The 56233-nt window shown below is 69.0% G+C and carries 54 protein-coding genes, 3 pseudogenes and 2 riboswitches (2 of these 59 only partly in view); of the genes and pseudogenes, 33 read left to right on the plus strand and 24 right to left on the minus strand.

What is annotated here, in order from left to right; all coding sequences use genetic code 11:
- A protein-coding gene (locus ACRXBZ_RS13905; RefSeq protein WP_433879489.1) for a hypothetical protein crosses the window boundary here: on the plus strand, positions 1–349 show its 3' portion. 53 nt of this gene lie to the left of the window's left edge; the window shows 349 of its 402 coding nt (coding positions 54–402); the start codon falls outside the window, past its left edge; the stop codon is at positions 347–349.
- Positions 346–1092, plus strand: a complete 747-nt coding sequence (locus ACRXBZ_RS13910) for a hypothetical protein (protein WP_433879490.1) — start codon at positions 346–348, stop codon at positions 1090–1092. Before ACRXBZ_RS13905 ends, ACRXBZ_RS13910 begins: the two co-directional genes overlap by 4 nt.
- A gap of 63 nt (positions 1093–1155) precedes the next feature.
- Here the strand turns inward: ACRXBZ_RS13910 and ACRXBZ_RS13915 are convergent, their stop codons facing one another.
- Both ACRXBZ_RS13915 and ACRXBZ_RS13920 read right to left on the minus strand, forming a co-directional pair.
- A complete protein-coding gene (locus tag ACRXBZ_RS13915; protein ID WP_433879491.1) occupies positions 1156–1350 on the minus strand; it encodes a DUF397 domain-containing protein in 195 nt (64 codons plus the stop codon).
- Positions 1347–2201, minus strand: a complete 855-nt coding sequence (locus ACRXBZ_RS13920) for a helix-turn-helix domain-containing protein (protein WP_433879492.1) — start codon at positions 2199–2201, stop codon at positions 1347–1349. The genes ACRXBZ_RS13915 and ACRXBZ_RS13920 overlap by 4 nt, the downstream gene beginning before the upstream one ends.
- A gap of 273 nt (positions 2202–2474) precedes the next feature.
- Between ACRXBZ_RS13920 and ACRXBZ_RS13925 the strand changes: the two genes are divergently transcribed.
- From ACRXBZ_RS13925 to ACRXBZ_RS13950, 6 genes are all read left to right on the plus strand, one after another.
- Complete coding sequence (locus ACRXBZ_RS13925) at positions 2475–2702, plus strand: HC3 family zinc finger protein (RefSeq protein WP_433879493.1); 228 nt, start codon at positions 2475–2477, stop codon at positions 2700–2702.
- A 2-nt stretch (positions 2703–2704) separates the two neighbouring features.
- Positions 2705–2914, plus strand: coding sequence for a hypothetical protein (locus tag ACRXBZ_RS13930; RefSeq protein WP_433879494.1), 210 nt, complete (start codon positions 2705–2707; stop codon positions 2912–2914).
- Entirely contained in the window at positions 2911–3249 is a 339-nt protein-coding gene (locus ACRXBZ_RS13935) for a hypothetical protein (RefSeq protein ID WP_433879495.1), read from the plus strand. Before ACRXBZ_RS13930 ends, ACRXBZ_RS13935 begins: the two co-directional genes overlap by 4 nt.
- Positions 3250–3527: 278 nt before the next feature.
- Positions 3528–4388 (plus strand): radical SAM/SPASM domain-containing protein, encoded by an 861-nt coding sequence (locus ACRXBZ_RS13940; protein WP_433883872.1) that lies wholly within the window; start codon positions 3528–3530, stop codon positions 4386–4388.
- A 10-nt stretch (positions 4389–4398) separates the two neighbouring features.
- Positions 4399–5139 (plus strand): AAA family ATPase, encoded by a 741-nt coding sequence (locus ACRXBZ_RS13945; RefSeq protein WP_433879496.1) that lies wholly within the window; start codon positions 4399–4401, stop codon positions 5137–5139.
- Positions 5139–5984, plus strand: a complete 846-nt coding sequence (locus ACRXBZ_RS13950; protein ID WP_433879497.1) for an aminoglycoside phosphotransferase — start codon at positions 5139–5141, stop codon at positions 5982–5984. Before ACRXBZ_RS13945 ends, ACRXBZ_RS13950 begins: the two co-directional genes overlap by 1 nt.
- A gap of 103 nt (positions 5985–6087) precedes the next feature.
- Here ACRXBZ_RS13950 and ACRXBZ_RS13955 read toward each other — a convergent pair whose 3' ends face one another.
- The 6 genes from ACRXBZ_RS13955 to ACRXBZ_RS13980 are packed head-to-tail and all read right to left on the minus strand — an operon-like array spanning position 6088 to position 10986.
- Positions 6088–6360, minus strand: a complete 273-nt coding sequence (locus tag ACRXBZ_RS13955) for a hypothetical protein (protein ID WP_433879498.1) — start codon at positions 6358–6360, stop codon at positions 6088–6090.
- Positions 6353–7120: a hypothetical protein gene (locus ACRXBZ_RS13960; protein ID WP_433879499.1), complete on the minus strand. Its 768-nt coding sequence runs from the start codon at positions 7118–7120 to the stop codon at positions 6353–6355. Before ACRXBZ_RS13960 ends, ACRXBZ_RS13955 begins: the two co-directional genes overlap by 8 nt.
- Before the next feature lie 4 nt (positions 7121–7124).
- Positions 7125–7712: a hypothetical protein gene (locus ACRXBZ_RS13965; protein ID WP_433879500.1), complete on the minus strand. Its 588-nt coding sequence runs from the start codon at positions 7710–7712 to the stop codon at positions 7125–7127.
- Between the two features lie 11 nt (positions 7713–7723).
- Positions 7724–8851 (minus strand): hypothetical protein, encoded by a 1128-nt coding sequence (locus ACRXBZ_RS13970; protein ID WP_433879501.1) that lies wholly within the window; start codon positions 8849–8851, stop codon positions 7724–7726.
- 4 nt (positions 8852–8855) lie between these two features.
- Positions 8856–10109 carry a hypothetical protein gene (locus ACRXBZ_RS13975; RefSeq protein WP_433879502.1) on the minus strand — a complete coding sequence of 418 codons (1254 nt, stop codon included), beginning with the start codon at positions 10107–10109 and terminating at the stop codon, positions 8856–8858.
- A 10-nt stretch (positions 10110–10119) separates the two neighbouring features.
- Positions 10120–10986, minus strand: coding sequence for a phage distal tail protein (locus ACRXBZ_RS13980; RefSeq protein ID WP_433879503.1), 867 nt, complete (start codon positions 10984–10986; stop codon positions 10120–10122).
- Between the two features lie 533 nt (positions 10987–11519).
- Between ACRXBZ_RS13980 and ACRXBZ_RS13985 the strand changes: the two genes are divergently transcribed.
- From ACRXBZ_RS13985 to ACRXBZ_RS14000, 4 genes and pseudogenes are all read left to right on the plus strand, one after another.
- The gene (locus ACRXBZ_RS13985) at positions 11520–12269 is read left to right on the plus strand and encodes a site-specific integrase (protein WP_433879504.1); all 750 of its coding nucleotides are present in this window, start codon (positions 11520–11522) and stop codon (positions 12267–12269) included.
- 122 nt (positions 12270–12391) lie between these two features.
- Complete coding sequence (locus tag ACRXBZ_RS13990) at positions 12392–13108, plus strand: MerR family transcriptional regulator (protein WP_433879505.1); 717 nt, start codon at positions 12392–12394, stop codon at positions 13106–13108.
- 379 nt (positions 13109–13487) lie between these two features.
- A pseudogene (locus ACRXBZ_RS13995) lies at positions 13488–14063 on the plus strand (AMP-binding protein); the annotation flags it as partial.
- Positions 13972–14499 carry an AMP-binding protein gene (locus ACRXBZ_RS14000; RefSeq protein WP_433879506.1) on the plus strand — a complete coding sequence of 176 codons (528 nt, stop codon included), beginning with the start codon at positions 13972–13974 and terminating at the stop codon, positions 14497–14499. The pseudogene ACRXBZ_RS13995 and the gene ACRXBZ_RS14000, both read left to right, overlap by 92 nt.
- A 339-nt stretch (positions 14500–14838) precedes the next feature.
- Here ACRXBZ_RS14000 and ACRXBZ_RS14005 read toward each other — a convergent pair whose 3' ends face one another.
- Positions 14839–16155, minus strand: a complete 1317-nt coding sequence (locus tag ACRXBZ_RS14005) for an MFS transporter (protein ID WP_433879507.1) — start codon at positions 16153–16155, stop codon at positions 14839–14841.
- 286 nt (positions 16156–16441) lie between these two features.
- Between ACRXBZ_RS14005 and ACRXBZ_RS14010 the strand changes: the two genes are divergently transcribed.
- The 3 genes from ACRXBZ_RS14010 to ACRXBZ_RS14020 all read left to right on the plus strand — a co-directional run bounded on the left by ACRXBZ_RS14010 (position 16442) and on the right by ACRXBZ_RS14020 (position 17671).
- The gene (locus ACRXBZ_RS14010; RefSeq protein ID WP_433879508.1) at positions 16442–16849 is read left to right on the plus strand and encodes an SSI family serine proteinase inhibitor; all 408 of its coding nucleotides are present in this window, start codon (positions 16442–16444) and stop codon (positions 16847–16849) included.
- Positions 16850–16947: 98 nt separating this feature from the next.
- The gene (locus tag ACRXBZ_RS14015) at positions 16948–17340 is read left to right on the plus strand and encodes a YidH family protein (RefSeq protein WP_433879509.1); all 393 of its coding nucleotides are present in this window, start codon (positions 16948–16950) and stop codon (positions 17338–17340) included.
- 1 nt (position 17341) lies between these two features.
- Entirely contained in the window at positions 17342–17671 is a 330-nt protein-coding gene (locus tag ACRXBZ_RS14020) for a DUF202 domain-containing protein (protein ID WP_433879510.1), read from the plus strand.
- 218 nt (positions 17672–17889) lie between these two features.
- Here the strand turns inward: ACRXBZ_RS14020 and ACRXBZ_RS14025 are convergent.
- The 4 genes and pseudogenes from ACRXBZ_RS14025 to ACRXBZ_RS14040 form a co-directional block, all read right to left on the minus strand.
- Positions 17890–17970 (minus strand): annotated as a pseudogene (locus ACRXBZ_RS14025) (hypothetical protein); the annotation flags it as partial.
- Positions 17971–17997: 27 nt separating this feature from the next.
- A pseudogene (locus ACRXBZ_RS14030) lies at positions 17998–18301 on the minus strand (MarR family winged helix-turn-helix transcriptional regulator); the annotation flags it as partial.
- A 35-nt stretch (positions 18302–18336) separates the two neighbouring features.
- Positions 18337–18858, minus strand: a complete 522-nt coding sequence (locus ACRXBZ_RS14035; RefSeq protein WP_433879511.1) for a hypothetical protein — start codon at positions 18856–18858, stop codon at positions 18337–18339.
- 54 nt (positions 18859–18912) lie between these two features.
- Positions 18913–19551 (minus strand): TetR/AcrR family transcriptional regulator, encoded by a 639-nt coding sequence (locus ACRXBZ_RS14040; protein ID WP_433879512.1) that lies wholly within the window; start codon positions 19549–19551, stop codon positions 18913–18915.
- A 130-nt stretch (positions 19552–19681) separates the two neighbouring features.
- Here ACRXBZ_RS14040 and ACRXBZ_RS14045 point away from each other — a divergent pair, with 130 nt between their 5' ends.
- From ACRXBZ_RS14045 to ACRXBZ_RS14055, 3 genes are all read left to right on the plus strand, one after another.
- Positions 19682–20422 (plus strand): SDR family NAD(P)-dependent oxidoreductase, encoded by a 741-nt coding sequence (locus tag ACRXBZ_RS14045; protein WP_433879513.1) that lies wholly within the window; start codon positions 19682–19684, stop codon positions 20420–20422.
- 40 nt (positions 20423–20462) lie between these two features.
- The gene (locus ACRXBZ_RS14050; RefSeq protein ID WP_433879514.1) at positions 20463–20780 is read left to right on the plus strand and encodes a DMT family transporter; all 318 of its coding nucleotides are present in this window, start codon (positions 20463–20465) and stop codon (positions 20778–20780) included.
- Positions 20781–21379: 599 nt separating this feature from the next.
- Entirely contained in the window at positions 21380–21577 is a 198-nt protein-coding gene (locus ACRXBZ_RS14055) for a hypothetical protein (RefSeq protein WP_433879515.1), read from the plus strand.
- Positions 21578–21929: 352 nt separating this feature from the next.
- Here ACRXBZ_RS14055 and ACRXBZ_RS14060 read toward each other — a convergent pair whose 3' ends face one another.
- Together ACRXBZ_RS14060 and gcvH are read right to left on the minus strand one after the other, a co-directional pair.
- Positions 21930–23285 (minus strand): L-serine ammonia-lyase, encoded by a 1356-nt coding sequence (locus ACRXBZ_RS14060; protein ID WP_433879516.1) that lies wholly within the window; start codon positions 23283–23285, stop codon positions 21930–21932.
- Positions 23286–23312: 27 nt separating this feature from the next.
- Positions 23313–23684 carry a glycine cleavage system protein GcvH gene (gene gcvH / locus ACRXBZ_RS14065; protein WP_168585204.1) on the minus strand — a complete coding sequence of 124 codons (372 nt, stop codon included), beginning with the start codon at positions 23682–23684 and terminating at the stop codon, positions 23313–23315.
- A 50-nt stretch (positions 23685–23734) separates the two neighbouring features.
- Positions 23735–23832, minus strand: a riboswitch (glycine riboswitch).
- A riboswitch (glycine riboswitch) is annotated at positions 23833–23937 on the minus strand.
- 113 nt (positions 23938–24050) lie between these two features.
- On the opposite strand from gcvH, the gene ACRXBZ_RS14070 reads away from it, so the two are divergent.
- The 13 genes from ACRXBZ_RS14070 to ACRXBZ_RS14130 all read left to right on the plus strand — a co-directional run bounded on the left by ACRXBZ_RS14070 (position 24051) and on the right by ACRXBZ_RS14130 (position 43251).
- Complete coding sequence (locus ACRXBZ_RS14070) at positions 24051–25607, plus strand: PucR family transcriptional regulator (protein ID WP_433879517.1); 1557 nt, start codon at positions 24051–24053, stop codon at positions 25605–25607.
- Between the two features lie 369 nt (positions 25608–25976).
- Complete coding sequence (gene ald, locus ACRXBZ_RS14075) at positions 25977–27092, plus strand: alanine dehydrogenase (RefSeq protein WP_433879518.1); 1116 nt, start codon at positions 25977–25979, stop codon at positions 27090–27092.
- 460 nt (positions 27093–27552) lie between these two features.
- Entirely contained in the window at positions 27553–27768 is a 216-nt protein-coding gene (locus ACRXBZ_RS14080) for a hypothetical protein (protein WP_433879519.1), read from the plus strand.
- Between the two features lie 462 nt (positions 27769–28230).
- Positions 28231–29199, plus strand: a complete 969-nt coding sequence (locus tag ACRXBZ_RS14085; protein ID WP_433879520.1) for an ABC transporter ATP-binding protein — start codon at positions 28231–28233, stop codon at positions 29197–29199.
- Positions 29199–30053: an ABC transporter permease gene (locus ACRXBZ_RS14090; RefSeq protein ID WP_433879521.1), complete on the plus strand. Its 855-nt coding sequence runs from the start codon at positions 29199–29201 to the stop codon at positions 30051–30053. The genes ACRXBZ_RS14085 and ACRXBZ_RS14090 overlap by 1 nt, the downstream gene beginning before the upstream one ends.
- A gap of 413 nt (positions 30054–30466) precedes the next feature.
- Entirely contained in the window at positions 30467–34141 is a 3675-nt protein-coding gene (locus ACRXBZ_RS14095; protein ID WP_433879522.1) for an ABC transporter ATP-binding protein, read from the plus strand.
- A 745-nt stretch (positions 34142–34886) separates the two neighbouring features.
- Positions 34887–38510, plus strand: a complete 3624-nt coding sequence (locus ACRXBZ_RS14100; protein WP_246869133.1) for a multifunctional oxoglutarate decarboxylase/oxoglutarate dehydrogenase thiamine pyrophosphate-binding subunit/dihydrolipoyllysine-residue succinyltransferase subunit — start codon at positions 34887–34889, stop codon at positions 38508–38510.
- 335 nt (positions 38511–38845) lie between these two features.
- Entirely contained in the window at positions 38846–39022 is a 177-nt protein-coding gene (locus ACRXBZ_RS14105; protein WP_010304877.1) for a DUF6104 family protein, read from the plus strand.
- Between the two features lie 260 nt (positions 39023–39282).
- Complete coding sequence (locus ACRXBZ_RS14110; RefSeq protein WP_433879523.1) at positions 39283–39432, plus strand: hypothetical protein; 150 nt, start codon at positions 39283–39285, stop codon at positions 39430–39432.
- Positions 39433–39652: 220 nt separating this feature from the next.
- Positions 39653–39958: a hypothetical protein gene (locus ACRXBZ_RS14115; protein ID WP_433879524.1), complete on the plus strand. Its 306-nt coding sequence runs from the start codon at positions 39653–39655 to the stop codon at positions 39956–39958.
- A gap of 154 nt (positions 39959–40112) precedes the next feature.
- Entirely contained in the window at positions 40113–41153 is a 1041-nt protein-coding gene (tdh, locus tag ACRXBZ_RS14120) for an L-threonine 3-dehydrogenase (protein ID WP_433879525.1), read from the plus strand.
- Positions 41153–42340, plus strand: a complete 1188-nt coding sequence (locus tag ACRXBZ_RS14125; RefSeq protein ID WP_433879526.1) for a glycine C-acetyltransferase — start codon at positions 41153–41155, stop codon at positions 42338–42340. The genes tdh and ACRXBZ_RS14125 overlap by 1 nt, the downstream gene beginning before the upstream one ends.
- Positions 42337–43251 carry a LysR family transcriptional regulator gene (locus tag ACRXBZ_RS14130; protein ID WP_433879527.1) on the plus strand — a complete coding sequence of 305 codons (915 nt, stop codon included), beginning with the start codon at positions 42337–42339 and terminating at the stop codon, positions 43249–43251. The genes ACRXBZ_RS14125 and ACRXBZ_RS14130 overlap by 4 nt, the downstream gene beginning before the upstream one ends.
- 406 nt (positions 43252–43657) lie before the next feature.
- Here the strand turns inward: ACRXBZ_RS14130 and hutI are convergent, their stop codons facing one another.
- From hutI to hutH, 5 genes are all read right to left on the minus strand, one after another.
- Complete coding sequence (gene hutI, locus ACRXBZ_RS14135; RefSeq protein ID WP_433879528.1) at positions 43658–44815, minus strand: imidazolonepropionase; 1158 nt, start codon at positions 44813–44815, stop codon at positions 43658–43660.
- A 36-nt stretch (positions 44816–44851) separates the two neighbouring features.
- Entirely contained in the window at positions 44852–46168 is a 1317-nt protein-coding gene (locus ACRXBZ_RS14140; RefSeq protein ID WP_433879529.1) for a formimidoylglutamate deiminase, read from the minus strand.
- 5 nt (positions 46169–46173) lie between these two features.
- The gene (locus ACRXBZ_RS14145) at positions 46174–47355 is read right to left on the minus strand and encodes an allantoate amidohydrolase (RefSeq protein WP_433883873.1); all 1182 of its coding nucleotides are present in this window, start codon (positions 47353–47355) and stop codon (positions 46174–46176) included.
- Positions 47356–47486: 131 nt separating this feature from the next.
- Positions 47487–49139 (minus strand): urocanate hydratase, encoded by a 1653-nt coding sequence (gene hutU / locus ACRXBZ_RS14150; protein WP_433879530.1) that lies wholly within the window; start codon positions 49137–49139, stop codon positions 47487–47489.
- Positions 49140–49275: 136 nt separating this feature from the next.
- Positions 49276–50835, minus strand: coding sequence for a histidine ammonia-lyase (gene hutH / locus ACRXBZ_RS14155; protein ID WP_433879531.1), 1560 nt, complete (start codon positions 50833–50835; stop codon positions 49276–49278).
- 109 nt (positions 50836–50944) lie between these two features.
- Here hutH and ACRXBZ_RS14160 point away from each other — a divergent pair, with 109 nt between their 5' ends.
- A complete protein-coding gene (locus ACRXBZ_RS14160) occupies positions 50945–51736 on the plus strand; it encodes an IclR family transcriptional regulator (RefSeq protein WP_433883874.1) in 792 nt (263 codons plus the stop codon).
- Positions 51737–51806: 70 nt separating this feature from the next.
- Here ACRXBZ_RS14160 and ACRXBZ_RS14165 read toward each other — a convergent pair whose 3' ends face one another.
- From ACRXBZ_RS14165 to ACRXBZ_RS14180, 4 genes are read right to left on the minus strand one after another with little or no spacing between them, the layout of a single operon-like run.
- Positions 51807–52685 carry an ABC transporter substrate-binding protein gene (locus tag ACRXBZ_RS14165; RefSeq protein ID WP_433879532.1) on the minus strand — a complete coding sequence of 293 codons (879 nt, stop codon included), beginning with the start codon at positions 52683–52685 and terminating at the stop codon, positions 51807–51809.
- Positions 52685–53365, minus strand: coding sequence for an ABC transporter permease (locus ACRXBZ_RS14170; RefSeq protein ID WP_433883875.1), 681 nt, complete (start codon positions 53363–53365; stop codon positions 52685–52687). Before ACRXBZ_RS14170 ends, ACRXBZ_RS14165 begins: the two co-directional genes overlap by 1 nt.
- A complete protein-coding gene (locus ACRXBZ_RS14175) occupies positions 53362–54018 on the minus strand; it encodes an ABC transporter permease (RefSeq protein WP_168585221.1) in 657 nt (218 codons plus the stop codon). Before ACRXBZ_RS14175 ends, ACRXBZ_RS14170 begins: the two co-directional genes overlap by 4 nt.
- On the minus strand, positions 54015–55112 hold the full coding sequence (locus ACRXBZ_RS14180; RefSeq protein WP_433879533.1) for an ABC transporter ATP-binding protein: 1098 nt from the start codon (positions 55110–55112) through the stop codon (positions 54015–54017). The genes ACRXBZ_RS14175 and ACRXBZ_RS14180 overlap by 4 nt, the downstream gene beginning before the upstream one ends.
- A 185-nt stretch (positions 55113–55297) precedes the next feature.
- Here ACRXBZ_RS14180 and ACRXBZ_RS14185 point away from each other — a divergent pair, with 185 nt between their 5' ends.
- Positions 55298–56233, plus strand: partial view of a bis-aminopropyl spermidine synthase family protein gene (locus ACRXBZ_RS14185; protein WP_433879534.1) — the 5' portion only. Its footprint extends 609 nt past the window's final position; 936 of the gene's 1545 nt are visible here — the first part of the coding sequence; the start codon lies at positions 55298–55300; its stop codon lies beyond the right edge, outside the window.

Below are 56233 nucleotides of genomic sequence, written 5' to 3' on the forward strand. Positions count from 1 at the left end.
GACGGCCGCCCGCATCCGCGGCCGTGACTTCCAGCACGGCTACCTCCTGATGTACCGCGGCCAGTACGCCGGGTGGCTCATGCACCAGTCGGACGGGTGGCGTTGGCTGCTCACCTGGCAACCGAGCACCGTGGACCGGCCGCCGCGGTTCGGCATCGAGCGCGTCAGCCGCCGGGCATACCCGACGTGGCAAGCCGCAGCAGGCCACCTCGCGCGCACCGATGTCGGGCGTCTGATCGCCGGTATCGGAAACGGCCCGCGAGTCACGGCATGGGAGCCGATCGCCGGTGAGCCATGGGTGCCGCGCCCGGCGGTGCTCCTCGACCAGTCGCCGGGGCGTGCCTCATGAGGGCGGCGCGGACACTCGGGCGGATGCTCCTGGTGGTGGGCGCCCTGCTGGCCGGGACGCCGACGGCCAGCGCAGCCACGGCCGAGACGTATGCGGACTACTCGATGGCCGGCACGCGATCGGCCGGACAGTTCTGGTCGGAAGACGCGAACATGCACGATGCTGCCGGGTGGCGGAATCAGTGGACGTGGGAACCGCAGAGCAGCGGTGTTGACTCGCGCATCGCGTGGGGTGACCCGGCCACGTGGCCGCCCGACGTTTCCGAGCGGTTCATCAGCTCCGGCGAGTGGGTGCTGTTGGACGGGTGGTCGGACAACGGAACGTACTACCGGCAGCGCGTCGACTCGGAGATGATCGGCAATGGGCTCGACTGCACGAACCGGCGCCCGCTGCCATCGGACAGCGACCGGCAGCACTACGTGCCGTGGCAGGTGCCGACGTCGATCGTGTGCCTGATCGCCGAGGGCACGATCACGGAAGAGTCCACCGGCACCGTGATCCATTTCCGGCACGAACAGCTCTGGTTCCCGCCCGCCCCGTGCTCGAACCCGTACCACTCCAATCAGCCGTGCCTAAAGCAGTACGAACGGTGGCTCGACGACAACGGGCACTACGACGGCGTGTTGCGGGAGAAGCTGCGCCGCGACCAGTTCATCGCCAAAGGCAAGGGCATGGCCTTCCACATCTCCCAGTACGCCCCAACCAAATGGACAGCGCACGGCCGCTACTACTGGCGGTGGTGACCGCAAAAACGGAAGCGCCCGCCCGGTACCAGGACTACCGGGCGGGCGCTTCTTTGTTGTGGGTCAGGCGTCGAACCTGCCGCCCTTGATCGCGGCGACGAACGCCGACCACTTCTCGCGGTTGGCGGTGAAGTATCCAGCGGCACGGTTCTTGGTGTCGCGCACCGCGGCACCATCGGCAACACGCCCGACCTCGACACATGCTGTGTTGTTGCTGGACCGGCTAGACTTGCGCCATCCAGTGGGCTGGTATGTCACTGTATGTTCTCCTCGGTTTTCGTTTCACACGCGGCGATGAACTCGACTGACTCCTCGGGATTCATCGCCGCGTGCCGGAGGGTACCCAGCGCGGCCTGGTAGGTGTCCACTACGTTGGCCGCTGTCAGGAACGCTGCTGATCCCAGGTGCTCCAGATGCACGATGGGCGCGGCCTTCGGGAACTCGAAGATCATGAACTGTCCGCTGTGGACTGGCGTCCACTGCCTCAGCATCGACGGGATAACTCGAAGGGTCACGTTGGGCAGCTCGGCGACTTTCTGCAGGTGTCGCAGTTGGTCGACCATCACCTCTGGATCGTCGATCGGGTCGGCCAGCGCCCGCTCCATGAGGATGGCCTCGAACGCAGGCGGGTTCCGTTTGACCAGAATGTCGCGTCGGCTCGCTCGCATCGCGATGCGGGTTTCCATGTCCGGACCTGGCGTGCCCGACATGACAGCACGTGCGTACTCCGAGGTTTGCAACAGACCCGGCACCAGTAGCGGCGCAGCCTCAACGATTTTGGACGCGGTGCGCTCGTACTCGATGAGCGTGACGAGTTCTTGATGAACGCCGGGTATGCCCGCTCGAAGCCAGTTCGGGCCGTCGTCTTCCCGCGCCAACTCGACCAGCCGTTCACGTTCAGAGGTGGACAGGCCGAGCGCGACCGCGATACCGGTCACGTCTTCGGGCGTGATAGCGCGAACGCCACTCTCGGTGCGGTTCACCCATGCATGGGCTCTCTGTAGCCGCCGCGCCAGTTCACGCACGCCCACATGCGCGGCTTCTCTAGCTCTGCGCAGTTCAGCGCCCAGGGTGCGAGCCTTCGGGCTTCCGCTCGTGGATCGGGTCACGCACCAATCGTAGGCACTCGCCAAAGATCGCTAATCGCCCATCTGGGCTATTGCAGATGTGGATCAGATCCACAATTGTGGCTTGTGTTCCATTTGATCCAGTCGCACCGCAGCCTATCGGGGAGGCACCCATGGGGATCACTCGCCCGATCGTGATCTTTGCCCTGTAGCGACGCGTCCCCGAGCGCGGCGCACGGCACCCCGAAGGCGGGACCGGTGGGCAGCACCCCCCGGATCCACCGGTCCCGCCACGACCTCACGAGAGGTGTTGTGATGTACCGACCACATCCGTTCAGTTGGGTTCCGGCCGACGGCGCACGGCACGCAAGCACCGACACCAAGCCCACCAGCGGCTACCCCACCGGAATATGCGTGGCGACGCTGTGCGGCCACCAGCTGATCGCCGATAACACCGAACTCGCATGGCTGTGGGACACGTGCCCCGACTGCAACGTCAAGGCACACAAGCTCGCCGGTGTCCCGATGGCGGGTGCGCGATGAACGTGAGCACCGATCACGCCCGTAAGGCGCGCATGATCCGCGCCACGATCCTGATGCTCGGCTACGCCGCCGACGACGTTGAGCGCGGTCGATGGAGCGACGCCGAAATCCGGAAACTCGGCGACCAGCTCGCGACGGTAGCCGCCGCACTGCGCGGCGAAGGGGCCGCGCAGAAACCGCTTGTCATCGACCTATCGGAGGCAAAGCGATGATCGCCGCGTTGATCGCAAGCGGCCTGCTCGGCGTCGGCGGGCTCGCGCTGTGGGCGACGTTCTACTACGCCCCGGCACGGCACGCCGGTAGCGGCGAGGGTGCATTAACGGTTGCCTATCTGGTCGCGCGGGTGGAGGCCGAGACGCGCGGACATGGCCGGCATCGGCTCCGCGAGCCGGTCGTCATGCGCGGCGATCTGGCCGATGCGCTCGCCCTCGAGGAAACCCGGCACCTGCCACTGGTCGAGTCAGGTTTGCCGGTCGATGACCGGGAAGCGATGGCACGACACCCCGGAATGCTGCGGCGGCTGCTCGCCGCCCTGCAAAGCCTGTAGACCCGGCTCGGTGCCGTGATCCCCGACCGGCACCGAACCGCCCCGGACGGGTGGTGTGCCGCCCCTCGGTGCACCACCCGTCCGGTTCCAAGCCCCGGCGCGCGGTAGCTCCCCAAATTCCTGCTGTGGCTGATGTGAATCGACGCGCGGCAGTGCGCCGCAACCGGTTCTCCGCGCGCCGGGGTACCCGATCAGCGGTGTCCAGACAAGGCATCGCATGGAACGAACGACAGTGCAAGCGGCGAAATCAGAGGGAAGCTGTGGACCAAGTTTCGTTCGTGTGGTTGGAGATCACAGGCAAATGTCAGTTGGAGTGTGTGCAGTGCTATGCCGAATCGGGCCCCGCTGGTGATCATGGGGAGATGAGTGAGGCGGACTGGTGCCACGTGATCGACCAGGCGGTGGGCATCGGTGCGCGCATGGTGCAGTTCATCGGCGGTGAGCCGACGCTACACCCGTCTCTGCCAGTGTTGATCGAGCACGCTCGGCACCGCGACGTCGAGGTCGAGGTGTTCTCGAACCTGGTGCACATCAGACCCGCCCTGTGGGAGGTGCTCGCGCAGCCGGGTGTGCGGCTGGCGACGTCGTACTACTCCACCGACCCCGGCGAACACGCCGAGATCACCCGACGTCCGACCTACGAGCGCACCAAGGCCAACATCCATGAGGCGATCCGCCGTTCGATCCCGCTGCGGGTCGGGGTGGTGAACCTGTGGGACGGGCAGCGTAGCGACCAGGCCGTCGCCGAGCTGCGCGAGCTCGGGGTGACCGAGATCGGCATCGACCATCTGCGGCAGGTCGGCCGTGGAGTGCGTACCGGACAGGCGGGCCTCGATCAACTGTGCGGGCACTGCGGCGACGGTAAGATCGCGGTCTCGCCGACGGGCGAGGTGTGGCCGTGCGTGTTCTCCCGGTGGATGCCGATGGGCAACGTGCGTGATCGTGCGCTCACCGAAATCCTGGACGGTCCGCAGATGGCCGAGACGGGTGCGGCACTGCGCGTCCACTTTGACGCGCGGCGCGCACCGTGCGTGCCAGACATGTGCGACCCTCAATGCGGGCCGTCGTGCAGCCCGGCGTGCGTTCCGGCGAACAACTGCCTACCGGTCGGAGCCTGCGCACCTGACTACCGTCGATAGGAAAGGCTGAATGCTCGTCCGCCGCGCCTTCATCCCCGAAGCCTTGCGACCCGACTCGTTCGACGCCTGGCCGTACACGGTGCCCTGCGTGGCCGAGCTCGCCGAGCACGGCCTGACGTTCGAGGCGCCGGTGACCATGCTCGTCGGCGAGAACGGGTCCGGGAAGTCCACGCTAGTCGAGGCCATCGCCGAGGCCTTCAAGCTGGATGCGCACGGCGGACGAGCAGGCCGCAAGTACGTCAACGACCGGCCCAAAACGCCGTTGGGTGATGTGCTGAAGTTGGAAACCACCCCCGCCGGAGGCCGGATGTTGTCCGGTCCCCGGTCGCGGCGCAAGGGGTTCTTTCTTCGCGCCGAGACCGCGTTCGGACTGATGAACACCGTCAGCGGCATGTACGGGTACTGGGACGAGGACACCTCAACGATGTCGCACGGCGAGGGCTTCCTGACGGTGTTCGGGTCGATGTTCCAAGATCGCGGGTTCTACGTGATGGACGAACCCGAGGCGGCGCTGTCCTTCGAGTCCTGTCTACGGCTGGTGGCGCTGATGCACCAGCTCTGCGAAAGCGGCGCCCAGGTGGTGTGCGCGACGCACTCGCCAATCCTGGCAGCCACACCCGGCGCGGACATCATCGAAGTCGGCGAGCACGGCACCCGGCGGGTCAAGTGGGATGAGCTCGACCTCGTCGACCATTGGCGCCGATACATGGCCAACCCGGACAGCTACCTGCGGCACATCGTCGACCAGTGATGCCGACCGACGCCGAAGTCGCCGATGCCGACAGGCGGTTCGCCGAGTGGATGCGCGCCAACCTCGACCGCGCCGCCGCGCACTTCGGGGTGACCCTGACCGGCGACCCGGTATTCGGGTGGCGGCTGCGCTCGATCGGCGCGCCCGCCCGCGACGGCGACGGCGCGGCCCGGTGGCTGCGCGTGGTCTCCGAGTTCCCGGAATGGGCACACGGCGAGTTCTGGACCGGTAACACCGACGCGAACGCGCTTCCACCCAGCATCCCGAGACCGCGCGTACTCGACACGGTCGAATGGGCCGAGGGACGCCAGCAGCGCGCCGAGCTCGCAACCCGACTGCAGGGCCGACCGTGCTCGGCAACCGATGCCCCCACCAATCACCTGCGCCTCGACCCTGCGTGGTGGGCGGCGCTGCGGCGCACACTGGCCACCCTGGCAGCCACGCCCACCCACCGCATCCACGCGAATCAGGAATGGGTGTCGCACCGAATCCGCAGCGCCTTCGGCGACCAGCTCGACGCCCACGTCGGCCAGTGGGAAACCGTCCACAGCGACCTGCACTGGAACAACCTTCTCCAACCCGAGTTCGGGCTACTGGACTGGGAAGGCTGGGGACGCGGCCCAGCCGGGACCGACGCGGCGACCCTACTGTGTTGCAGCGTGCTCGCCCCCACCACCTACCGCGACGTGCGGGCGATCTTCCGCGACGTCCTCGACTCGCCGACCGGGCGCGTCGCGCAGCTCTACGCCACCGCCCGACTCCTACACCGCGTGGACATGGACGAGCGCCACGAGTTCGCCGACGCCCTGCGCGCACACGCGCGCACCCTGCTCGAGAGCAGGTAGAACCGTGAAAGACGAAATCGCCCCCGCATCCGACCGGGCGAACCGGACGGATGCGGGGGAGTCTGCTTGGTCCCGGCCGTGCAGCGGCCGGGCTGCGACGAGGCTACTCGGCGGCCCGGCGCGAGTCCAGCGTGTAAACGGGCGGCTTCGCGGAGCCCAGGAGTAGCCGAGTCAGCCACGCGAGCAGGTGCGGTTCGACGACACGCAGCAGCGCGTAGACGGCGCCGAGCACGACGGGCACGACCAGGACGTCACCGGCCGCGCCAAGCGGGCCGGTCAGCCACTCGGGCGCGCCGAGGGTGACCAGATAGGCCACGAGGGTGGACCAGGCGCCGGGCACCACGGTCCGCAGCCACGAACGGAACTGGTCAGACATTGGTGTCCCTCCGCGCCACGTTCACGTCCACCTGCACAGTGGCGTCTGCAATGGTGGTGCGTACGGTTTCGCCGATGCGCGCGATCAGCTCGTCGGCGTCGAATTCGCTGCCGGTGACTGCGGCGGCCAGCGTGCGGATCGCCTCGGACTGGGCGGCGAGCAGGGCGCGATTCTGGAAGCCGTAGGCGTCGCCGTTGAAGGCTGCGTCCGCGATGCTGAGCTTGACTTCGGATCCGGCTACGCGCGACGGGTGCAGTTCGCGCCACAGCACGTCGACGATCGCTCGCTTCGCGTCTTCGTAAGACACGTCATCCTCCTGGCTGTCCGGTGCGGTGTTGGTGTTGAAACTGGGCAGGGTCCATGGGCGGTCGTCGTCGCACAGCTCGGGAACCACGCTGATGTGGAAGTGCTTGCGGTGCGGGTTCGCGCCGGTGTAGGGCGTCCACTTCCACGGGTTGTTTCCCGGACGTGAGTCGAGGATCAACCCATTGGCGATGAGGTATTTGATCCGCGGGTCGCGGCTCGCGGCGAGTTCGTCGGTGATCCGGTCAATGTCCATGCCGTGGGCCGGGTCGTGGGTGAAGTCGCGGGCGGTGACCACGCCAATGCCATCGACCACGCACCACGGGTTGTGGTCACTGCTGCGGGAGGCGTGCGCGGCGTCGCCGATGCTGCCGTCGGATGCCTTGCTGCGGCCGGGGAATGCGGTGTTGAGCTGCTCGCGCAGGGTTTCCAGCGAGCGCGCTACGCGCCAGGACATGCGATCACATCCCGAAGTTCTTGGTGTATGCGGCCAGGAGGGCGGTGATGATCGCTCCGAGAACCCCGGACGCGCCGGCGGCGGCCCACACCTTGCGTTCGAGGGTGCGCAGCCGGGTTTCGTGGTCGGACACGGTCGCGAGCCCGGCGCGCAGCTCGGTCCGCATTTCCCGGACTTCGCCGTGCATGGCTTGCATTTCTCCGTACATCTGGGAAAGCGTGATCGTTACGCCGTTGTCGGCCGGGGTCATTGGGGGCTCTCCGGTGGTGAGGTTCAAGCGGTTTGGTGCAGATAGCAGCCGAGCGGCTGACAGGCAATGACGCCGGTGCCCGATGTGGTCGTGGTCAGCTCTACGGCCATCCAGTCGGCGGCGGATGGTGAGCACCTGTTTGCCGGTGTTGTCCGGTCCGATGTAGAGGACTTCGGTTTGGTTGTCGTCGACCATCCGCAGGAACGCGTCCTGTAGCAGCGTCAAGCCGCCGCGGCTGATCGTCGCCGACGCCAACCCCACGGACTTCCACAGCCGCTGGATCTGCTGCTCCGCGCGTTTGATGCGGTCCAGCAGGTTGGACGGTTGGTTGACCTGTCCCACGTGTCCCCCCTCTACGCCACGCCGTCGAGCAGCGGCGCCAGCGTCAACGTGACGCGCTCGGCGTCGATGGACGGCCGGAACTCCATGTCGATCACGCGGACCGCGCCTTCGAAACCGTTGCGGTGGAACCGATCCGGCGGCACGACAAGCCAGCCGTCGTCGCCGCGGTTGATGTCGGCTGCGGTCGGTGGGATATCGCCGCGCACTTCGATCGTGGGCAGCACGACCGGCATGCGGGCGGCTTGCTGGTCGGCTTGCGCGTGGCCGGCCAACGTCGACTCGGACTCGGCGCCGGAGTAGTCGCGTTCCAGCTCGAGCACCGGGAAACCCTGGGCGTAGCGCTCGGCCTGCTCGGCTACCGCGATGGGCGTGCCCAGGTCGACGCCTTCACCGACGGCGTAGGCGCGGGTGGCCATGCGGGTCCCGTCGGTGGGCCAGGTGTAGCGGATGGCGTTGCCGCCGAGCTCCCACACGTGCGACGAGCCCTGTTGGCCGAGCCACGGTGTGCCGATGCGCAGGATGCGCCGCGGCGCGCCGGTGGCGCTGGGCAGCACGTCGAAGACCATGTCGGGGCCGTCGATGACGTTCGACAGGTTGCGCAGTGCCTCACCTACATCGGTCAGGTCGTAGCCGTTGTAGGTGCGGTCGCGCAGCGTGTTCGACGTCGAGTCGTCGAACTCGATCTTGAGGTCACCGCCGGTGTGAGCCTGCGCCTGGGCAACCAGTCGGCGGGCGATCTCATTCTGATCGAGCCCGGTGTAGGTGGTCGCCAGCCCGGCCACCGTGGTCAGTCCTGGTGAACCCGGGAGTACCGGCAGGACCTTGCGGTGATCGAAGTACGACCAGAACTCGCCGGCGCCGATCTCCACCGTGTCGGACTCGGAATCGTAGGCGCGGGACCAGAGCACTCCGCCCCACATCGGCCGGGAGTCCCGAAACGCGTAGACGACGCGGCGGGCGGGCATCGTGAGGTCGTGCGGGTCGAGATGCCCGGACCGCTCGTCCAGCTTCCACCTGGCGCTGAACCGGCCGCTGCCGTTCAAGGGCTTGTTGAACCGCGCCGACGTCAGCGGCAGTTCTTCCAACAGGGTGTTAGTGCGCAGGTCGGCGATGGCGTACGTGTAGACCGGGAGCGCCACCCGTTCACCCCCGCAGCCATGTCAACGAGCAGTTGATGCCGTTGCCCAGCGGGTCGAGGTTCAATGTGGCGCCGGTGTTCTGGAACGCCCACACCGACACCTTTTCGCCGGCGGTGAACCGGCGCGTAGTCGAACAGCTCAAGGTCGCCGGCTCGCCGGTTTGGTCGCTGCCGGCCTGCCCGTAGCGGCTTGTTGTGGGGCTGGTGCCGATCGCGACCGCCCGTTCCGCCGCCGACGCCGACGGCACAAACCGGATGTTGGCCGCCAGGTGCCACAGTCCCGAGCGGTTCAAGGTGAATTCGGTCCCGGCGGACACCGCGGCGACCGACACGTCATCGCTGATGTAGTCGGCGTCGGGCAAGTGCACGCGCTGGTCGGCGTTGTTGGGGATGCCCTGCGCCGGCTGTGTCGTTGCGCGGTAGTAGCGCGCCTCATGGCGGGTGGCGTTGGGGGTGCCGCCGATCGGGAACGCGTCCACCCACGCTGAGCCGGTCCAGCGTTGCACGATGTTCGTTGACGACAACATGATCAGCTGACCCGTGATCGGGTTGCTGATCTCGGACGTGGCGGCCACAACAGGGATGCTCGGCACCCGCCAGTCGGTGCCGTCGTGCACCTCGACGCGCTTGGTGTCCAAGCGGTACACGGCCTGCCCGGCGTAGGGGTTGGTCACGCCGCTGCGGGCGGTGGCGTCGGTGACGGGCAGGATGCCGCCGGCGGCGACAGTCCGCGCCGTGTCGAAGTTCGTGATGTTGCTGGTGGTGATCGTGGTGGCGTTCGCGGGCACCACGATGCGCGCTCGCGCGATGTAATCGGCGCTGCCGGTGACGGGCGGATCGACGGGGGTCGCGGCCGGGGTGCCGACGATGTGCCGCACGACCATGTCCGAATTCGCGTCGCCGAAGTAGGCGTCGGACTGCTGAAACACGATCAGGTCGTTACGTGGGTTGGACGCGTCGGCGGGCGCCGTGCCAAGCACGTTGATGTCCTTCACCGCGTCCAAGCACATGATGTAGGCCCCGCCGCCGCGGCTGGACTGCACCACGGCTCGGAACGGGGCGACGTGCACGAAACCGTTCGCGGTCGGGCTGGTCGCGGTCACCGCGCCGGGCGCGGACGCCGCGGGAAACAGCCCGGTGCGGGAGGTGATCTGTCCGCTGGGCGTGGCCAGCGCCGCGACGGTGATCCGGCCGTCTTCGACGGTCTGCTGTCCGGCGCCGGCGACTTGCTGCACGGCCCATGAATGGCGTTCGGCCACGGCAACCCCCTCAGAAACTCGTGTGGTAGTAGAGGCATTCGAGCTGTCCGGTGCCGTCCGAGGTTTCGAAGCGCACGCGGGTGTCGCCGGGCGGCAGCGTGAACCACTGCCGGCGTTCCAAGCGGTTGCTGCGGCTGACGCCGGTGGACAGCAGCACGGACTTGTCCTGTGTGGTCAACACCAGGGTTTGACCTTCGGGCAGCGTGTAGGTCTCATCAAATACGAGCTCGGCGCCGGTGTCGGCGTTGCGGATCACCGGCCGCGTGCAGGGTCCGGTGATGCGCCAAATCGGTTGTGCGTGGGCGTTGCCGTCGTTGGTGACGACGAGCCCGCCGCCGGATTGCGCCGTGCCCCACACCAGCGGCCACACCAGCGGCCACACCAGGCCACCACCGCCGGCGGTCGGCGGGCTGGTGGTGAACGACTGCTGCGGCAGGTGCAGCAACCGCGGGTTGGTCGCGCGCCACTGGATCGCGCCGCGCGTAAGCCCGTAGTAGTACTCCACCGAGGTAGGAATCAGCCGGCGCACGCACCGCGCCATCACCATCGCCTTGATGCCCTGCCACTGCACCACAAGCGGTTCCTCGGCGGGGTTTTCATCGGGTGCGGTGATGCGCCGTAGTTCGAGCTCGGCGGCCCGGAAATCGGCGACGGAGGTTTCGCCGAGCTCGAACGACAGCGTGATGATCCGCCGATCCGACAGCAGTTGACCGGGCTGGTAGCCGTGGGAGTTGGCCAGCTCGGCGTCACCGTCGCGCATGTCCGGCAGGTCTTGCCAGCCTTCCAGCTGCACCAGACCGAACGCGGTGTCGACGCCGAGCAGGGTGCCGCGCCACTCGATTTGCCCGTCGGTGGTGATCAGGTCACCCGCGGTCATTTATCCACCCCCACCGCGCGAACCAGTCCAGATCGGCGGCGATGTCGTAGGGCGACTGGTGGTGGGCGCCGCTACGAACGTTCCGATGTTGACCGTTGACCGTTGCGCGGGATCGCGCTCGGGCGCGGATTTCCCCAGCAGTTGCCGGGTTTGATGTGTCGGCAATATCCGGCCCGGACCCGACGGCACCAGTAGCTCGGGGCCGTGCTCGCCGACGAGTACCGGGCGTTGCGAGGCAACCGGTCCACCGGTGGCACGGGTAGACGTGCCACCCGGCCCGCGGCGGTATCCCTCGCGGGTGAAGGTGCCGCCGATCTCCGGCCGAAATGGGGAAAGGTTCCGCTGAACCAGATCATCACCAGGGGAAGCGCCGAGCACGGTGTCCAGGAGTGGGTGAACGATCTTGAGCACGGCAGGGTAGACGGCTGGAAGCTCAGTCGGCCACCAGCGCCGAGCTACGTCCACCGGATCTACGCGGTGTTCCAGGCGTCGATGACCGTCGCGAAGGATGCGGGCGTCCTTACGACTTCCCCTTGTGTCGGGGTCAAACTGCCCAGAAATCGAAACGGGCGAAGCCGTATCTTGACGCTGAAAACGCTGAGAAGATGGGCGAGCACCTACGGTCTGATTACCGCGATGCCGTCGACTTCGGCGGAGAGACCGGCCTTCGGCCCGGCGAACTGTGCGGCCTACACGCGAACTACGTTGATCGGGAACGCGGCTGGATGTGGGTGCGCGAGGTCCTGGTGGCACGGCGTCGTGTAATCCGCTCATTCCCGAAGGACGAGGACGTTCGTGCGGTCCCGTTGACACCCAAGGCAATCGAGATCCTCGACCGCCAGCTCAAGGGCCGAAACCTTACGCACGGATGCGGGCTAGAGCACACAGACGGCACTGAGTGCGCGAGCGCGCTTGTGTTCCTGTCTAAGCGAGGGCGGCCCATGCGCCCGGACGGCGTTGGAGCATGCGTGCGGCTCGCATCGAAGAAGGCCGAGGTTCCGGCCGTTTCGCTGTATGCAACCCGGCGCGGGTTCGCAACGCGTGCGGCAGAGGGCGGACTGGACGTGTTCGCGCTCGCTGACGTGATGGGGCACGGAGACATCAGGCAAAGCAGGGAGTACGTACAGCAGACTCCAACGGTCAGGGCGCGTGTGATCGCGGCTCTTGGCCAAGCGCCACCGCTTACCGTTATTCATGGGGCGGCTGGGGCAAGTCTTGGGGCAGACCGCGACCAACAGCCACCTTCAGAAACCGGAATCGAAGCCAACGAAAATGCGTGCTGACCTGCTACGTTGCTGTCAGTCGCCGTGATCAACCTTCAACCACCGGAATCCGAACAATCGCAGGTCACAGCATTGATGCGACACCGTTGGTGTTACAGCGATCGAGGAGTAACGTTGCGGCCATGCTCCGAACTGCGGACGAAGAGCTCACCATCGACGAACTGGCCGCCCGCGCCGGAGTCACCGTGCGCACCGTCCGGTTCTACTCCTCGCGCGGCCTGCTGCCGCCGCCCCGGCTGCGGGGCCGGCTCGGCCTCTACGGCGGCGACCACCTGGCCCGGCTCGACCTGATCCGCGAACTGCAGGCGCTCGGCTTCACGCTGTCGGCGATCGAGCGCCACCTGGAGCGCATCCCGGCCGACGCCTCGCCGGACGAGCTCGCGCTGCAACGCGCGCTGATCGCGCCGTGGACGGACGAGCACGCCGAAGACCTGGAGCGGCACGAGCTGGACCGCCGCGCCGGCCGGCACCTAGACGACGCGCTGGTGGAGCAGCTCATCGAACTCGGCATCCTGCAGCGGATTCCGGACTCGGCGAGGCTCCGGCTGCCCAGTCCGGCGATGCTGGGCGTCGGGTTGCAGATCCTGGCCCTCGACCTGCCGCTGGAAATGCTGTTGCAGGCCAAGGGGATCGTCGAGCAGCACACCGCGCAGATCGCGGCCGACCTGCGCGAGCTGTTCGCCGTGAACGTGCTGCGCCCCTACGTCGAGCGCGGCCGGCCGGAGGACGAACGCGAGCGGGTCCGCGCCGTGACCGACCAGCTGCGACCGCTGACCATCCAGGTCCTGGTGAACGGATTCCAGCGGGCCGTCAACGACGTGATCCGCGATCACGTCTGATTTGACCGGGTCACGCCACCGGATTCCGGCTTTCGGACGCTCGTCAGCGACGCCACCGGTGAGGTTTCATCGCGTCGTGACGCACGCCACTTCGAAGGTGCCGAGGGGGGCCAAATGAGCGTTTCGGAAGCCTGGCCACCGCCGCGCTGGAAGCGACCATCCCGCAACTGTTCTCGCGCAACGCCGCGGCGTTCCCGCAGCGTCCGGCGCTTACCGACGACGGACGCACCTGGACCTGGGCCGAGGCGCACCACGAGGTCCACGCGTTGGCCGCCGGGCTCGCGGCGATGGGCCTGCAAAGCGGCCAAACGATGCTGCTCATGATGGCGAATCGCGCCGGCATTGGCTGATCGACGTCGCGGCCACCCATTTCGGCGCGGTGCCCAGCACCCTCTACCCCACGCTCGGCCAGGACCAGGCGCACCACATCACCCAGCACCGCAGGGCGCGGGTGGTCGTGCTCGAGGGCGCCGACCAGTTGCGGCGCTGGTCGAAGTCGCTGCGCAACACGTCCACCATCGAGCAACTCGTGGTGCTCGACGAGGCGGCGATGGTGTCCGCCGATCACCGGTTCCGAACCTGGGAAAGCCTGTGGCGGCTCGGCGAGCAGCACTTGCGCGACGATCCCGAACTGGTGCAGCGGGTGTGGCCGGCGATCCAACCGAACCACTCGGCCGCGATCCTCTACAACTCCGGAACCAAAGGCGCGCAGAAAGGCGTGGTGCTCACCCACCTGAACATCTGCTTCGCGGCGGCCGCGCTGCACCAGGCCACGAAGCCCGAGCGGCACGCGCCGCGGCTGTGCTACCTGCCGCTGGCGCACATCGTGGAGCGGATGATCGGCCTCTACGCGGCGATCCACGATGTCGCGCACGTGCGCTTCTGCGCCGATCAAGGCCGAATGCTCGCGGCGCTGGTCCGCGCCCGGCCGACCTTCTTCTTCGCCGTGCCCAGGGTTTGGGAGAAAGCTCGCCGCCGCGACCCGGAAAGTTCCGGCCGAGCGGCACTCCGATCCGCAGGCGCTGCGCCGGCTGCGGGCCCGCATCGGGCTGGACCACGCCGTGTGGCCGGCCAGCGGGGCCCGCCCCGATCGTGGCCCCCTGCTGGAGTTCTTCGGCGCGATCGGCCTGGACATCTTCGAGCTCTGGGGCATGACGGAAACCACCGGCTGCGTCACAACCAACCACGCGGGCACCCACCGCCCGGGCACCGTCGGCCGCGCCGTGCCCGGCATCGAGGTCCGCACCGCCACCGACGGGGAAGTACTGGTGCGCGGTCCGCTGGTATGCGCGGGCTACCTGCAGCCCGACGGGGCGATCAGGCCCGCCGCCGACGCCGGCGGATGGCTGCGCACCGGTGACGTCGGGGTGCTGGACGCCGAGGCTACCTGACCTTGACGTCTTCCCCGTCGCCCCAGCACCCCTGGGTAACTAAGGCCGTGGGATTCAGGGCAACGGAAGCGTTGGCGTTAATGCCTCGCGGGTTCCCCTCGACCAGTTGTGGGGTGTCGAAGGCGGCGAGCTGTCCCCGACGTTGAATCTCAAACGCCGCGTGATCCACGAGAAGTACGCCGACATCATCGACCAGCTCTACGGCGAGTGACCCGGCAACGCGAGCAAGGGAACCTTCCTGTCACGGCAGCGTCCCGGGCCGGGAGCATGGGAACCTTCCTGTCATCATCGCGCACGGTTGGTCCAGCAGAAAGGGAGAACCTCCCTGCCAGCAAGCGATTAGGTCGTCGCGGGTTCGGGTTCGTCCGTGCGGGCCCAGCGGGTCGGTTCACCCGTGATGGCGAGGCAGGTGACCGTGATCAGCGCCCCGATCACCAGGTAGGCCGCGATCGGCCAGGACACCCCGCCGGAGGTCGTGAGCAGCGCGGTCGCCGCCACCGGCGACAACCCGCCGCCCAACACCGAACCGCTCTGGTATCCCAGGGAAACACCGGTGTAGCGGACCTTCGTTGCGAACAGTTCGGCGCAGAACGCCGCCATCGGCCCGAAAACCGCCGCCGAACCGGCATATCCCAGCGTCATCGCCAGCACGATCAGCGCCGGGTTCGCAGTGTCCAGCAGCCAGAACATCGGAAACGCGTACAGCGCCAGGAAAATCCCGCCGCCGAGCATCACCTGGGTGCGGCCGATGCGGTCGGACAGGTGCGAGAACAGCAGGATCCCGGCGATCTGCGCCGCCGACCCGCACAGGCTTCCGAGCAGCATCACGTCGCGGGTCACGCCGAGCTTCTGGGTGCCGTAGGTCAGCAGGAACGTCGTCAGGATGAAGATGAACGTGTTGAACCCCAGGTTCACCCCGGCCGACAGCAGGATCTGACGCCACGAGTGGGAGAACGCTTCGGCAACGGGCAGCCGGGCGCGCTCGCCGCGTTGCCGGATCTTCGCGAACTCGGGGCTTTCGGCCAGCCGCAGCCGCACGTACAGGCCCACTCCCACCAGCACCAGGCTCACCAGGAACGGAACCCGCCAGCCCCAGGTGAGGATGGCGTCCCCGGAGATCGCGGTGGCGCCGGCGAACGCGCCGGTGGCCAGGAACATGCCGCTCGGCGATCCTAGGAAGGTCCATCCCCCGTACCAGCCGTGCCGGTGCGGCGGCGCGTGTTCGACGGCCATCAGCACAGCGCCGCCCTGTTCGCCGCCGAGGAAGAAGCCCTGCACCAGCCGCAGCACCACGAGCATCACCGGCGCCCAGATCCCGACCTGCTGGTAGGTCGGCAGCAGTCCGATCGCCGCGGTGCACACGCCGGTCACGCTCAGCGTGATGACCAGCATCAGCTTGCGCCCGACCACGTCGCCGAAGTGGCCGATCACGCCCGCTCCCAGCGGTCGCGCCAGGAAGCCTGCGCCGAACGTGGCGAACGCGAGCAGGGACCCGACCCACGGGTCACCGACGGGGAAGAACAGCTTGTTGAACACCACGGCCGCAGCGGTGCCGTAGATCAGAAAGTCGTACAGCTCGATGGTGTTGCCCACCGCGCTGGCGAACGCCGCCTTGCGCACCGTGGCGCTGTCCGGCCCCGCGGGTACCGTCGCCATCAGGCCTCCTGTCTGTTGCGGACGCCGGGAAGGGGCACCGGGCGTCACGTGGTCCCACTCAGCAATGAGCAGTGATCGCCGAAAGGTCCACCACCTTATCGAGCAGCTCACCGCTTGTGGGCGACTACCTCTCCCGCCTGACCACGCCTTTTCGTGACGGGTCGTGACGAAAACCTGTTCGGGCGAACCACGTTTCAGTGATCTGCCGTCGCATCTGCCGCGGTTTCCTCGGCTTCGGCGATAAAGAGAAGCGAATCGTCACTCAAAACCCAGGAGGAATGACGAGATGGCTGCAAAACGGCTCATCGCCCGGACCTGCCTCGCCGCCGCGGCTCTGGTCGGCACCGCGTTGGCACCGGCGCTCGCGAACGCGGAACCCGCGTCGTCGGCGCACGGCAGCATGATGAACCTGTCGATCCGCGGCGAGGCGCGCGAGGACATCAGGACCGCGTTCCTGACCTGCGAGCCCACCGGCGGATCGCATCCGTACGCGAATGACGCGTGTCAGGCGCTGAAGGACGCCAACGGCGACTTCACGAAGCTCACCACCGAGCACTCCGCTTGCCCGCTCAACTACAAACCGGTGACGCTTTCGGCGAAGGGCAGGTGGCAGGGCAAGCCGGTCACCTTCGAGAAGACCTTCCCGAACGACTGCGTGGCCGGCGCTGCTACTGGGAAGGTGTTCTCCTTCTGATGCCGCGGTCGGGCCCCGCTGCGTGCGGGGCCCGGCACCGGCTGCGACCGACGGACAAGGGCTCTCGTCCCACGGTCCGGGAGGGTTACCGTGAGCCCATGGCGACCGACCCTGAAGACCGCGATTCGCGCTGGCCACGGCGGCTGTACCGGGACGGCTCCGACCCAGACCCGAGGTTCACCCTCGCCAACGAACGCACCTTCCTGGCCTGGATCCGCACCGCGCTGGCCCTGATGGCCGGGGGTGTGGGCATCGAGGCCCTGAACGCGGCCACCGGCCAGGCGAGTCCACTGCGGACGGCGCTGGCGGTCCTGCTGCTGCTGGGCGGGGTGCTTTGCAGCGCAACGGCTTTCGCCCGGTGGATAGCTACCGAGCGGGCTTTGCGGCGCGGTCGGCCGCTGCCCGCGCCGCGGTTGGCGCCGGTCATCGGTTACGGGCTCGGCGCGATCGGCATCGCCGCCTGCGTCCTGCTGTTCGTGTCCGGGTTCTGACGTGGAGAACCCCAGCGGGCCCTGGGATCCGGGGCTGCAGATCGAACGGACCACGCTCGCGTGGTTGCGCACCGCGCTCACCTTCGTCGTCGGCCTGCTGGTGCTGCTGCGGCTCATCGCGCACGAGAGCACCCTCGCGGCGGCGGTTTGCGGCGCGCTCACCCTGCCGCTCGGGGCCGCCATCAGCTGGCTCGCCTGGCGACGGCACCTCCGGATCGAACGCGGGCTGCGCGCCGAGACCCCGCTGCCCGGCGGGGCGCTACCCGCGGCGGCGGCCGCCTTGTCGGTGCTCGCCGGCTGCTCCGGCCTGATCTACGTGCTGTTCACCTGAGTCAGGCGACCCGCAGCTCGATCTCGACGTTGCCGCAGATCGCGTTCGAGTACGGGCAGTCCTCGTCCGCCGGGTTGACGAGGTCCTGCGCCTGCTTGCGCGGCACGCCTGGCAGGTCGACGACCAGGCCGACGCTGAGGCCGAAGCCGCCGTCGCCGTTGCGACCGATGCCGAACCTGGGCGGTGACCGACGAATCGGTGATGCCGACCTTGGCGCGGCGCGCCACCAGCTGGAGCGGGCTGTGGAAGCACGCCGCGTACCCGGCGGCGAAGAGCTGCTCGGGGTACGCCAACACCATCTGGTCCGGGATGCACCGAGCCTACCCCCGCAGCTGCGAGCCGTCGGCCGTCAACGCGACGGCCACGGACCGCTCGTCCATGAGGCTGCGTTGGCGCACGATCAGACCGCGCGCCTCCAGTCGCTTCAGCAACGGCGACAACGTGCCGGAGTCGAGCCGTAGGGCGGCGCCGAGCTCCTTCACCGTCACCGACTCGCGTTCCCGGAGCAACCAGCATCACGAGGTACTGCGGATAGGTCAGCCCGAGTTCCTCCAGAAGCGGCCGGTACAAGCCGGTGAACGCTCGCGAAGCGCTGTACAGCGCGACGCACACCGGCCGGTCCAAGGCCAACGGCGACTCGTCCGCCCGAACAAGGCAGCGCCAAATTAAGTTGTGCACAACCGATCCGTTGCGGCCCGGCACAGGTAGCGCGGCGGCTGCGACCACACCGTCTCCAGTTCGGCGACGTCCTGCTCGTCCTTGGCCAGCTCCTCTTCGGCCTCCGTGAGGCGGTCGGCTGCTGTCAGCGCGGCGGCGAGGTGCAGCCTGGGGTGCCGGGTCCGCCCGACGTCGTCGGCGCGGTCACCGAGCCGCACGGCTTCGGTCGCGTACCGGATGGCGGCGGGAATATTGCCCTGCGCAAGGGAAACTCTGCTCCGCCCGCCCGTCCCGCGCACCAGCGCGCCGTGTGTTCTCGCGCGGTTCGCGACGTGAACCGCGTTGGTCGCTGCCGCCGACGCCGCCTCCAGATCGCCGATCGAGGTGAGTCCGTGCGCGTGCATCGCGAGCAGCTCGGTACGCACCAGCGAGCCCGCTTTCGCGCGGGGCAGGGCGAACACCGTGTGCTCCAGGACGCGCGAGTGCTCGCCAACGGTGTGCAGCGCTTCCGTGAGCCCGAGGAGCAGCATCGCGGGCTGGAGTGCGCGCCGGGCACCGGCCCCCGTCGGTGTCCGGCCACCGGTTCAGACCGATAATGAGCCATCGCGGCTCTCCACCGGCGCGGCCACCATCCCGTCCCAGGCCAGCATCGCGCAGTCGATGACCGCGTGCATGGTCTCGCGGGAACTCCCATCCCGGGCCTGGATGGACAGTCCTTGCAGGACTGTCAGGTAGAAGGAGGCGATCGTCTCCAGATCCGCACCGGGTGGCACATCCCCGTCGGTGATGCCGCGATCCAACCTGGCCTGCACGGCGCGGAAATCGTCCCTCCGGCATTCGGCGAGGTAATCCCGGATCCGCCTGTTCTCCGGAGTGCAGTTGGTGGCCGCCAGCACCACCATGCATCCGCGTGGAGTGTTCGGATCCACGTATGCGTCGGCGTTGTCGCGCAGCATGGCTTCGATCGCTCGCCTCGCGGTCGGCTGCCGCTGCAACGGCCTTTCGCCGACCGCCTCGTCGGCGCTGTTGTAGAGCGCGACCGCTTCCCGGAACAGGTCCTCCTTGGACCCGAACGCGGCGTACAGGCTCGGCGAACTGATCCCCATCGCGCCGGTGAGGTCGCTCAGTGACGTGGCCTCGTAGCCGCGTTCCCAGAACAGCTCCATGGCGGTTCGCAGGGCGGCCTCCCGGTCGAAGCTGCGCGGGCGCCCACGTGGCGACATCGGCTTCCCCTCCTCCCAAGGCGGCGCGGGTCCCGCACCGCTTCACACCTTTCCCAGCGGGCTTGTTGACACCCGAGGGTAGCGATGATAGCCATTTATATATCGTTCGACACAGAAAATCGAGGGCTTCATGACGGGCTTGGACGGCAAGGTCGCGCTGGTCACCGGTGGTGCCCGCGGCATAGGTGCGGCAGTCGCCGAGCGACTGGCCGCGGACGGTGCCGACGTCGCGATCACGTACAACACCTCGGCCGACCGGGCCAACGACGTGGTCGGCAAGATCAAGGGAGCCGGCCGACGCGGCGCGGCGTTCGCGGCCCCGGCCACCGACGCAGCGGCCGTGACCAGCGCCGTCGAGCAGACGGTCGCGGAGTTCGGCCGGCTGGACATCCTGGTCAACAACGCCGGGATCTTCCCGTGGGCGACCATCGACGAACTGACGCTGGAGCAGTTCGACGAGACGGTCGGCATCCACGTGCGGGCGGTGTTCGTGGCGGTGCAGGCCACCGTCAAACACCTGCCCGAGGGCGGCCGGATCATCAGCATCGGCAGCAACCTCGCCGACCGGACTCCCGGCCCCGGCCTGAGCCTGTACTCGCTGAGCAAGTCGGCGCTGACCGGCTTCACCAGGGGCCTCGCCCGCGACCTCGGTCCGCGCGGCATCACGGTCAACCTGGTGAACCCGGGCTCCACCGACACCGAGATGAACCCGGCCGACGGCGAGGAGGCGGACGCCGAGCGCGCCCTGACCGCCCTCGGCCGCTACAACGCCCCGGCCGACATCGCGGCGGCGGTCGCGTACCTGGCCGGCGAGGGCGGTCGCAACATCACCGGCACCGGCATCCTCGTCGACGCCGGCGCCAACGCCTGACGGCGGCGTGCGTTCACCTTCTGGAACAAGGGAAGCAGCAATGGCTTGGGTCATCCTCGTCGTAGCGGGCCTGCTGGAGATCGTCTGGTCGTTGGCGTTGAAGCACGCCGAAGGCCTGACCCGGGTGTGGCCGGCGGTGCTGGGCATCGCCGTCGCCATGATCAGCCTCGGCATGCTTTCGGTGGCGCTGAAGGAGCTGCCGGTCGGCAGCGCCTACGCGATCTGGGTCGGCATCGGCACCGTCGGCGTCGCTGCAGTGGGGATGGTCTTCCTGAGCGAACCCATGACGGTGTCCAGGCTGGCTTTCCTCGGGCTGATCGTGGTCGGCATAGCCGGACTCAAGTTCGTGGAAGGCTGATCGCGAAGACCGTGAGAACTCGCTTTGCTTAGCGGTGCAGGTGGCGTCCCCCCTGCGGGAATTACAGACGCCGCCTGGCCTCCGGGAGCCCCGGCTTACGTATGACCAATACGCGGCTTCGCGGACTGGCCTCGCCAAGAACCCCGACGGGGTGGGCACAGTCTGAGAACCCGCGGCGGTGCAAGTTGCTTAGTTGCGCTAAGCGGCTTCGCCGTTTCAAAGGCAAGAACCCGCCCTGTCGCAGGCATGCTGCCTACAGCAAATCGACCACTGCAGACACTTAAATTCTCCGCTCCCCTACAGGAGATGCCGCCTCGCCCAGCGCGAGGCGGCATCGTCGCTTCGCTGCTCCCGAGAACACGTGATGTCGCGGCGGGGGTGGCCAAGCATCCTGGGATCCGGCTGCCGCCAGGAGAGCCAGACGACGGCATCGGCTGGAGGAGCGGGAAATGGCTGAGCACAAGAGGTAACTGGACACATCGCGGTGATCGGCGCCGGGGTACTCGGGCTGTCCACCACGGACGGCCTGCTGCGGCGCGGCGCCGACGTGCAGTGCTTCGACGGCAGGCGCGCCCCGGGTCGGGGCAATCCGGCGGGCGATGATCGAGACGCTGGCCGGCTCGGTCGGCGACCACATCGTCGCCAACGACATCCACAGCCTGCTGGTGCTGGACAACGGCACGGTCGAGTTCCAGAAGGCCGATGCGATCTACCACGCGCGGCACGTCGTGCTCTGCGCCGGCGTCGACACGCCGCGCCTGGTCGCCCGCCTCGGCTGGGACGACGAAGGCCGGTGACAGGAAGGTTCCCATCCTCACGAACCCGGGCCGGCCTGGTCGCCCGCCTCGGCTGGGACGACGAAGGCCGGTGACAGGAAGGTTCCCATCCTCACGAACCCGGGCCGAGTCGTGACAGGAAAGTTCCCATGCTCCCGCGGCAGAGCTCTCCGGCGGCCCGGCGGTGACAGGAAGGTTCCCATCCTCGCACCAACGGGCACGCCGATGCCGACGGCAGAAGGACTCCACCGCTGGCATCTGGACACGTTCACCGCACACCAGGTGACAGGAAAGTTCCCATGCTCACGTGGCAGAGCTCTCCGGCGGATGGTGGCAGGAAGGTTCCCGTGCTCGCGCTGGTCGCGCGGCAGGGTCAGCATTCGATGACGTTGACGGCGAGGCCGCCGCGGGCCGTCTCCTTGTACTTGACCTTCATGTCCCGGCCGGTCTCCCGCATCGTCTTGATCACCTTGTCCAGCGAAACGAAATGGCTGCCGTCGCCGCGCAACGCCATCCGCGCAGCCGTGATCGCCTTCACCGACGCGACCGCGTTGCGCTCGATGCACGGAATCTGCACCAACCCACCGATCGGGTCGCAGGTCAACCCGAGGTTGTGCTCCATCGCGATCTCCGCGGCGTTCTCCACCTGTCTCGGCGTTCCACCCAGCACCTCAGCGAGACCGGCAGCAGCCATCGAACACGCGGAACCCACCTCGCCCTGACAACCGACCTCCGCACCCGAAATCGACGCGTTCTCCTTGAACAACACGCCGACCGCACCCGCCGCCAGCAGGAACCGCACGACACCAGCATCATCCACGCCGGGCGCGAACCGCGTGTAGTAATGCAGGACCGCAGGAACGATCCCGGCCGCACCGTTGGTCGGCGCGGTCACCACCCGCCCACCAGCCGCGTTCTCCTCGTTGACCGCGAGCGCGAACAGCGTGACCCACTCCAGCGGATCGTCGCGCTCGGTCAACGAAGCCGCCAGCTCCGCCGCCCGACGACGGACCTTCAGCCCACCGGGCAGCTCACCGGAGTTGCGGCAGCCGTTGTCAACGCATTCACGCATGACCTGCCAGATACCGAGCAACTCCTTGTGCACGGCATCCTCACCACGCCAGGACAACTCGTTCGCCAGCATCACACCGCTGATCGGCAGCCCTGACTCCTCGGTCCGCGCGAGCAGTTCCACACCCGTGCGGAACGGGTACCGCACCGCGGTCTCGTCCGGTTTGATCCGATCAGTGCCGGTAGCGTCCTCGTCGACGACGAAGCCACCGCCCACCGAGTAGAACACCGCGCTGTCCAGCTCGGCATCATCGGCACCGAACGCGGCGAAGCGCATCCCGTTGGGATGCAACGGCAACGACTTGCGCCGGTGCATGACCAAGTCACGGTCCACGATGAACCGGATCTCCTGCACCCCATCCAAACGCAACCGGCCGGACTCACGGATCTCGGTGACCCGGCCCTCCACCGCCGCCGGATCAACAGTCTCCGGACTGTGCCCCTCCAAACCCAGCAGCACAGCTTTCGGACTACCGTGCCCATGCCCGGTCGCACCCAACGACCCGAACAACTCCGCCTTGATCCGCTCGACCTGCGGCAACCGGCCCGCGCTGTGCAACCGCTGCACGAACAACCGCGCCGCGCGCATCGGACCAACCGTGTGCGAACTGGACGGCCCAATACCCACCGAAAACAGGTCGAAGACGCTGATCGCCATTGACCGCCTCCTACCTCGCTTGGCCCGTTACTCCGCGATCAGCTCGGCGTACTGCTCAGCGGTGAGCAGCGAACCGGTGCTGGTCGGGCGCACTTCGAGCAGCCATCCGTCGCCGAACGGCTCCGCGTTGAGCAGCGCCGGGTCGTCCACGACGGACTCGTTGAGCGCCACGACTTCGCCGGTCACCGGGGCGAACAGGTCACTGACGGACTTTGTGGACTCCAGTTCCCCGCAGGCCTGGCCCGCTTCGATCTTGTCGCCCACCTCGGGAAGCTGCACGTAGACGATGTCGCCGAGCGCGTCCGCGGCGTGCTGGGTGATGCCGATGCGGACCAGCTCGTCGCGGTCCTCGATCCACTCGTGCTCTTCGGAATAACGCAGGTGCGCAGGCAGGGACATGTCGGGAGGCTCCAAGGCAGTCGGGGGGCACTCGTGCCCGTGGTGGCTGGGCCTCCCCCTCTGTTGCGGAACCTGAGAGCTTCGCCGCGGGCCTCGCGGCTTGCACCGTGGGTGGAGCGTCGATGAGACGCACGCTTTCCAGAGTTGCCTCGCCCGAACGGTCATGGGTGCCTGAGAGTTTGTGGGGAGTCTTGCTCCTTCGGCGCCCTGGGGGCTCGGCGTGAGCTCGCAGGGTCTCTCCCGCACGGGGTCGAGGGCCGGTATGCGATTGTCGGTGTGCTCAGCAACGATAAACGGGCCAGTCCTGGTGTCAATGCCCTCCCCCACAACGCACGGAGGCGGCCCGAGGTATTCAGGAGGCCGGTGATGCTGGACATCCGGGCACTGGTCGAGCGGGTCGGCCCCACACTGCTGCGGACCGTGGTCGCCCCGGAACCGATCGTGTGCGTCGGGGACGTCGTCATCGCCGAACCCGATCAGCCGCCGACGGCGGCGGGCGGCGACCTCGTGTTGGGCGTGGCCATCCCGGACCGCGAGCACGCGGTGGCGTTGACGAGGGATTGCGGCGCGAAGGGTGCCGCGGCGGTGCTTCTCAAACCGCCGATTTCGGCGGACGACGCGGTGGCCGCGGCAGCCCGGGACGCCGGGGTGGCGCTGGTCGAGGTCCGCCCTGGCACGGCGTGGGCGCAGTTGGTGTGGCTGATCCGTGCCGCGCTGGCCGGGACCGAGATCGAGGAGGCCGACGCGTCCAGCACCGGGGTCGGGGACCTGTTCCGGCTCGCCGACGCGGTGGCGGACGTGGTGGACGCGCCGGTCACCATCGAGGACGCGCGCTCCCAGGTCCTGGCCTACTCCGCCCGGCAGGACCTCACCGACCCGGCGCGGATCTCGACGATCATGGGCCGGCGGCAGCCCGACGACGTGCTCGCCAAGTTCCGCGCCCGCGGCACGTTCCGCCAGCTCAGCAAGGGCAGTTCGGCGATCTTCGTGCCCGCCCAGCAGGACGGCACCCTGCCCCGGCTGGTGGTGCCGATCCGGATGGGCGGTGAACTGCTCGGCTCGATGTGGGCTGTGGTCCCCGGCGAGGTTTCCGAAGAACGCTCCACCGCGTTCGCCGACACCGCACCGCTGGTCGCGCTGCAACTGCTGCGGTGGCGTGCGGTGGCGGACGCGGAGCGCCGCCGATCCGCCGAGCAGGTGCGGCTGCTGCTGGAGGGCGGCGAAGGCTGGCGGGCGGCAGCGAACGAGCTAGCGGTGCCCGCCGAAGCGCACCGGGTCGTCGCCATCGAAATGCCCCCGTCCGCCAGCCCCGCGGAAGGGCACCGGTTGGCGATGTGGGAATGGATCACGCGCGGAATCGGGCGGCGCCCGCTGGTCACCGAGATCGGCACCATGCTCTACGCGCTGGTGCCAGACCGGGGGCGCGCGGGCGGCTGGCCGGATCTGCGGGCAGCGCTCACGTCCCACGACGTTTCGCCGCGCCCGCTGATCGCGGTGGGCACCGCGGTGGCGGTCGCCGAGCTGCCCCAGTCGCGGTCGCAAGCCGAGGAGCTGATCAGCTTGCTGCGCACCGGCCAACTGCAGCAACGGGTGGCGGTGTACGAGGAGAACTGGCATCTGCTGGTGCTCAGCCGGATGGCCGGTGCGGCGACCGACGCCGGTATCGGTGCCCTCGGCCCGCTACCGGTGCTGCGCGAGCACGACCGAACGCAGGGCACCGAATACCTGGCCACGCTCCACGCGTGGCTGCGCCACCCCGGCGATCCCCGGCAGGCGAGCCGCGAGTTGCGCGTGCACCCGAACACTTTCCGGTACCGGATGAAGCGGCTCACCCAACTCGTGGAAGTCGACCTCGAAGACCCCAACGTCCGCTCCGCGCTGTTCGCGCAGCTGCTCGCCGACCGATGGGCGCAGCACGGCTGACAGCAAGGGAACCTTCCTGTCACCCAAGGCCAAGCGAGCTCGCCCAGGGCTCGAACAAGGGAACCTTCCTGTCACAGCCGGGCGGCAGAGCCCCTCGGTGACGTGCGCAAGGGAACCTTCCTGTCATTCGTGGCAGGACGGTTCCCTTGCTTTCGCCGGGCTGCCGGTCGGTTGCGAGGAAGGGAACCTTCCTGCCATGTCCGCCGTCCGTGCCCCCGTCCGTGCCCCCGTCCGCGCGCTGGATCGGCGCTCCACGGGCTTTGTGCTGCGAGCACAAAGCGCGCGGGGCAATCTCATTCGGCGGGAATGATGCGCCCCCCGCAGTGGCAGCGGATTGTTGTGCGCAACAGGAGACGAAAGGATTCCGCCGTGAAGATCGCAGTGCCGCGCGAGATCAAGAACAACGAGTACCGGGTCGCGATCACACCTGCGGGCGTGCACGAGCTGACCACCCGCGGCCACGACGTTTTCGTGGAGACGAACGCCGGCGCGGGCTCTTCGATCCCCGACGAGGACTACCTCGCGGCCGGCGCGAAGGTGCTGCCCACCGCCGAGGAGGTGTGGGCGGAAGGCCAGCTGGTACTCAAGGTCAAGGAGCCGATCGCCGAGGAGTACCCGCGGCTGCGCCGGGACCAGGTCTTGTTCACCTATCTGCACCTGGCGGCTTCCGCCGAGCTGACCGACGCGATGCTGAAGTCCGGGGTCACCGGTATCGCCTACGAGACGGTGCAGACCGCCAACGGCAGCCTGCCGCTGCTGGCGCCGATGAGCGAGGTCGCCGGGCGTCTCGCCCCGCAGGTCGGCGCCTATTCGCTGATGCGCCCCAGCGGTGGCCGCGGCGTGCTGCCGGGCGGTGTTCCCGGCGTGCACCCGGCGCGGGTCGTGGTGATCGGCGGTGGCGTCGCTGGCCTCAACGCCGCGCGCGTCGCGATGGGCATGGGTGCTGATGTCGAGCTGCTCGACACCAATGTCGACAAGCTCCGCGAGATCGACCGCGACTTCCACGGCCAAATCCGCACCGTGACGTCCAACCGGTACTCGGTGGAGCAGGCGGTGCGGGCCGCGGACCTGGTCATCGGTGCCGTGCTGATCCCGGGTGCGAAGGCGCCGAAGCTGGTGTCCAACCACCTGGTGTCTGAGATGAAGCAGGGCAGCGTGCTGGTGGACATCGCCATCGATCAGGGCGGCTGCTTCGCCGACTCTCACCCGACCACGCACGACGACCCGACGTACCGGGTGCACAACTCGGTGTTCTACTGCGTGGCCAACATGCCGGGCGCGGTGCCGAACACGTCGACGCACGCGCTCACCAACGTCACGCTGCCGTACGTGCTGCGCATCGCCGACCAGGGCTGGCAGCAGGCCTGCCGCGCGGACGCCGCGCTGGCCGGTGGCCTCAACACCCACGACGGCAAGCTGGTCAACGAGCCGGTCGCCGAGGCGCACGGCCTCACCAGCACCCCGCTCAGCAGCGTCCTGGGCTGATCGCACTGGGAGCAAGGGAACCTTCCTGCCACGAATGGCAGGAAGGTTCCCTTGCTCCCAACAGCTTCGAATGCCCGCTGGCTTGGAAGTCGTCGCAACAGGATCCGGGACACCGTTCAGTCGCACGAACAGACTCAGACCACCGAAAGAGTGACGGGCTCAAACAGCCGAACGGGGCGGCCCGCTCAACCAGCCTGGGGGTCACCGGGAGCAGGCCGCCACCGTCAGTGTAGGCCACGATCGCCCATTTGCCGACGACGCGGGCCGCCGCATGGCCGCCAATTTCAAGCCGAACCGATAACCACTCGACGGGGTGAGCATCCAGTGGTGTCCGTACAGGCGTGCGCCCCGACTGCCGACGTCACCCAATGGAGTCGGCGGGGCACCCGTTCCCGCGATCCCTGTCGGCAGCACCGACGCACTCGAAAACGACGGTGGGAGACGACGTGACAGACGCGCGTTGCGAAGAGCTGTCCTCGATCGGCTCGACCTCACAACCGCGGACGACACCCCCGAAGTGCTGCTGCCCCTCGCCCGCACCCAGCTCTACCTGCTCACCTCCTACCTGCTCACCTCCGCGCCCTGCTCGACGAACACGATCCGGACGAGGCCGGCAGGTGCCGTTCCTGCCAGGGCGCGCCGCGCAGCCGACCGTGGCCGTGCACCGTGTGGCTGACGGCGCACCGGCAGCATCATCGATGATCATTGCGGGCAGCCCGCGCACGCCTGCGGCACCGGTCTGGAAACGCTGCGACGGAATCTGCGGCGCAGGTCGGAGGATTGACACGAAGGACGTCGAAGTCATCCCCGACCCGATCGTCTCCTCGACAGGTCCCGGGCCCGAGCGATTGGGACACCAACGAGTTCATCCGCCCCGGCATGACCACCTCGCACCCACCCCCACGCCGCCGCCGCTCACTCCTATGACGATCGGCCACCTCGAAACGGGTTAGGCAGGGTCTACCGGGCGTCCGTGATCGACCGGTCCATCCGCTGGCCTGAGGGCTCCTCGCCCCCACCGGATCCGCCGCGGGCCGCTGATAACAACCTGGGAAAACTAAGGCTCCGCGCCTGAGCACACGTCGTTGTCCGGCAGGATGGTCACCGACGGCTGAACGGGTGACGGATGGAGGGACGCGTGCACGACGGCAGTGGCCGGCTCATTGTGCAGGGACTCAGCAAGAGCTTCGGCCCGGTCAACGCGGTGCAGGACCTGGACTTCACGGTGCGGCCCGGCTCGGTGACCGGGTTCCTGGGGCCCAACGGGTCGGGCAAGACGACCACGTTGCGGATGCTCCTCGGCCTGGTCACGCCGACTGCGGGCACGGCCACGATCAATGGCCTGCCGTTCCACCAGCTGCCGAACCCGGCGACCGTGGTCGGAGCCGTGCTGGACGCGCAGAGCTTCCACCCGGGCCGCACCGCGCGCCAGCACCTTCGGTGCTACGCCGCCGCGATGAAGGTACCGGACGCGCAGGTGGACCGGGCTCTCGAACTCGTCGGGCTGAGCGCCGCCGCGAAGCGCAAGGCGGGCACGTTCTCGCTGGGCATGCGGCAGCGGCTGGCGTTGGCCACCGCGCTGCTCGGCGACCCGCAGGTGCTGGTGCTGGACGAGCCGGCCAACGGGCTGGACCCGGAGGGCATCGCCTGGCTGCGGAACTTCCTGAAGGCCTTCGCCGCGAGCGGTCGAACGGTGCTGATGTCCAGCCACTTCCTACGGGAGATCGAACACACCGTGGACCAGCTGGTGATCATCAGCCGCGGGCGCTGCGTCTTCGACGGCCACCTCGATCAGCTCCGCGCCGCGCAACGCTCCCGGGCGCTCGTGCAGGCCGCCGACCCCAGCAAGCTCGTCGACAAGCTGCAGGAAGCGGGGTACAGCATCGAATACCTCCCGGACGGCCGGATCGCCGTGACCGGCTCCGACTCCCGCGCGGTCGCGGACCTCGCGCTGGAGGCCGGGGTCGCGCTGTACGGGATGCAGGACGAGCGGATCGGCCTGGAGCAGCTGTTCTTCCAGCTCACCAACGGCCAGTACAACGGCGTCCAGCAGCACGGCGCGCAGTGGTCTGCCCCGAGCGGCCAAGGATTCGGGGGGAATGCCTGATGAGCGGGCTCGTCAAGGCGGAGTTCCGCAAGATCTTCAGCACCAGCCTGTGGTGGGCGCTGCTCATCCCGGTGGCGCTGCTCGGTTTCGGCGCGGGCTGGTTGGGCAGCTCCATCGTCGCGCTCATCGACGCGGTGGAGCAGTTCGACCGGGCGGTGCCTCTCGGGCTGCTTTCGGTGTCGATGTCGACGAACTTCAGCACGATCTTCGCGGCGCTCTTCGGCGCGATGGCCTTTGCCGGCGAGTTCCGGAACAAGAGCATCACCACGACCTATCTCACAAGTAACCCGCGTAGTGCGGTGCTGGTGGCGAAGCTGATCGCCTGCTCGGGCGTCGGTCTCCTCTACGGCCTCGCGAATGTGCTCTTCGCGAGCGTCGGGGGCTTGGTGGGCGCGGGCCGGGACTTCGGCGGTTTCGGCAGCCTGGGCGACTGGCTCAGCGTCGGCGCGGCGGCGGTGCTCGCGATGGTGCTGTGGACGCTGCTAGGCGTGGGCTTCGGCGCGCTGGTCGCGAACGCTGTGCTCGCGATCATCGTGCCGCTGGTCTACAAGTTCATGGTCGAGTTCATCCTCTCGCTGAGCTTGATCGAATCCCCCGCCGCCGGTATCAGCCCCTACTTGCCCGGGACGGCGGGGAACGGCATCGTCGCGAACCTCGCGGTGCCGCTGTTCGTCACCGCGGTGGCGGGACCCGACGAGCCGAACACACCGCGGGCGGCCTTCGAGTTCCTGCACCTCTTTTTCGGCGGCAGCTACGGCCACCCGTGGTGGGCGAGCCTGCTCACCTTCCTCGGATACGCCGCCGTATTAATCGCCGGTGGCTGGCTGGTCAGCCGCCGACGCGACATCAGCTGAGGCGGACGACGTGAGCATGGGAACCTTCCTGCCATCGCCCAGCCATCGGAGAGGTCCAGCGACGTGAGCACGGGAACCTTCCTGCCACTCCGGGCACTGGCCACGCCTGGCGTTGCGAGGAAGGGAACCTTCCTGTCACTCCGGCCTTCGGCCACCTCGTGATGTGAGCAAGGGAACCTTCCTGTCAATCCCGGCGCCGGTCGCGGCTGCTGTGGTGACAGGAAGGTTCCCTTGCTCTAACCGCCTCTCCGTTTGGCGGGGGTCACAGAACGTTCGGCCGGTCTGCATGGTCGGTAGGGCGGCATAACCTGGCGGGTGTGAGCGACTCCGGTAATCCCCGTCCGTCTTCCGGTGGTTGGATCCGTCGCCTCTTCGCCGCCTGCCGTCGGCACCCCGTTGCTCTGACGTTGGCGATGGGCGCGTCCGTAACGGCTGTCGGGTTGGAGGCTTTGGTTCCGCTGCTGACCAAGGCCGCGGTGGATGATGCCGTCGCGCACAGCACCGACCGCTTGTTGTGGATCGTGATCGCGCTCCTCGCGCTCGGCGTGTTCCGCTTCGCGTCGGCGTTCGTCCGCCGCTACAGCGCCGGGCGGCTCGCCCTCGACGTCCAGCACGACCTGCGCCGCGCGGTGTTCGCGGCGATGCAGCGGCTGGACGGCGGGAAGCAGGATGCGCTGCGCACCGGGCAGGTCGTGTCCCGCTCCATCAGCGATCTGCAAATGGTGAACTCGCTGCTGTCGATGCTGCCGCTGGCGGCCGGAGCCGCGGTGCTCGCGCTTTTCGCGATCGTGGTGATGTTGTGGTTGTCGCCGATGCTCACGGTGGTGTCGCTGGTCGTGGCGCCGCTGATCGCGGTGGTTTCGGCGCGCAGCAAGAAGAGCCTGTTCCCGGCGACCTGGTCGGCGCAGCAGCGGGCCGCGGACATCGCGCAGCACGTCGAGGAAACCGTCACGGGTGTCCGGGTCGTTAAGGGCTTCGGCCAGGAAGACCGCGAGGTCGGGCGGCTGGAGCGCCGTGCTCGTCGGCTGTTCGGCGAGCGGCTGCGCGCGGCCCGGATGACTTCCATGCCTGCGGCGAGCTTGGCCGCGCTGCCCTCCGCCGGGCAGGTCGGAGTGCTCGGCCTGGGCGGCTGGATGGTGCTGCAGGACCAGGTGAGCCTCGGGACGTTCGTGGCGTTCGCCGGGTACGTGGCGATGTTGGCCGGTCCTGCCCGGATGTTGTCGAGCGTGATGATCCAGGCGCAGCTCGCGCGCGCAGGTGTCGAACGCATCCACGAGCTGATCGATTCCCAGCCCGAGGTGCAGGAGAAGCCCGGAGCGGCAACGCTGCCGGAAGGGCCGCTGCAGGTCCGGCTTGACGACGCGAGCTTCGGCTACACCCGTGATCAGCCAGTGCTCTGCAACGCGTCGTTGCAGGTCCGTCCGGGTGAGACGGTGGCGCTGGTCGGCTCCGCCGGATCGGGCAAGTCGACGGTGTCGCTGCTGCTGCCGCGCTTCTACGACCTGCACTCGGGGAGCATCAAGATCGGTCCCGCCGACGACGGCTCGGTGAGCCACGATATCCGCGACCTGCGGCTGGATTCGCTGCGCGCCGCGGTCGGTTTGGTGTTCGAGGAGGCGTTCCTGTTCTCCGACACCATTCGCGGCAACATCGCTTACGGCCGTCCTGACGCTTCGGAAGCCGACGTGATCGCCGCTGCAAAAGCGGCCGAAGCGCACGAGTTCATCAGCACTCTCCCCGACGGATACGACACGACGGTCGGCGAGCGCGGCCTGACGCTGTCCGGCGGGCAACGCCAACGCGTGGCGCTCGCGCGGGCGCTGCTTTCGAACCCGCGCATCCTGGTGCTCGACGACGCGACGTCGGCGGTGGATCCGGCGACGGAAGCGGCCATCCACGACACCCTCCGCTTGGTCACCGCGCAGCGCACCACACTGCTGATCGCGCACCGCCGGTCGACGCTGGCCCTGGCCGACCGGATCGCGGTGCTCGACGAAGGACACGTCGTCGACATCGGCACCGAGGATGAGCTGAACCAGCGCTGCGAGCTGTTCCGGTCGCTGCTCGCCCGGCCTGGGGAATCGATCGACAATCGCTGCGACGGCCGGGTCGTGCCCGGTTCTGAAGGCATCACGCCGGAGCTCTGGCCACCGGAGGACGACGCCGAACCGGCGGTCACCGGCAACGCCGCCACGACGCCCGGATCGCGCGGCATGGGCGGCATGACGATGCCGCCGACACCCGAGTTGATCGAAGGCATCCGGAAGCTGCCGCCCGCGACCGACCAGCCCGATCTGCGCGGCGAAGACCCCACCGCGCCGGACCCGGACTTCAAGCTCCCCCGGCTGCTGCGGCCGATCCGCTGGGGCCTGCTGCTGACAGCGCTGCTGGTGGCCGGGGACGCGCTGACGTCGATCGCGTTGCCCTCACTGGTCCGCCAGGGCATCGACGGCGGTGTGAGCGCAGGCGACCTCGATGCGCTGTGGATCGCCACGGGCCTGGGCGCCGTGATCGTCGCCGGGGGTTGGCTGGTGGTCAAGCTGCAGACCGTCATCACCTCGCGAACCGGCGAAACCCTGCTCTACCTGCTGCGATTGCGCAGTTTCGCACACCTGCAGCGGCTCGGGCTGGACTACTACGAGCGCGAGCTCGCCGGCCGGATCATGACTCGGATGACCACCGACGTCGACGCGTTGTCGACGTTCCTGCAGACCGGGTTGGCGACCTTCGTGGTGAGCGTGCTGACGTTGTTCGGCATCGCGGGCGCACTGCTGATCACCGATGTTTCGCTGGCGCTGGTGGCGATGGCGGTGTTGCCGGTCCTGTTGGTAGCCACCTTGATCTTCCGCAAGGTCTCGGCGACCGCCTACGCCGAGGCGCGCGAGCGGGTGAGCACCGTCAACGCCGACCTGCAGGAGAACGTCGCCGGTATGCGGGTGGCGCAGGCGCACCGCCGCGAAGGGCACGCTGCGAAGGTGTTCGCGCAGCGCAGCGACGCCTACCGGCGGTCCCGGCTGCGCGCCCAGCGCTACATCGCGACCTACTTCCCGTTCGTCGCGCTGCTGTCGGAGATCGCGCAGGCAGTGGTGCTGGGGGTAGGCGCGGCGCGAGTCGCGTCGGGCGACCTGACCGCCGGGGTGCTGGTCGCGTTCCTGCTCTACCTCGGCTTGTTCTTCTCGCCTGTGCAGCAGCTATCCGGGGTTTTCGACGGCTACCAGCAGGCCAAGGTGGGGTTGCGGCGGATCGGGGAACTGCTGCGGACGCCCACTTCGGTGCCCTCCGCCACCGACCCCGCCCCGGTGCCGGAACGGTTCGAAGGCGGCATCGAGCTGCGATCGGTGTCGTTCCGTTACCCCGGCACCGACCAGTTCGCGCTGCGCGACATCGCGCTGCGGGTGCGGCCCGGCGAGACCGTGGCGCTGGTCGGCGCGACCGGCGCCGGGAAGTCGACGCTGATCAAATTGATCGCCCGGTTCTACGACGCCACCGACGGCGCGGTGCTGGTCGACGGACAGGACATCCGCAGGTACGACCTGGCGGCGTTCCACCGGCGGCTCGCCGTGGTCCCGCAGGAAGGCCACCTGTTCACCGGGGACATCGCCACCAACATCGCCTACGCGCGCCCGGACGCCGATCCGGCCGAGGTCGAGGCAGCGGCCCGGGCGGTGGGGGCGCTGCCGGGGATAGCCATGCTGCCGCGAGGCTTCCGTCAGCAGGTGGGAGAGCGTGGGCGCGGACTGTCGGCGGGCCAGCGACAGCTGGTCGCGCTTGCGCGGGCAGAACTGGTCGACCCCGACGTCCTGCTGCTCGACGAGGCAACCGCGGCGCTCGACCCCGCGACGGAATCGATGGTGGTTGCGGCCAGCGACCAGGTCGCGGCCCAGCGCACGACTTTCGTCGTCGCGCACCGGCTAGCCACCGCCGCCCGCGCCGATCGCATCGTGGTCGTCGACGGAGGCCGGATCGTCGAGCAGGGCAGCCACGCCGAACTGCTCGCGGACAACAGTCACTACGCGCGCCTGTGGCGGGCGGCGGACGGTGCACCGAGCGAGGAGACCCCGGAGATCGGCGAGACCAACATCGCCTAGCCGGACGCGAGCAAGGGAACCTTCCTGTCATCCACCGCATCTGCCCGGCCCATGTGATGTGAGGAAGGGAACCTTCCTGTCATTTCACGCCCCAGCGGCTCGGCGTGGTGCCGGAGTCGAGCAAGGGAACCTTCCTGTCACCGACGGGGCGCGCGAGCATGGGTCCTGACGTGAGGAAGGGAACCTTCCTGTCATCCGCAGCCCGGCACAGGCGTTGCTGGGGTGGTGGAAGGGAACCTTCCTGTCACCGCCCCGCAGCGGACGACGGTGACGCCGGCTTGCACGGATGGGGACTTTTCGGACACGCTCCGCAACCGTGAGCGGGATCGGTCACACTGTCCCGGGGCGGGTGGGACTGGAGTGCCGCGCCGTCCGAAATGCGAGAAACCTCGCCCGCGGGACGGGAACACAGCGTGTCGATGAAACGTCATACTGGTGTTGGGCGACAACCCAGATGGAGTAGTACCGAGCAACGCCGACTTCGAGTGGGGCATGTGAGTGCGGTCGATGATCGTTGACGCGAGCGGACCGGGGCCCGTTACCCGCGAGCTGGTCTTTCCTGATCGATTTTGTGACCGACCTCGTCGACCGAACGGCCGCACTGTGTGTCAACCTCGCGAATCGGACCGCTAGCCTGGTACCTGAGTGTGTCTGTAAATCACGAGCATATGGATCGAGGCGAACGCCAGCCGTGTCCAGCAGCCCTGCGTCACAGTTCGGCCCCAACGAGTGGTTGATCGAGGAGATGTACGAGCAGTTCCTCCAAGATCCCACTTCCGTAGACTCGGCGTGGCACGAATTCTTCGCCGATTACAAGCCGGGCCAGGCAGCAATCGAGAACACCGCTGCTGCGGCCGCCGCTGCAGCGGCTCCGACGACTACGGCCACGGTGACGCGCCCCAGTGAGACCAATGGTCAGGCCCCGCCGGCCGCCGCCACGACCGCGCCCCCGGCGAGCAAGCCCGCGCCCAAGCCGTCGCCGCAGCAGGCCGCCAGGGCCGCTCCGGTGAAGGAGCCCCAGGCCGGCGGGGACGTCAAGACGCTTCGCGGGGCCGCTGCCGCGATCGCCAAGAACATGGATCAGTCGCTGACCGTGCCGACCGCGACGAGCGTGCGCGCGGTGCCGGCCAAGCTACTGTTCGACAACCGCATCGTCATCAACAACCACCTCAAGCGGAACAAGGGCGGCAAGGTCTCCTTCACGCACCTGATCGGCTACGCGCTGGTCCGGGCGGTCCGGGACTTCCCGAACATGAACCGCCACTACGGCGAGGACGCCAAGGGCAAGCCCGCTGCCGTCACGCCGGAGCACATCAACCTGGGCCTGGCGATCGACCTGCCGGCCAAGGACGGGTCTCGCAACCTCGTGGTCGCCTCCATCAAGGGCTGCGAGGACATGACGTTCCACCAGTTCTGGCAGGCCTACGAGGACATCATCCGCAAGGCCCGCGGCAACGCCCTGACCGCCGACGACTTCGCCGGCACCACGATCTCGCTGACCAACCCCGGCCCGTCCGGCACCAACCACTCGGTGCCGCGGCTGACCAAGGGTCAGAGCGCGATCATCGGCGTCGGCGCGATGGACTACCCGGCGGAGTTCCAGGGCGCCAGCGAGAAGACACTGGTCGACATGGGCATCAGCAAGATCGTGACGCTGACGTCCACCTACGATCACCGGGTCATCCAGGGCGCGGAGTCCGGCGACTTCCTCCGCAAGATGCACCAGCTGCTGCTGGGCGAGGACGGGTTCTTCGACGACATCTTCGCCTCGCTGCGCATCCCGTACGAGCCGGTGCGCTGGACGCAGGACATCCCCGAGGGCGCGGTGGACAAGACCGCCCGCGTGCTCGAGCTGATCGACGCGTACCGCACTCGCGGCCACCTGATGGCCGACATCGACCCGCTGAACTACCGGCAGCGGCGGCACGAGGACCTCGACGTCCTCTCGCACAGCCTCACACTGTGGGACCTGGACCGGGAGTTCGCCGTCGGCGGCTTCGCCGGCAAGGAGCACCTGAAGCTCCGCGACGTGCTGGGCGTGCTGCGCGACTCCTACTGCCGCACTGTCGGCGTCGAGTACATGCACATCCTCGAACCCGACGAGCGCGAATGGCTGCAGCAGCGGGTCGAGAAGCCACACACCAAGCCCGAGCCGTCCGAGCAGAAGTACATCCTGTCGAAGCTCAACGCGGCCGAGGCGTTCGAGACGTTCCTGCAGACCAAGTACGTCGGGCAGAAGCGGTTCTCGCTGGAAGGCGCCGAGACCGTTGTGCCGCTGCTGGACGCGGTGCTGGACACCTCGGCGGCGCACGAGCTCGACGAGGTCGTCATCGGCATGCCGCACCGCGGTCGGCTGAACGTGCTGGCCAACATCGTCGGCAAGCCGATCTCGCAGATCTTCCGGGAGTTCGAGGGCAACCTGGACCCGGGGCAGGCGCACGGTTCCGGCGACGTCAAGTACCACCTCGGTGCCGAGGGCAAGTACTTCCGGATGTTCGGCGACGGCGAGACGAAGGTGTCGCTGACGTCGAACCCGTCGCACCTGGAAGCCGTCGACCCGGTGCTCGAGGGCATCGTCCGCGCCAAGCAGGACATCCTGGACAAGGGCCAGGAGGGCTTCACCGTCCTGCCGGTGCTGCTGCACGGTGACGCCGCGTTCGCCGGCCAGGGCGTGGTCGCCGAGACGCTGAACCTGTCGCTGCTGCGTGGCTACCGCACCGGTGGCACGGTGCACGTGATCGTCAACAACCAGGTCGGTTACACCACTGCGCCGGAGCACTCGCGCTCCAGCAAGTACTGCACCGACGTGGCAAAGATGATCGGTGCCCCGGTGTTTCACGTCAACGGTGACGACCCGGAGGCGTGCGTCTGGGTCGCCAAGCTGGCCGTGGCGTACCGCCAGGCGTTCGGCAAGGACGTCGTGATCGACATGGTCTGCTACCGCCGCCGCGGGCACAACGAGGGCGACGACCCGTCGATGACGCAGCCGAAGATCTACGACGCGATCGACAAGATGCGCAGCGTCCGCAAGGTCTACACCGAGGCTCTGATCGGCCGCGGCGACATCACCGTCGAAGAGGCCGAGAAGGCCCTGAAGGACTACGCCGCTCAGCTGGAGCACGTGTTCAACGAGGTCCGCGAGTTGGAGAAGCACCCGCCGGCGCCGAGCCCGTCGGTGGAGTCCGAGCAGCAGGTGCCGCGCGGACTGACGACCGCGATCCCGCGGGAGACCGTGGAGCGCATCGCCGATTCGCACATCAACCTGCCCGAGGGCTTCACCCCGCACCCGCGCGTCAAGCCGGTGCTGGAGCGGCGCGCCAAGATGGGCCGCGAGGGCGGCATTGACTGGGCGTTCGGCGAGCTGCTGGCGTTCGGCTCGCTGGTCATGGAGGGCCGCCAGGTGCGCCTGACCGGTCAGGACAGCCGGCGAGGCACGTTCGTCCAGCGGCACTCGGTGCTGATCGACCGCAAGGACAACTCTGAGTTCACTCCGCTGCAGAACCTGTCGGACGACCAGGCGAAGTTCCTGGTCTACGACTCGGCGCTGTCGGAGTTCGCGGCCGTGGGCTTCGAGTACGGCTACTCGGTCGGCAACCCCGACTCCCTGGTGCTGTGGGAAGCGCAGTTCGGCGACTTCTTCAACGGCGCCCAGTCGATCATCGACGAGTTCATCTCGTCCGGTGAGGCGAAGTGGGGCCAGCGGTCCGACGTGGTCATGCTGCTGCCGCACGGGCACGAGGGCCAGGGCCCGGACCACACGTCCGGTCGCATCGAGCGGTGGCTGCAACTGTGCGCCGAGGGGTCGATGACGGTTGCGATGCCGTCGACTCCGGCGAACTACTTCCACTTGCTGCGCCGTCACGCGCTGGACGGCATCCATCGCCCGCTGGTGGTGTTCACGCCGAAGTCGATGCTGCGGTTGAAGGCCGCGACCAGTCCGGTCGAGGACTTCACCGAAGGCAAGTTCACCTCGGTGATCGACGACCTGGCGCAGCCCGACCCGGCTGCGGTGCGCAACGTGGTGCTGTGCACCGGCAAGCTGTACTACGAGCTGGCGGCGCACCGGGACAAGCACGGCATCACCGACACCGCGATCGTCCGGCTGGAGCAGCTCTACCCGCTGCCGCACCGCAAGCTGGGCGCGCTGTTCGAACGGTACCCGAACGCCACGTCGATCCGGTGGACGCAGGAAGAGCCAGCTAACCAGGGTGCCTGGCCGTTCCTGGGCTTGGCGCTGCCGGAGCTGTTCCCGCAGCTGGTCGGCAAGCTGCAGCGGGTCTCGCGCCGTCCGATGGCCGCCCCGGCCACCGGCCTGGCCAAGGTCCACGAGGTCGAGCAGGCCGAGGTCGTGCAGAACGCCTTCGCCTGATCCGCGGCTGGAGCGGGCCGCCGGTTCCACCCGGAACCGGCGGCCCGTTTTTTGCGCTGTGCCACTGCCGAACCCGCGCCGCGGCGGCTTGCGGGTGGCAGGAAGGTTCCCATCCTCACTTCAGGCTCCCCGGCTGGGATCAGTTTGGGGCGGCGGCATAGAGTTCGGCTCCCGGGTCTCCGGCGGACAGCCCGGAAACGTCCGTGGAGCATGGGAACCTTCCTGTCACCGAACACTCGTGGTTCCAGTGCTGCATCCGTCGAGGCGTTTCGTACTCTGCTGTTCTGCCAATCCCGATCGCACCGGTCACGGACGGACAAATTTAGGAGGACACGGTGTACTTCACCGACCGCGGCATTGAGGAACTCGAAGATCGTCGCGGTGATGACGAGGTCACGTTGGCCTGGGTCGCCGACCGGATGCGGGCCTTCGTGGACCTCAACCCCGATTTCGAGGACGCCACCGAACGCCTCGCCACCTTCCTCGCCCGCGACGACGCCGACGACGAGTGACGGCGAGTGACGGCGAAAGCCACAACTCGAAGAGCCCTGCCCCACCCACGCGGGTGGCAGCAGGGCTCGTCCCTTCTCGGCTCCGTGGCCACGAGGAGGAATCCGAATGATCCAAGGTGTTGCTCGCACTTTTCGGCGCTGAGCACGTCGTCCACCTCGCTGCGCCGCCTACGGGACGAAGATCCGCACGCCTTTCGCGCTCCTGAAGCCTGGTCGCTGATGGATCGACGCCATCGGGTAGCAGAGCGGAGCGAGCACTCGTGAAGGCTGTCGGTCTGGACGTTTGCTCGCCGAGGGCGACCGGCCAGTTGGCGCAGCACATGGCCGCCCCGCGGGCATTGCAGGTGGACGTGGAATGGCCCGGTTTCCCGTCTTCGACCGAGAACAGCAGGGAACTTGTCCTCCCGTGATGGCAGGAAGGTTCCCTTGCTCACGCCGCTCCTGCGCGACCGTCGGTGACAGGAAGGTTCCCTTGCTCCGGCCCGGCGCGGCGGAAGAGCCGAGGGGTGCTCCCCTGGCCGGGTGGCTGAGCGGGGTGCTTGATCCACTACGGAGTGATGTGTGCGGCGAGCGCGGCCGATGTGTGATCGCCTCTGCGCTGGCAATTCCAATACACTTCGGAGGATTTTCATGCGACGTCTTCTCGCCGGCGCCCTGCTCACCGGTCTTGCCGTGCTGGGGGCTGCCGGAACGGCCGCGGCCAGCGACGCCCCACGGCCGTCGACCCCGGACCAGATCCTCGCCGAGATCGCCGGTGCCGTCGGTGGGCCGCAGGGGCCGACCAAGCACGGCCAGGTGAGCGTGAACGAGCAGCACAAGTACCAGAAAACGCAACAGCACCACACCCAGTCGTCCACCCCGCACGGGCAGCAGCGTTTCCAGTCGTCCACCCAGCAGGCGCAGACGCTGCAGGGCGGGTCGTCCTGGAAGGGATGACCATCCGGCTGCGCCGCGCCCCACTCGTCGAAGGCGGATGGGGCGCGGCGTGCTGTGCAGTGCCGCTAACCAGCCAGTGCAGAAAGTCGCGATGGACCTGCCCACCGCACCGGGACAGACTCCGTTGCGACAAGCCGTCGAGAGCGGAGGAACCTTGCGCGCTCTGGTGAAGACCACGCCCGCGCCCGGCCTGGAGCTGACCGAACTCCCCGACCCGGCGCCCGGCCCGGACGAGGTCGTGGTGCGGGTGATGCGCACCGGGATCTGCGGCACCGACCTGCACATCGCGTCGTGGGACGAGTGGGCGGCCCGCACCGTGCCGACCCCGCTGGTGGTAGGGCACGAATTCGCCGGTGAGGTGGTGGCCACCGGTGCTGCAGTCACCCGGGCCGCGGTCGGCGACTTCGTCAGCGGCGAGGGGCATCTGGTGTGCGGCCGGTGCCGCAACTGCCTCGCCGGCCGCCGTCACCTGTGCGCACACACGGAAGGTCTCGGGGTGCACCGCAACGGCGCGTTCGCCGAGTTCGCGGTGCTGCCGGAGCAGAACGTCTGGGTTCATCGCGGCGAGGTCGATCCGGACGTGGCGGCGATCTTCGACCCGTTCGGCAACGCGGTGCACACCGCGCTCAGCTTCCCGGTCGTAGGCGAGGACGTGCTGATCACCGGTGCCGGGCCGATCGGGTTGATGGCGGCGAGCGTGGCCAAGCACGCGGGCGCGCGGCACGTGGTGATCACCGACGTCAGCGAGCACCGGTTGGAGCTGGCGCGCCGCGTCGGTGTGGATCTTGCCGTGGACGTTTCGCGGGCGCGGGTCGCCGACGCGCACCAGCAGCTGGGGCTGAGCGAGGGCTTCGACGTCGCGATGGAGGTTTCCGGGAAGCCTGAGGCGTTGCGGGAGGTCGTGGCGAACATGGCGCACGGCGGCCGGATCGCGATGCTGGGGCTGCCGGCCGAGGACTTCTCGCTGGACTGGAGCGCGGTGGTGTTCAAGATGCTCACCGTCAAGGGCATCTACGGGCGCGAGATGTTCGAGACCTGGTATTCGATGTCGGTGCTGCTGGAGTCCGGGCTGGACCTGACGCCGGTGATCACGCACCGCTTCCCGTACACGGAGCACGCCGAGGCGTTCGAGACGGCCCGCAGCGGCCGCTGCGGCAAGGTCATCCTCGACTGGACAACGAAGGGGTCCGCCTGATGTACACGATCGCTGACGACGTCCGGGCTGAGCTGGCCGAGATCCGGGCCGCCGGGCTGTACAAGGACGAGCGGGTGCTGGATTCGCCGCAGAGCGCGCGAGTGGGTGTCGGCGGCGCCGAGCTGCTGAACTTTTGCGCCAACAACTACCTGGGGTTGGCGGATCATCCCGCGCTGCTCGCCGCCGCCGAGGAGGCGCTGGCGAAGTGGGGTTTCGGGATGGCTTCGGTGCGGTTCATCTGCGGCACGCAGGCCCCGCACAAGGAGTTGGAACGGCGGCTCTCGGGGTTCCTCGGCACCGATGACACGATCCTCTACAGCTCGTGCTTCGATGCCAACGGCGGGGTTTTCGAGACCCTCCTCGACGATCGCGACGCGGTGATCTCCGATGAGCTCAACCACGCGAGCATCATCGACGGCATCCGGCTGTCCAAGGCCCGCCGCGGCCGGTACCGGAATCGCGACATGGCCGACCTGGAGCGGCTGTTGCAGGAGAACACCGACGCGCGGCGCAAGCTCGTCGTCACCGATGGCGTGTTCTCGATGGACGGCTACCTGGCTCCGCTGGACGAGATCTGCGCGCTCGCCGAGAAGTACGGGGCGCTGGTGATGGTCGACGATTCGCACGCGGTCGGGTTCACCGGGCCGACCGGGGCGGGCACCCCGGAGTTGTTCGGCGTCTCCGACCGGGTCGACGTCGTTACCGGGACGCTGGGCAAGGCGCTCGGCGGGGCGAGCGGCGGCTACGTGTCCGGGCAGGCCGAGATCGTCGAGCTATTGCGGCAGCGCTCCCGGCCTTACCTGTTCTCGAACTCGCTCGCGCCGTCGATCGTGGCGGCTTCGCTGGCCGCGCTGGACTTGGTGGCTGCGCAGCCGGAGTTGCGGGAGCGGCTACGTCACAACAGTGCGCTGTTCCGGCGCCGCATGGCCGAGGAGGGCTTCGACCTGCTGCCGGGCGAGCACCCGATCATTCCGGTGATGATCGGCGACGCGGCCGAGGCCGCACGGATGGCGGACTTGCTGCTGGGGGAGGGCGTCTACGTCATCGGCTTCTCCTACCCGGTGGTGCCCGTGGGCAAGGCCCGTATCCGCACCCAGATGTCGGCCGCGCACCGCGCCGACGACGTAGAACGTGCGGTTTCGGCGTTCGTCGCGGCCCGCGAACGGATGGGTATCATCGCCCGGTGATTGACCCGCGGCGGCTTCTGGTGCTCCGCGCGCTCGCCGACCACGGCACCGTGCGCGCTGCTGCGGAGAAGCTGTACCTGACGCCGTCGGCGGTGTCGCAGCAGCTCACCGCGTTGGAGAACGAGGTCGGGCAGTCGCTGCTGGCCCGGCAGGGTCGTCGTGTCCGGCTGACCGCGGCCGGTGAGCTGCTGGTCGAGCACGCCAAGGCGGTGCTGGCCGAGTTGGAGCGAGCGGAGGCGAGCCTGGCGGCCTGCGCGGCGGGCACCGTCGGCACGGTGGAGGTGGCGTCGTTCGCGTCGGCGATCACGCAGGTCGTGGCACCTTCGATCGTCGCGTTGCGGCAGCGGGCACCCGATGTGCGGGTGCTGGTGCGCGATGCCGAGGCGCACAACAGCCTCATGATGCTGCTGGCCGGGGAGATCGACATCGCGATCTCGATGGAGTACACCTCGACGCTGCAGGCCGATGCCCGGCGGGTGAGCCGGTTTCCGCTCTACACCGAGCCGTTCGACGTCGTGCTGCCGCCGCAGCATCGGCTCAGCGCGGCGGACGCGGTCGCGCTCGACGAGCTCCGCGACGACGACTGGATCGCGCCGCTGCCGGGCAACCCCTGCCGCGCGGTGGCGCAGGTGTGCTGCGAGAACGCGGGTTTCGTCCCGAACATCACGCACACTTCCGACGATTTCCACGCCGTGGTGGCGCTGGTCGCGGCGGGCACCGGTGTCGCGCTGGTACCCCGCACGGCCATCGCTGGTGATCAGGGCGTGGTTGCGCTACCGGTCGCGGGCAGACCGCCGACCCGCCGCGTCTTCGCCGCGGTCCAGTGTGGGCGGGAGGACCACCCGCTGGTCCGCGTCGTGCTGGATGCACTGCTGGCGAACAAGGAACGCGGGACCATTCGCCCGCCGTGAGGAAGCGGCCCTCTAGCGCGCGTTGACCAGCAAGTTTCGCCGAATGACCGCTTGCCGTGGTCCAGTGTGGACGGAAGTGTTACCCGCTGGCTGGATGTGCTGCGGGGAACGCGGATCTATAGAGGATGTTTCGGTGTGGCGCCGTGGTGGGGCCACTCGTGTCTTTGAAGCGCCGAGGCACTTAACATTCCCTCGCCGGGCCAGGGCACCCGAACTATCCAGGGTCCCGTGATGAGTGCGAGCGAACGGACAGTTCACTTCACACCTCCTATCGAACGCGAGCAGGCCGTTCGCTCCACACCAGCCAACAAGGACGCACGGCTGCCGCACAACGAGATCCCGAGCAGCCCCATAGCCCGAAACCACTCACGGGTCCTGATCAGGCGCAACCGTGGTCTGCCGGCGTTCAGCGGATCCGGTTTCCGCGGCGCCAGACGGCGTAGGTGAGGGGGACGCCGGGGCGGTAGGCGAGCCAGGTCGTGCTCGGGGCGTCGAGGATGTGGACGTCCGCCCGCGCGCCGGGCCGGAGCACGCCGACCGCGCCATCACCGGACTCCCGGCGCAGCGCACGCGCACCTCCCCAGGTCGCCGCGTGCACCGCTTCCTCGATGCTCATCCGCATCTGCAGCACAGCCGTCGTGACGCAGAACGCCATCGACGACGTGTAGGAGGAACCGGGATTGCAGTTGGATGCCAAGGCAACCGTGGCGCCAGCGTCGATGAGCGCCCGGGCGTCCGGCAACGGCTGCCGCGTCGACAGGTCGCAAGCGGGCAGCAGCGTCGCCACGGTTTCAGAACCGGCCAGCGCGTCCACATCGGATTCCGCGAGATAGGTGCAGTGGTCGACGCTCGCGGCTCCCATCTCGACGGCCAACCGCACGCCGGGCCCGGGCGCGAGCTGGTTGCCGTGCACGCGCAAGCCCAGTCCGCGTTCCTTGGCCGCTTCCAGGATCCGTGTGGACTGGTCTACGTCGAATGCGCCCTTCTCACAGAACACATCGCACCAACCCACGTGCGGGGCCACCGCATCGAGCATTTCCCCGCACACCAAATCCACGTAGGCGTCCGCATCCTCGCCCGGTGGCACGAGGTGCGCGCCGAGGAATGTGACCTCATCGGCTTCGGCGGCGATCTTCGCCGACCGCAACTCGTCGGCGACCGTCAACCCGTAGCCGGTCTTGGTCTCCATGCACGTCGTGCCCTGCGCCGCCGCTTCGGCGATGTGCTTGCGCAGGTTGGCGGCCAGTTCCTCGTCGGTGGCGCCCCGCGTCGCCCGCACCGTCACCGCGATTCCGCCGGCTTGGTAGGGCTTTCCGGCCATCCGGGCGGCGAACTCCGCGGTGCGGTCCCCGGCGAACACCAGGTGCGTGTGGCTGTCGACCCAGCCCGGCAGGACCGCTCGCCCGGCGGCGTGGAACCGCTCGTCAGCGTCCGGGGCGCTAGCCGCAGGCCCGGCCCAGACGACCCGGTCACCGTCGATGACCAGCGCGGCGTCGGTGAGCGTGCCGAGCTCGTCGTCGTTTGTCGCCAGCTCGCCGATTCCAGTAATAACAGTGCTTGTCATCGTTTGTTGCTTTCTGTTCTTGGTATCGCCAATTGCTTACGCGCGAAGCGCGCTGATCGCGTCGTGAAGTTCTCCCGCCGCGTCGATCGCCTGGTGGCGACCGTCCTGCACGATGCGGCGACCATCGGCGATCACGACCCGCACATCGTCGGCCCGCGCGACCGCCGGGACGGCCTCCGGCGCAACGCCCGCCAGCCGGGTCGACCCGAGATCCACGGCGACGAAGTCGGCGCGGGCGCCGACGCCGAGCCAGCCCGCATCGGGCCAGCCGAGCGACCGGTGCCCGGCCGTGGTCGCCATCTCCAGCAACTCGTCGGCCGCGAAGTGCCCGCGGGTCTCGGTGTTCAGCCGCGAGTACGACTCGACGGCCTGGGCTTCCGCGAACGGGTCGATCATCGAATGCCCGTCGCTGCCGATCGCGAGCGTGCTTCCCGCGACGCGCAACGCCGCCGCCGGACCGATCCCGTCGGCCAGGTCGGCCTCGGTCGTCGGGCACAGGCACACCCCGGTCCCGCTACCGCCCAGCAGCGCCACATCGGATGCCGCCAGGTGGGTGGCGTGCACCGCCGTCACATCCGCGCCCAGCGCGCCGTGCGATTCCAGCAGTTGGGTCGGCGTGCAGCCATGCGCCGCCAGACATGCCTCGTTCTCGGCGCGCCGCTCGGAAAGATGCAGGTGCAACGGCGCCTCGCTCTTGCGAGCCCAGCCCGCCACCTCCGGGATCTCCTCGGCGGGTACCGCGCGGACCGAATGCAGGGCGGCTCCGAGACGAACCCGATCTCTGTCCATAGTGTACTGATCGATCCGGTCGATCCAGCTAGTCGCAGCGCCGTCCGAGAAGCGCCGCTGCACACCGTCCAGTGGATTGCCGAAACCGCCTGCCAGGTAGCAGGTGTCGAGCAGCGTGAGCCTGATCCCCGCGTCCTGCGCTGCCTGCACGAGGGCGTGGCCCATCGCGTTCGGGTCGTCGTAGCGGGTTCCGCTCGCGGCGTGGTGCACGTAGTGGAACTCGCCGACGCAGGTGATCCCGGCAAGCGCCATCTCGGCGTAGACGCCGCGGGCGAGCCGGTAGTAGCTGTCCGGGTCCAGCACCGCCGCCACCTGGTACATCTGGTCGCGCCAGGTCCAGAAGGTGCCGCGCGCGCCGTTGTGCCGACCGCGCAGCGCCCGGTGGAAGGCGTGAGAATGCGCGTTCGCGAGCCCGGGCAGCGTCATTCCCGGCAGCCGTTCGGAGTGCTCGGGCGGGGTTCGGGCCGGACCTGCGGCGCTGATGCGGCCGCCATCGACTTCGAAGAGCACGCCCCGCTCCGGGCCGCCCGGCAGCCAGGCCCATTCGCACCAGTACATGGCCATCCGCGTCACCCCGCGAGGTTTTCCAGGACCCGGGCGAGCGCGTGTGCACCGGAATCGCAGTCGTCGGGCTCCGCGTGCTCTTCCGGGGCGTGGCTGATGCCGGTCGGGTTGCGCACGAAGAGCATCGCAGTCGGCACCTCGGCGGCGAGGATCCCCGCGTCGTGTCCGGCCCCGGTCGGCAACGCCGGCGCGTCGTCGAGCAGGCCGCTGAGCTGGTCGCGGAACGCGGTGTCGAAGTGCACGGTGTCCCCGTAGGATTCCTCGACCACCTCGACCTGGCAGCCCTCCGCGGCAGCGAACTCCCCTGCCGCCCCGGACAGGTCCTCGACGATGGACCTCGTCGACCGGTCGTCCGGCGACCGCGCATCCAACCACAAGTCCACAGTGGACGCGATGACGTTGGTGCCGCCGGGGTTCGGGACCAGCCGCCCCACCGTCGCCCGTCCGCCGTCGACGCCTTCAGCGATCCGGCGCGCTTCGAGGATGAGCCGCGACGCGGGCAGCATCGGGTCGTGGCGGTCGGCGATCAGCGTCGCGCCGGCGTGGTTTCCCTGACCGCCGAACCGGAATCGCCACCTGCCGTGTGCCAGGATCGACGACGCGACCGCCACCGGCCGCCCCAGGTCGATCAGGCCGCGCCCCTGCTCGACGTGCAGCTCGACGAACTGCCCGATGCGCCGCAACGCCTCCTCGTCCCGCCCCAGCCGCGCCGGGTCCGCGCCGAAGGAGCTCATGGCCTCCGCGAACGTCACCCCGTTCGGGTCGCGGAGCGCGCGGGCCCGGTCCGCGTCGATGGTCCCGGCCAGCAGCATGGACCCCAGGCACGGCACGCCGAACCGGCCGCCCTCCTCCTCCGCGAAGACCACCACCGCGAGCGGCTTTCGGGGGGTGAACTCCTTGGCCCGCAACAGGTCCACCGAGCTCAACGAGCTGACCACGCCCAGCGGCCCGTCGAACGCCCCGCCGCCGGGCACCGAGTCGAGGTGGCTGCCGGTCACCACCGCGTCATCGCCCGGCTCGCCCCACCACGCCCAGATGTTGGCGTTCCGGTCGGTGGTGACCCGCAGGTCGCGCGCCTCGGCCTGCTCGACGAACCACTCGCGCAACTCCCGTTCGGCATCGTCGAAGACGTGCCGGGAGTACCCGCCCCGGCGCCGGTCCGCGCCGACATCGGCGATGGCCGCCATCAACTCGTTCGGTCCCGCCACAGCCGCTCCTTCCCGAACACCCGCGTCACGGGCAGAACTGCCCGCCCTGGATCTTTCCGAGGCCGTGAGCGTTTTTGGTTGCTATAGCGCCCAAAAACGCTCACGGGTGCTCAGCCGACGAGCGGAGTTCGGATGCCGCGTTCGGCGGCGACCTCGTCCGCTCGCTCGTAGCCCGCGTCGACGTGCCGGATCACGCCCGTGCCCGGGTCGTTGGTCAGCACCCGCGCCAGTTTCTGCGCGGCCAGTTCGGTGCCGTCGGCGACCGTGACCTGGCCCGCGTGCAGCGACCGCCCCATGCCGACCCCGCCGCCGTGGTGCAGCGACACCCACGTCGCGCCGGAGGCCGTGTTGACCAGGGCGTTCAGCAGCGGCCAGTCCGCGACCGCGTCCGAGGTGTCGGCCATCGCCTCGGTCTCCCGGTACGGCGAGGCCACCGACCCGCAATCCAGGTGGTCCCGCCCGAGCACCAGCGGCGCCTCGAGCTCGCCGGAGGCCACCATCTCGTTGAACCGCAGGCCCGCCTCGGCCCGCTCGCCGTAGCCGAGCCAGCAGATCCGCGCGGGCAGCCCCTGGAACGAAACCTTCTCGCCAGCCAGCCGGATCCACCGCGCCAGGTGCTCGTCGTCGCCGAACAGGTCGAGGATCGCCCGGTCGGTCTTGGCGATGTCGGCCGGGTCGCCGGACAGCGCCGCCCACCGGAACGGGCCCTTGCCCTCGCAGAACAGCGGCCGGATGTACGCGGGCACGAAGCCCGGGTAGGCGAAGGCCCGCTCGTAACCGCCGAGCTCGGCCTCGCCGCGCAGCGAATTGCCGTAGTCGAAGACCTCGGCGCCGCCGTCGAGGAACCCGACCATCGCCTCGACGTGCTTGGCCATCGAATCGCGCGCCCGCTCGGTGAACTCGTCGGGCTTCTTGGCCGCGCAGTCGCGCCAGTCGGCCAGGTCGACGCCCAGCGGCAGGTAGGACAGCGGGTCGTGCGCGGAGGTCTGGTCGGTCACGATGTCCGCGGGCACGCCGCGCCGCAGCATCTCGGGCAGCAGCTCCGCGGCGTTGCCGATCACGGCGACCGAGTAGGCGCGCCGGTCGTTCTTCGCGGCGACGGCCTTCTCGATCGCGGCGTCGAGGTCGCCGGCGACTTCGTCGAGGTAGCCGTGCCGGACCCGGCGGTGCGCGTGCTCGGGGTCGCACTCGACGACCAGTGCGGCGCCGTCGTTCATCGTTACCGCAAGCGGCTGCGCGCCGCCCATGCCGCCGAGACCGGCGGTGATGGTCAGGGTGCCCGCGAGGCTGCCGCCGAAGCGGCGGGCCGCGATCGCCGCGAACGTCTCGTAGGTGCCCTGCAGGATGCCTTGGGTGCCGATGTAGATCCACGACCCGGCGGTCATCTGCCCGTACATCATCAGGCCGAGCGCGTCGAGGCGGCGGAACTCCGTCCAGTTCGCCCAGTCGCCGACCAGGTTGGAGTTGGCGATGAGCACCCGCGGCGCCCACTCGTGGGTCTGCAGGACGCCGACCGGTTTGCCGGACTGCACCAGCAGCGTCTCGTCCTCGCGCAGCGTGGTCAGTTCCCGGACCATCGCGTCGAACGAAGCCCAGTTCCGGGCCGCTTTGCCGGTGCCGCCGTAGACGACGAGGTCGTCGGGCCGCTCCGCGACGTCCGGATCGAGGTTGTTCTGCAGCATCCGCAGCGGCGCTTCGGTGCTCCAGCTGCGCGCGGTCAGCGTCGTCCCGCGCGGGGCGCGCACGGGTCGGGCTTCGCTCATGACAGTTCCGCCTCTCCGCGATTCACAGTGGTGGTGGCGTCCGGCTCAATCTCGCGTTCCGCGGTTTCTTGTGGCTGGCTTGCATCACGGTCCCCTGAGGTGCGGTTGAGGAGGACTGGGGTTGACACAGGGCTACTCATGGCACCCTCCGGTCCACTGTGGATTTCATGAAGCCGGCGACGGCTTCGCGCACCGCGCCGGAACGGATCAGTTCTTCGGCCGCGGCGATCTCCGGCGCGATGTGGCGGTCGGCTCCGGGGCCCGGGACCCGGGTGCGCAGCAGGTCCCGCACCGCGCCGGTGGCTGGGCCCGGCTTCAGCGGGGCGCGCAGGTCCAGGGCTCGCGCGGCGGTCAGCAGCTCGATCGCGAGCACCGTCGTCAGGCCGTCGATGCCGCGGCGGAGCTTGCGCGCGGCGGACCAGCCCATCGACACGTGGTCCTCCTGCATCGCGCTTGTCGGGATCGAATCGACCGACGCCGGGACCGCGAGCCGCTTCAGCTCGGCGACCACCCCTGCCTGCGTGTAGTGCGCGATCATGTGCCCGGAGTCGACGCCCGGGTCATCGGCGAGGAACGCGGGCAGCCCGTGCGAACGCGCGACGTCGAGCATCCGGTCGGTGCGGCGATCGGCCATGCTCGCGACGTCCGCCAGCGGAATGGCGAGGAAGTCCAGCGCATGGGCCAACGGGGCGCCGTGGAAGTTGCCGTTGGACTCCACCCGGCCGTCGTCGAGCACGACCGGGTTGTCGATGGTGGCCGCGAGCTCCCGATCCGCCACGGTCTCGGCGTAGCCGACACCGTCCCGGGCCGAGCCGTGCACCTGCGGTGCGCACCGCAGCGAATACGCGTCCTGCACGCGCGTGCACTCGGGCCCGCGGTGACTGGCCACGATCTGCGAATTCGCCAGCAGCGCCAACATCCGCGCCGCGGAAACCGCCTGCCCCGGGTGCGGGCGCAGGCGCTGCAGGTCGGCGGCGAACACACGGTCGGTGCCCAGCAGCGCCTCCACGCTCATCGCCGCCGTCACATCGGCCACGTCCAGCAGCGCGGACAGGTCGTCCAGCGCGAGCACCAGCATGCCGAGCATGCCGTCGGTGCCGTTGGTCAGCGCCAGGCCTTCCTTCTCCGCGAGCACCACGGGCTCGATCCCGGCGTCGGCCAGCGCCTCGGCGGCCGGGCGGAGCCGCCCCGAGGCGTCGAAGACGTCGCCTTCGCCGGTCAGGGCGAGCGCGACGGCCGCCAGCGGCGCGAGGTCTCCGGAGCAGCCGAGCGAGCCGAATTCGTGCACCACCGGCACGATGCCGGCGTTGAGCATCCCGGCCAGCGCGTGCGCGGTTTCCGGGCGGACGCCGGTGCGCCCGGTCGCGATCGTGTGCAGGCGCAGCAGCATCTGGGCCCGCACCACCTCCGGTTCGACGGCAGGGCCGGCGCCCGCCGAGTGCGAGCGCACGAAGGACTGTTGCAGGGCGGCGCGCCGGTCGCTGGGGATGTGCCGCACGGCCAGCGCACCGAACCCGGTCGACACCCCGTAGGTGGGGCGCTGCTCGGCGGCCAGCGCTTCGATGTGCTTCCGCGTCGCGGCTATGCCGTGCTCGGCGAGCCGGGTCAGTTCCACGCGCGTGCCGCCGCGGGCGACGTCGACTACCTCGTCGCGGTCGAGCGGCTCCGGACCGACATTGAGCACGTTGTCCTGCATAACTCCATATCAGCGCTACTGCGCCGTCGGCAGAAGCCCGGTTAGGGTGAGAGTGTCTGGAGTTCCAGACACCATGGAGTTCCAGACACCAATCCCCGAACGGAGGGTCGTGGGCGGCAGCAGCGACGTTCCCGCGCTGCGACGCGGGCTGGCCATCCTGCGGGTGCTCGCGGGCCGCGCCGGGCCGGTGTCGGCCGGGGTCATCGCCCGTGACCTGGGCCTGCCCCGGTCGACGACCTACCACCTGCTGGCCGAGCTGGTCACCGCCGGATTCGTGACCCACCTGCCGGAGGAGCGACGCTACGGGCTGGGCATGGCGGCCTTCGAGCTCGGCTCGGCCTACCTGCGCCACGACCCGCTGGAACGCCTCGCCGGGCCGCTGCTGCGCCGGCTGGTGGACGAGGTGGGCCGCACCGCGCACCTGGGCGTCCTGCACGGCGGCGAGTCGCTCTACCTGATCAAGGAACGCCCGTCCCAGCCGCAGACGCTGGTAACCGATGTCGGTGTCCGGCTGCCCGCGCAGCTGACCGCGTCCGGGCGCGCGCTGCTCGCGCACTTGCCCGCCGCGCACGTGCGGGCCGTGCTGCCGTCGAGCGAGCGGTTCGTGCGGCGGACCGACCGGGGCCCGCGGAACCTGCCCGAACTGCGCCGGTTGCTGGCGGAGGAGCGCCGACGCGGCTGGGCGATCGAGGACGGTTTCGTGACGGCGGGCTTCGCCTCGGTGGCGTGCGCGGTGTTCGACCACGGGGCCCGCCCCATCGCGGCGATCAGCGTCACCTTCCGCCACTTCTGCGAAACCCCGGGCGGCGAACCCTGCGCCGAGACCTGGCCGAACCTGGCCACCCAGGTCCACCGAACGGCGGCGGAACTGACCACCAGGATCAGCGGCCGCTCGGCCTAGGAGAATGCGTGCCCGTGAGCACTTTTGGGTGCTATAGCACCCAAAAGTGCTCACGGGCATGGGTTGAACGTCAGAGGCCGGCCGAGGCGACGAACTCCTTGGCGACATCGGCCGGGTTGGCCTTGTCGACCTCGATCTTCCGGTTGAGCTCCGTCAGCTTGTCCGTGTCGAGGGCGCGGGACACCTTGTTCAGCGCCTCGGCCTGCTGCGGGGTCAGCTTCCCCTTGTGCGCCAGTGGAACCACGTTCTGCGCCGGGAACATGTTCTTCGGGTCCGCCAGCTTCACCAGGTTGTTCGCCGCGATCTGCGACGAGGTGGTGAACAGGTTCGCCACCTGGATCTGGCCGGACGTCAACGCGTCCACCGTGATGGTGCCCGCCTCGACGGGGCGGATCTCCTTGAACCGGCAGCCGTAGTCCTCCGCGATCTTGGCTTCCCAGCGGGACTTCCACTCCGCCGGCGCGCCGAGCACGAACTCGCCGCAGCGCGGCCCGAGATCAGCCATCGACCGCACCCCGGTACCGGCGGTGGCGGCGGTGACGGTCAGCACGTCGGAGTCCTCGGCCGGGGACTGCTCCAGCAGCTCCATCTCGCCCGGCACGGCCTGCTTGAGCTGCTCGTAGACCTGCTGGGGTTCGGTCGCCGACGCCTGCGGGTTCAGGTACTTCAGCAGGTTCCCGGTGTAGTCGGGGACCACCGAGAGCTCCCCGTTGCGCACCGCGTTCACGTAGAACTCCCGGGCGCCGATGCGCGGGCGGGTCTCCACCTCGGCGCCGGTGGTCTTCAGCGCCTCGGCGTAGATGTTCATCAGCAGCTCGCTCTCGGCGAAGTCGGCCGAGCCGACCACCAGCGCGCCGCCCTGGTTCCGGTTGGCCTCCAACGGGTTTTGCGAACCGCAGCCGGTCAGCAGCAACGCCGCCGCGGCGGCGCACATCAGCAACCGCTTCATCAATCCTTACCTCCTCGTCGGGCGGCCAGCACCAGACCGCGCGGCACCAACAGCCGGGTCGCGCCGGCCAACACCAAGTCGAGCAGGACCGCGAGCACCGCGATGACGATCGCGGCCGAGGCCATCTGCGCGTAGTCGCTAATCTTCAGCCCGTCCAGCAGGATCCGTCCCAGCCCGCCGAGCCCGACGTAGGCCGCGACGGCTGCGGTGGCGACAACCTGCAGCATCGCGCTGCGCACCCCGCCGAACAGCAGCGGCAACGCGGTCGGCAGCTCCACCTGCCACAGCCGCTGCACGGGCGTCATACCCATGCCCTTGGCCGCATCGACCGCGTCGGCGGGCGCGTTGCGGACCCCCGCGTAGGTGCCGGAAAGGATCGCCGGGATCGCGAGGATGACCAGCCCGGCCAACGCCGGGCCCTCCCCGAGCCCGAAGCCCAGCACCAGCAGCGTCACCACGCCCAACGTCGGCAGCGCCCGCATCGCGTTGCTGATCCCCACCACGAGAACCGCTCCGTGCCCGGTGTGTCCGATGTAGATACCCAGCGGCACGGCCACCACGGACGCGGCGGCGACGGAGACCACGCAGTAGTACAGGTGCAGCAGGGTCTGCGCCAGGATCCCGCCCGGCCCGGTCCAGTGCGCCGGGTAGGTCAACCAGGCGATCAGCTCGCTGATCATGCGCGGCTCACCGCCGCCCGCGCCCACGGCGTCAACCGCCGCCACAACGCCACCAGCAGCAGGTCGACCACCAGGGCCAGCAGCAGGGTCAGCACGATGCCGATGACGATCTGCTCCGGGTAGTCCAGTTGGAATCCGGCGGTGAACAGCCGTCCCAGACCGCCGATGCCGACCAGCGCACCGACGCTGACCAGGCTGATATTGCTGACCGATGCGACCCGGACCGCCGCGACCAGAACCGGCACCGCCAGCGGCAGCTCCACGGCGAGGAACCGCCGTCCGGGCCGGTACCCCATCGCCGTCGCGGCGGTGACGATGTGCGCGGGCACCGAGTCCAGCGCGTCCCGGACCGGCCGCACCAGCAGCGCCGCGGTGTAGAGCGTCAGGGCGATGATCACGTTGACCGAGGACAGCAGCGGCGTCCCCACCAGCCCGGGGATGATCACGAACAGGGCCAGCGACGGGATCGTGTAGAAGACGTTGGCCCCGCCCTGCAGCAAGCCGCGCAGCCAGCGCACCTGCTGCGCGAGGCGCCCCAGCGGCAGCGCCACCAGCACGCCGAGCAGCAGCGGCACCAGCGCGAGGTAGATGTGCTCGCCGAGCTGGCCGAGCACCATTTCCCGGTTGCTGGGGCTTTCGAAGAAATCGATCATGGCGGCCCTTCGCCGACGCGGCGGCGGTGCTGTGCGATCACGTCGAGCACGTGGCCGGTGGTGATCACGCCGACCAACCGGCCATCGCCGTCGACGACGACACCCTGTCCGGACGGCGCGGACAGCGCTGCGTCGAGCGCGCCGCGCAGCGGGGTGTGCTCGGTGTAGAGCGACCCACCGGCGACGAGCTGCGCCTCGGCGAGCTCACCATCCACATTGGACTCGGGCGGGAGCCAGCCCCGCGGTCGGCCGTCGCCGTCGACCGCCAAGCGCCAGCGCGGTTCCGGCGGTACCTTCGTGCCCAGCTCGACCGTGACCACCGGCTCCGGGCGCACGCCCTCGGAGTCCACGAAGGACAGTCGCCGGTAGCCGCGGTCCCGGCCGACGAAGGCGGTCACGAAGTCATCCACCGGGTCGGCGAGCAGGTCGTCGGGCCGGGCGTACTGGGCGAGGTGCCCGCCCTGGCGCAGCACTGCGACCTTTTCGCCAAGCTTCACGGCCTCGTCGATGTCGTGGGTGACGAACAGCACTGTCTTGTCCAGCTCGTCCTGCAGTCGCAGCAGCTCGTCCTGCAGGCCCTCCCGCACCACCGGGTCCACCGCGCTGAACGGCTCGTCCATCAGCAGTACCGGCGGGTCGGCGGCCAATGCCCGGGCCACCCCGACGCGCTGCTGCTGACCGCCGGAGAGCTGGGCCGGGTAGCGCTTGCCCAACTCCTGCGGTAGCCCCACTAGCTCCAGCAGCTCACCGGCCCGCCGCCGCGCCTCCTGCTTGCTGCGACCGTGCAGCAGCGGCACCGTCGCCACGTTGTCGAGCACGTTGCGGTGCGGGAACAGCCCGGCCTGCTGGATGACGTAGCCGATGCCGCGGCGCAGCTGCGCGGGATCGCGCTCGCGCACGTCGGTGCCGCCCACCAGCACCTTCCCCGACGACGGCTCGATCATCCGGTTCACCATCCGCATCAAGGTGGTCTTGCCGCACCCGGACGGCCCCACCAGCACGGTGATAGTGCCGGTCTGCACCGACAGACTCAGCTCGTGGACGGCGACAGTGCCGTTGCCGTACTGCTTGCGCACGGCCTGGAACTCGATCACCCGAGCCCCCTCGTAGATCGTCGCGGTCCCCCAAACCTGGCCGACCCTAGCTCGATCGGTGCAATCGTGCGATCGACCGATACCGTCGCGTGATCTTCTCGGGGCGTCCCAGCTGCACCATCCCACCGATTGGGAGCCCGGCGCGGCGGCGGTGCCGCGGGGCACGCCGTAAGGTTGGGAACCCGATGAACACTGCTCAGCACCCCGCAACTCCCGAGCCCATCGACGCCGTGCACGCGGTACTCGCCGACGCCGGAGTCCTCGCCCGACGGTTGCGCGAGATCCTCGCCCAGCTCGCCGAAGGCGCGCTGCCGCTCGATGAGTTGATCCGCAGGACGGCCGTCGCGCGGCGCACGGTCGAGGACCTGCTCGCCGCCGCCGGGCCCGACGTCGAAGCCACCGGCGAGACGTACCGGCTGACGCCTGAAACGCGTAACCGCTACCGGCAGCGCTTCGCGCTGGACGAGCTGCGCCCCGCCCCGCCCGCTGGGGCCGAGCAGCTGGAGCGGATGCGCGGTTTCGTCGAGAGCGGCCCGGCGCCCGCCGCGGCGCTCGACCACGTGACGGCTACGCCGGAAACCGCGCTGCGCCGCGCTGAATGGCTGCGCGACAACTACGACCTGCGCGGCGCGCAGCTACTCTGCCTGGGCGATCACGACCTGACGTCGTTGGCGTTGAGCTTGGTCGTGCCATCGGCGTCGGTGACCGTGGTGGACCTCGACGAACGGATCCTGGCGCACATCGACTCGGTCGCGGCCGAACAGGGCTTCGCCATCCGCACCCTGCACGCCGACCTGCGGTTCGGGGTGCCGCCGGTACTGGAAGGCTGCGCAGACCTGGTGTTCACCGATCCGCCCTACACCCCGGAGGGCATCGGGCTGTTCGCCACGCGGGCCGCCGAATGCCTGGCTGGCCCGCACAGCCGGCTCCTGATCGCCTACGGCTATAGCGCGCGGACCCCGGCGCTGGGGCACAAGGTGCAGCAGGAGTTGCTGCGGCTGGGCATGGTGTTCGAGGCGATCCTGCCGCGTTTCCACCGGTACTTCGGGGCGCAGGCCATCGGCAGCGCGAGCGACCTGTACGTGTGCCAGCCGACCGCGCACACCCGCAAGCTGGCCCTG

The sequence above is a fragment of the Saccharopolyspora hattusasensis genome (genome assembly GCF_050972075.1).
GTDB lineage: Bacteria > Actinomycetota > Actinomycetes > Mycobacteriales > Pseudonocardiaceae > Saccharopolyspora > Saccharopolyspora hattusasensis.

Bases quoted from the DNA above. Each gene is read 5' to 3' on its own strand.
- hutI (WP_433879528.1), bottom strand. From the start codon at position 44,815: ATGACAAGCACTGTTATTACTGGAATCGGCGAGCTGGCGACAAACGAC.
- ACRXBZ_RS14100 (WP_246869133.1), top strand. From the start codon at position 34,887: ATGTACGAGCAGTTCCTCCAAGATCCCACTTCCGTAGACTCGGCGTGG.
- ACRXBZ_RS14125 (WP_433879526.1), top strand. From the start codon at position 41,153: ATGTACACGATCGCTGACGACGTCCGGGCTGAGCTGGCCGAGATCCGG.
- ACRXBZ_RS13935 (WP_433879495.1), top strand. From the start codon at position 2,911: ATGATCGCCGCGTTGATCGCAAGCGGCCTGCTCGGCGTCGGCGGGCTC.
- ACRXBZ_RS14045 (WP_433879513.1), top strand. From the start codon at position 19,682: ATGACGGGCTTGGACGGCAAGGTCGCGCTGGTCACCGGTGGTGCCCGC.
- ACRXBZ_RS13955 (WP_433879498.1), bottom strand. From the start codon at position 6,360: ATGTCTGACCAGTTCCGTTCGTGGCTGCGGACCGTGGTGCCCGGCGCC.
- gcvH (WP_168585204.1), bottom strand. From the start codon at position 23,684: ATGTCCCTGCCTGCGCACCTGCGTTATTCCGAAGAGCACGAGTGGATC.
- ACRXBZ_RS14050 (WP_433879514.1), top strand. From the start codon at position 20,463: ATGGCTTGGGTCATCCTCGTCGTAGCGGGCCTGCTGGAGATCGTCTGG.
- ACRXBZ_RS14015 (WP_433879509.1), top strand. From the start codon at position 16,948: ATGGCGACCGACCCTGAAGACCGCGATTCGCGCTGGCCACGGCGGCTG.
- ACRXBZ_RS14115 (WP_433879524.1), top strand. From the start codon at position 39,653: ATGCGACGTCTTCTCGCCGGCGCCCTGCTCACCGGTCTTGCCGTGCTG.
- ACRXBZ_RS14165 (WP_433879532.1), bottom strand. From the start codon at position 52,685: ATGAAGCGGTTGCTGATGTGCGCCGCCGCGGCGGCGTTGCTGCTGACC.
- ACRXBZ_RS13960 (WP_433879499.1), bottom strand. From the start codon at position 7,120: ATGTCCTGGCGCGTAGCGCGCTCGCTGGAAACCCTGCGCGAGCAGCTC.
- ACRXBZ_RS14170 (WP_433883875.1), bottom strand. From the start codon at position 53,365: ATGATCAGCGAGCTGATCGCCTGGTTGACCTACCCGGCGCACTGGACC.
- ACRXBZ_RS14140 (WP_433879529.1), bottom strand. From the start codon at position 46,168: ATGGCCATGTACTGGTGCGAATGGGCCTGGCTGCCGGGCGGCCCGGAG.
- ACRXBZ_RS13980 (WP_433879503.1), bottom strand. From the start codon at position 10,986: ATGACCGCGGGTGACCTGATCACCACCGACGGGCAAATCGAGTGGCGC.
- ACRXBZ_RS14095 (WP_433879522.1), top strand. From the start codon at position 30,467: ATGGGCGCGTCCGTAACGGCTGTCGGGTTGGAGGCTTTGGTTCCGCTG.
- ACRXBZ_RS13950 (WP_433879497.1), top strand. From the start codon at position 5,139: ATGCCGACCGACGCCGAAGTCGCCGATGCCGACAGGCGGTTCGCCGAG.
- ACRXBZ_RS13945 (WP_433879496.1), top strand. From the start codon at position 4,399: ATGCTCGTCCGCCGCGCCTTCATCCCCGAAGCCTTGCGACCCGACTCG.
- ACRXBZ_RS14005 (WP_433879507.1), bottom strand. From the start codon at position 16,155: ATGGCGACGGTACCCGCGGGGCCGGACAGCGCCACGGTGCGCAAGGCG.
- ACRXBZ_RS14175 (WP_168585221.1), bottom strand. From the start codon at position 54,018: ATGATCGATTTCTTCGAAAGCCCCAGCAACCGGGAAATGGTGCTCGGC.
- ACRXBZ_RS14010 (WP_433879508.1), top strand. From the start codon at position 16,442: ATGGCTGCAAAACGGCTCATCGCCCGGACCTGCCTCGCCGCCGCGGCT.
- hutU (WP_433879530.1), bottom strand. From the start codon at position 49,139: ATGAGCGAAGCCCGACCCGTGCGCGCCCCGCGCGGGACGACGCTGACC.
- ACRXBZ_RS13925 (WP_433879493.1), top strand. From the start codon at position 2,475: ATGTACCGACCACATCCGTTCAGTTGGGTTCCGGCCGACGGCGCACGG.
- ACRXBZ_RS14055 (WP_433879515.1), top strand. From the start codon at position 21,380: ATGATCGAGACGCTGGCCGGCTCGGTCGGCGACCACATCGTCGCCAAC.
- ACRXBZ_RS13990 (WP_433879505.1), top strand. From the start codon at position 12,392: ATGCTCCGAACTGCGGACGAAGAGCTCACCATCGACGAACTGGCCGCC.
- ACRXBZ_RS14070 (WP_433879517.1), top strand. From the start codon at position 24,051: ATGCTGGACATCCGGGCACTGGTCGAGCGGGTCGGCCCCACACTGCTG.
- ACRXBZ_RS14040 (WP_433879512.1), bottom strand. From the start codon at position 19,551: ATGTCGCCACGTGGGCGCCCGCGCAGCTTCGACCGGGAGGCCGCCCTG.
- ACRXBZ_RS14090 (WP_433879521.1), top strand. From the start codon at position 29,199: ATGAGCGGGCTCGTCAAGGCGGAGTTCCGCAAGATCTTCAGCACCAGC.
- ACRXBZ_RS14145 (WP_433883873.1), bottom strand. From the start codon at position 47,355: ATGGCGGCCATCGCCGATGTCGGCGCGGACCGGCGCCGGGGCGGGTAC.
- ACRXBZ_RS14000 (WP_433879506.1), top strand. From the start codon at position 13,972: ATGTCGCGCACGTGCGCTTCTGCGCCGATCAAGGCCGAATGCTCGCGG.
- ACRXBZ_RS14035 (WP_433879511.1), bottom strand. From the start codon at position 18,858: ATGCTGCTCCTCGGGCTCACGGAAGCGCTGCACACCGTTGGCGAGCAC.
- ACRXBZ_RS13910 (WP_433879490.1), top strand. From the start codon at position 346: ATGAGGGCGGCGCGGACACTCGGGCGGATGCTCCTGGTGGTGGGCGCC.
- ACRXBZ_RS14060 (WP_433879516.1), bottom strand. From the start codon at position 23,285: ATGGCGATCAGCGTCTTCGACCTGTTTTCGGTGGGTATTGGGCCGTCC.
- hutH (WP_433879531.1), bottom strand. From the start codon at position 50,835: ATGCAGGACAACGTGCTCAATGTCGGTCCGGAGCCGCTCGACCGCGAC.